Here is a 57,099-nt window from a genome sequence, read left to right as displayed (position 1 = left end):
GGCCGGCGTTTCCGTATCGAGGCTCAATACCCAGGCACCAGGCAGGGCGATGGCTGGGGCGTCGTGGGGCTTGAGAAATAGGTGTTCGGTGTAGCGGCGAGGTGTCTGCGCTGTAGCCGACTGCGGATGGAGCAGGGAAAACACGGGATCGAGGACTTCGGCATGCACCTTCCCCGAGGCGAGTGACCGCTCAGCGCTGGCTTCAATGTGAATCCGGTACAGCTCCAGCACCCGCTTGTAGCAAGTTACCGGCGAGCGGGGCGCTCGCTCTGTACGCCAGTAGCGCAGCCAGTGGTCATCCAGGCTTTGTTCCAGGTCCAGGCCCTTGAGCTCGTCGAGCAGCATCGCCGCGGTGTAGCGCGACAACGCGTGGGACTGCGGCAGGTTGAGCACACGTGCGTCCGGCACCTGCGCTGTATCAAGGGCCGGATGCTGTTGCATATAGAGGCAGGCATCTGTCAGGACAATGCGGCTGCGCCCACGTCGCTCGGTGGCGGGAAACTCCAGTGCCACGCGCTCGCCGTCCAATTGAAGCTGCGCTTGGAGCATCCGATTGATGGTGTCGCGCACCGTCGGGATACCCTCCATTAGCACGAGCAGCTCGGCGCGGCAGTTCTGCAAGCATTGCGTGGCATCGGCGAGCAGGTGTTCGTCGATGGCCGGTTGCATCAGTGGGTGTGTCGCAGGAGGTAGGGCAATGGAAGAAGGCATGGGGCGGATTCGCTCTATCTAAAAGGCCAAAGCCCTATTAGAGATCGACATGCCAAGTGGGCTGCGGCACATAGCTATCGACATGACCGCTGGGCACTCTTCATCAAACTGTCATCGAACTGTGGCAGCGCGCTTGAACAAACTTCATCAGACTCGCGCTCTACTGGGGTTCTGCGTTTTGGTGTTTTTCATGCGTGCGTTGTTTTTAGTGGCCGCTCTCCTGTTCGGCCTGCCGTCTTTTGCGGCTTCTCGGTGTGATGTCAATGTCCCGACCCAAACGGTCGACCTGGCTCAGGTGAGCATCGCCTATCAAAGTATCGGCCGTGCGTCCGACCCTGCGTTGCTGCTGGTGATGGGGCTGGGCGGGCAGTTGATTCACTGGCCGGATGAAGTGGTGGTGGCCCTGTGCGAACAAGGCTTTCGGGTGATTCGCTACGACAACCGCGACGTCGGCCTGTCCACCTGGCGGCAGGCGCCGGCGAGCGCCAACCTGACCTTCGAAGTGCTGCGCTACAAGCTCGGTTTGCCGGTGGCGGCACCCTATACGTTGACCGACATGGCCGACGACGCGCTGGGCTTGATGGATGCATTGCAGGTGCAGCAATTCCATGTCCTTGGCGCAAGCATGGGCGGCATGATCGCTCAACACCTGGCGGCCATGGCGCCACAGCGTGTGGAAAGCCTGACCCTGATCATGACCAGCTCCGGCGCCGAGGGCCTGCCCGCACCGAACGCAGCCCTGGTGCAATTGCTGTCGCGGCGCAGCGCGCCCAATCGTGAGGTGGCGCTGGAGCAACAGGCAGACTTGCTCGCGGCGTTGGGCAGCCCGGATATCAAGGACGATCGCCAGGCGTTGCTGCACCAGGCGGCGCTGTCCTATGACCGCGCCTTCAACCCCGAAGGCGTGAAGCGCCAGATCATGGCGATCCTGGCCGAGCCGAGCCGTGTGCCCTTGCTCAACCAGCTGCGGGTGCCGACCCTGGTCGTACACGGCACCGCCGACCCGTTGTTGCCGGTAATGCACGGCGTGCATCTGGCCGCGCATATCCAGGGCAGCCAGTTGAAATTGATTCCCGGCCTGGCCCACCGTTTTCAGGAAGCGTTCAAGGCGCCCTTGCTGGCGGCGGTGTTGCCCTACCTGCAAGCCCATCGCCAGGATGCCGCGCACTGGGCGCAGATCGATTTGAGCGAGCCTTCGAAGGTGCTGTGAAGGTGGTGTATCGTGCAACCTTTATGTATGCGCATGACTGCACGCGAGGTTGCCCACCATGAGTACTCCCCTGAAAATCGATTTCGTCAGCGACGTATCCTGCCCCTGGTGCATCATCGGCCTGCGCGGCCTGACCGCAGCCCTCGACCAGCTCGGCAGCGAAGTGCAGGCCGAGATTCATTTCCAGCCGTTCGAACTGAACCCGAACATGCCCGCCATCGGGCAGAACATCGTCGAGCACATCACCGAAAAGTACGGCTCCACGGCGCAAGAGTCCCAGGCTAATCGTGCGCGTATCCGCGACATGGGCGCCGCATTGGGCTTTGCGTTCCGCACCGACGGCCAGAGCCGTATCTACAACACCTTCGACGCGCACCGCCTGTTGCATTGGGCCGGGTTGGAAGGTTTGCAATACAACCTCAAGGAAGCGCTGTTCAAGGCGTATTTCAGCGACGGCCAGGACCCTTCCGACCACGCGACCCTGGCGATCATCGCGGAGAGCGTAGGGCTGGACATTGCGCGCGCCGCCGAGATTCTTGCCAGCGATGAATACGCCGCCGAAGTCCGCGAGCAGGAACAGCTGTGGGTTTCTCGTGGGGTGAGTTCGGTGCCGACCATTGTCTTCAATGACCAATATGCGGTGAGCGGTGGGCAACCGGCGGAAGCCTTCGTCGGCGCGATTCGCCAGATTATCAACGAATCGAAATCCTGAGGCCGAGCACGGAGCAAAATGTGGGAGCTGGCTTGCCTGCGATAGCGGACTGTCAGTTGCAAATGGGCTGGCTGACACACCGTTATCGCAGGCAAGCCAGCTCCCACACGTGATACTCATTGTTTGCAAACATGGCGCTCATCCAAGCGCTGGCCCATCCCTTGCATTACCCCCCTAAAGCCCAACCGGCCTGCGGTTGGGCGCTGCCATTAGGGGTGAAACTTACCTTGAACATTCTAGACCTTGACCACAGCCTCACCGGCCAGGCACCGATTGCCCGGCGGTTGGCCAGCGGTCGGGCCACGCGCCTGGACCTGCTGGACCTGGGCCCGAAATTGCGTTTGTGGTCCACCGAAAAAACCTGGAAGCGTTTCGTCGAGCGCCTGGCCCAACGGCCACGGCCCCGTGACGCGCGCCCGGAAATCCTGTTTGTCGGTTCCGGCGATTATCACCACCTTACGCCGGCGTTTTTGGCCGACCTCAAGGAACCTGTCAGCCTGATTCACTTTGACAACCACCCCGACTGGGTGCGCTTTGCGCCCAAGCGGCACTGCGGTTCGTGGGTCAACCGGGCGCTGAAGATGCCGGCGATCCAACGCATCGTCACCCTCGGCCCGTGCAGCGATGACCTGCATAACCCGCAACTGCGCGGCGGCAACCTTGGCGCCCTCAAGCGCGGGCGTTTGCAGTTGTTTCCCTGGCAGCATCCGCCGTCCAAGGTCTGGGGCCGGGTGGGGGACGGCGCCGGCCACCAGCAACAGGAAAACCACCTGCATTGGCGCAACCTGGCGGACCTGGATTGGGCAGCCTTCCTCGACCAGATGATTGCCAGCCTGCCCACCGAGGCGATCTGGATCACCATCGACAAAGATGTGCTGGCCAGTGAAGACGCCGCCACCAACTGGGATCAGGGCGGCATGCGCCTGACCCATTTGCTCCAGGCCCTGCGGGCGTTGGCGGCGGGTAAACGCATCATTGGCATCGACATCTGCGGTGAGTTCGCCACACCGGCGTTCAGCAACGCGTTCAAGCGCTGGGAAGCCAAGTCCGACCAGCCGCCACCGGAGCGCTGGAGCCCGCAAGACTTGCAGCGCAATGCTGCAACCAATGAAGCCTTGATCGACCTGTTTGAGGAGCTGTTCCCGTGACCCTGACCGTGGTGTTGTTACTGGCGTTTTCTATCGTCCTCGATGTGATTGGCCAGCTGTGTTTCAAATTGGGCGTGGACCGTTTGCCGCAACTCGATGGCGGTTTTCGCCTGCGTGCGTTCTGGGGCCAGGTGTTCAATGCGCCGCTGCTGTGGGCCGGCGTCGGCGCCTATGTGATTGAGTTTTTTGTGTGGCTCGAAGCGCTGTCCCGTGCGCCCTTGAGTCTGCTGTTTCCGCTGGCGGCGTTGGCCTATTGCCTGGTGGTGTTGGCGGGCAGGGTGGTGCTCAAGGAAACCGTCAGCGGACGTCGCTGGCTGGGCACATTGGTGATCACTTTGGGTGTGATGTTGGTAGCAATCGCGGGGAATCAGGCATGACAACGCAAACAATCAATACCGGCTGGCTGCATGGGCGGCTTGGCACCCTGGTGCTATGGGCACTGCTGATCGCCACCGAAAGCGCCGGGCAGTTGTTCACCAAGGTGGCCGGCGATCAGTTGGGGCCGATGGACTTCAGTTGGCAATGGCTGGCGGACGTAGCGCGCAACCCGGGGATTCTGGCGGCGATTGCCAGCTATCTGGGTGCGTTTTTTGTGTGGATGCTGATCCTGCGGCGTAGCAGTTTGTCCCTGGCGTTTCCGCTGAGTTCGCTGGTGTTTGTGGCCGTATTGCTGGGTTCTTGGCTGGGGCTGGGCGAGCACATCAGCGTGCTGCATTGGGTGGGCGTGGTGGTGATTATCGGTGGTATCGCGCTGTTGGCTGAAGGCGAAGAACACTGAAGTTAGTGTTATGAAACACAGGCTCAATGTGGGAGCGGGCTTGCTCGCGAATGCGGTGGGTCAGTTAAGTAGCGGGTGACGGACACACTGCTTTCGCGAGCAAGCCCGCTCCCACAATTTTGCTCCCGTGTAATTCAGTCGAAGGTGTAGCTGATCGCCGTTTGCACCTGGCCCTGATTCACATGGCCAGCCTCCTTGACGATGCTGCTCTTGGCCGCCGACCCCACCAGGTGTACCCAGCTGGCGCTGGTCAGCAGCGACCAATGGGGCGCCAGGGGGAAGGCGAAGCTTTGGCTCAGCGTCACATTCTGGAAGCCCCCGCTGGCGTTATAGGGCTGCAAGCCTGAAGCGACGGATTCGTTGTTGTCCACGCCGAAGAAGGTATTGGTCTGGCGCGCATCGGCAAAATGCGCAACCAGGCTATTGCTGCCGATAATCCCGCCACCCACGGGGTAACCCAGCTCGCCGCCGATTTTGCCCAGGGCGCCGCTCTGGGAATGCCCGCCGCCCACGGCCTGGCCCAATTGCGCATAGACCCGCCAGAAATTGGCCGGGGCGTATTGGACGAAGCCGCCCACCTCGGCCATGTCCGACACGTTGCGCAGGCCCTGCAATTCGCCGTTGGAAGTACGCCCCGGAAGGTAGTTGATATAGGGGCCAGCGGTCAGGCCGTGTGTATCCAGGGCGCTCCAGGTGAGGCCGTCATCGGTACTCAGGCTGACGTCGCCCCAATCCAGGTCCAGGTAAGGCACAGGCCGGGTTTCGTAGCGGCTGGCGCTGGGGTCGTGGGGCTGATAGCTGAGGCCCGCGCCCACGTCGCCCGTGATGCCTTCTGCCCACGCGGCACTGCAAAGGCCCCACCCTCCAAGTAAACCGGTGAATACAGCAGCAGCGAGCTTGGACATGGAGACGTTTCCTGAAGGTGGGCAGGCGCGCATGAACGCGCAAACCGACGCGCCTGCGCAAGCACTCATGTTGTTTGTAGCAAGCTACAAAAATTGTAGCTCCTGCGACATATATCGCTGCGCATTTCGCGCTCACCCCCAGCCCTGCGGGGTTTTGGCCAGTTGGCACAGTCCCTGCTCTATCCCTTGGCAAGCGCAGACAGCGCGCTCCTCCAAGGCCCTTTACCTAAAGGAAAGGCAGATGATCAACTGGCATATCGTGTGTGACTTCGACGGGACCATTACTCCCACGGATGTCATCGACAACGTCCTCCAACGCTTCGCCGGCCCCGAGTGGGAAACCATTGAGCAGGAATGGCTGGATGGGCATATCGGTTCACGCGAATGCCTGAGCCGCCAACTGGCGCTGATCAAGGCCACCCCGGCTGAACTGCTGGCGTACTTTGACAGCGTCGAGATCGACCCGGACTTCCCGGATTTTGTCGATCACGTCATGGGCCTGGGTGCTTCCATCGAAGTGGTCAGCGATGGCATCGAGCAGGGCATTGCCCGCATCCTTTCGCGCAACTACGTGACCTTGTTGCCGATCCTCGCCAACCGCCTGCGCCAGGTCGACCAGGACAGCTGGCGCATCGACTTCCCGTATGCCAGCGATGCCTGTCGCGCCGCTGCCGGCAACTGCAAGTGCAAATCCACGCCGCGCAACAAGCGCGTGCTGGTGATCGGCGACGGCAAGTCCGACATGTGCGTGGCCTCCACCGCCGACTTCGTGTTCGCCAAGGGCAGCCTCGCCGACTACTGCGTCGCCCACCAGATTCCTCATGCGCGCTTCGACAGCTTTGCGCAAGTGCCGGCGTTGCTGGCCAAGCTGCCACAAGGCCTCGCCGCCAACGCCACCACCTTCAACACCTCTTCTGACAATCAGGAACTCTTCCATCATGTCTGATATCCGTATCGCTACCGCTGAAGACCAGGTGCTTCTGGATAAAGAAGCCAAGTATTGCTCCTACGGCGACACCGTTCACTACATCGAGCCGCCGCGTATTTTCAGCCGCTGCGAAGGCTCCTATGTGTGGGACACCGAAGACCAGGCCTACCTCGACCTGCAGATGTGGTACTCGGCCGTCAACTTCGGCTATGCCAACCCGCGCCTGAACAACGCGCTGAAAAAGCAGATCGACACCCTGCCGCAAATCGCCAGCCAGTACCTGCACAAAGGCAAGATCGAGCTGTCGGAAATGATCGCGGTCGATGCCAAGAACAAGTTCGGCCTCGACGGCCGTGTGCACTTCAACGTCGGCGGTTCGCAGTCCATCGAAGATTCCCTGAAGGTGGTGCGCAACGCCAGCAACGGCAAAAGCTTGATGTTCGCCTTCGAAGGCGGCTACCACGGGCGCACCCTCGGCGCCTCGTCGATCACCTCTAGCTTCCGCTATCGTCGTCGCTACGGCCACTTTGGCGAACGCGCCAATTTCATCCCATTCCCTTACCACTTCCGTGGCCCGAAGGGCATGACCAAGGAAGAGTACGGCAGCCATTGCGTGCAGCAGTTCGCCCGCTTGTTCGAGACCGAATACAACGGCGTGTGGGACCCTAAGACCAACCAGTGCGAATACGCAGCTTTCTATGTCGAGCCGATCCAGGGCACCGGCGGCTACGTGATCCCGCCGATGAATTTCTACCGCGAGCTCAAGCACGTCCTGGACCAGCACGGCATCCTGATGGTGTCCGACGAAATCCAGATGGGCTTCTATCGCACCGGCAAACTCTGGTCGATCGAGCACTTCGATGTACAGCCGGACGTGATCGTGTTCGGCAAGGCGTTGACCAATGGTCTCAACCCATTGGGCGGTATCTGGGCCCGTGAAGAGTTGATCAACCCGAAGGTGTTCCCGCCAGGTTCGACTCACTCCACCTTCGCCTCCAACCCGTTGGGTACCGCGGTGGGCCTGGAAATGTTCAAGATGACCAGCGAAGTCGACTACGGCGCCATGGTCATGGCCAAGGGCAAATACTTCCTGGAAGGCCTGCAAGACTTGCAAAAACGCTTCCCCATCATCGGCGATGTGGACGGCCTGGGCCTGGCGCTGCGCTGCGAAATCTGCGGCCCGGATGGCTTCACCCCGGACAAGGCGACCCTGGACTACATGGTCGAAGAAGGCATGAAAGGCGACATGCTGGTAGACGGCCAGAAGCTCGGGTTGATCCTCGATGTGGGCGGTTACTACAAGAACGTGATCACCCTGGCGCCGTCCCTGGAAATCAGCTACCCGGAAATCGATCTGGGCCTGAAGTTGCTCGAGCAACTGCTGGTGCGAGCAACCACGCGGTGAATGCTCAAGGGATCGACCTCGGTGAAGGTACTGCCGGTTTCGTTCTCGGTGATGGTCCGGTCGGGATCCTGTTGATCCACGGCCTGACCGGCACACCGACCGAGTTGCGCCAGGTCGCCAAGGGCCTGGCCAAGGCGGGCAACTGCACGGTGTATGTGCCCACGCTGGCCGGGCACTGCGGCGACAACAGCGACTTGCAGGCCACCGGCTGGCAGGACTGGTACGAAGGCGTGCGCAAGACCTTCGTACAGGTCAAGCAACGCCACGGGCAGGTGTTTGTCGGTGGCTTGTCCATGGGCGCGGTGATGTCGATGTATGTGGCGTCCGAACACCCAGGGCAAGTCGCCGGGTTGCTGATGTATTCCACCACCTTGAAGTACGACGGCTGGAGCATCAACAAACTGGCGTTTCTCACGCCCTTGCTGATGAAGATTCCGTTCGGCGTGCACATTTGCAGCTTCGAAGAGAAGCCGCCCTATGGCATTAAGAACGAGCGCCTGCGGGCCATCGTCGAGCGGCAGATGAAGGAAGGCGAGAGCAGTGAGGCGGGGTTGCTGACCATGGAAGGCATCACCGTGCGCGAGCTGCACCGCATGAACGCGGTGGTCAAGAAACGCATGCCCCAGATCAAGGTGCCGGCGCTGGTGCTGCATTCCATCGAGGACGACATCACCAGCCGCTGGAACGCCGATTACGTGGAGCGCCACCTCGGCGGGCCGGTGACCAAGATCCTGCTGGACAACTGCTACCACATGATCACGGTCGATTTGCAGTACCGCCGGGTGATCGAGTTGAGTGCCAGGTTTGTCGAGCAGCACGCAGTCTTCAAGCCAACGCAGGCACCTGTGGGAGCTGGCTTGCCGGCGATGGCATCACTGCAATCTGCCTGATACACCGCGGCGCCTGCATCGCAGCGATGCGGCGACCCGACAAGCCAGCTCCCACATTGGATCGGCGTTCGCCATTGAAATAAGGGCAATCTGTGATAACCACCCAAGCCTTCCCGACCATCCGGGCTATCCAGCGCGATGCCTGGAACGACTGTTTTCCCGGTGCCCTGGAGGATTGGGACTATTACCTGGCCGTGGAAAACGCCGCAATCGATGACTTTCAGTGGCGTTACCTGGCGGTCTTCGAGGATCAAACGCTGGTGGCCGTGGCTGCCGCGTTCATCACCCATTATCGCCTCGACACTACGCTGTCGGGGGCCGGCAAACGCTTGACCGAGCGCCTGGAGCGGCTGTGGCCTGGTGTTTTGCAACTGGCGTTGTACGCCATCGGTTCGCCGGTGGCTGAGCGCTGTGATGCCGGTGTCGCCAGCCATGTGGCCGAATCCCGGCGCCCGTTGCTGTTGCAGCAGTTACTGGCGGCTGCGCGCAGCGATGCCAACGCGCTCGGTATCGGCTTGCTGGCGGTCAAGGATGCGCCCACCAACGACCCGCATTGGGCCCAGAGCTGCCTTGCCGCAGGCTTTCAAAGCATGCCCAGTTTGCCCACGGGGGTGTTGCCCCTGCCTTATGGCTCGGTGGATGCCTACCTGGGGTCGCTGGGCAAATCGACGCGCAAGGACCTGCGCCGCAAACTGCGCGCACCAGGGCCGCGGGTCGAGTGGCGGCGCAATATCGATGACGTGCTGCCCGAGGTCATGCGCCTGTACGAGGCCACGCTCGCGCGCGCAGACTTGCAGTTCGAGCGCCTGCCCGCTGGTTACTTCACGGGGGTGCTCGAACACCTGCACGAGCGGGCGGTCTGTGTTCTGTACTGGGTGGACGAGCGCCTGGTGGCGTTCAACCTGATCCTGCTGGATGAGCATCGGCTGGTGGACAAGTTCTTTGGCCATGACCTTGCGTTCAGCCGCGAGTACAACCTGTACTTCCGTAGCTGGTTGACCAATGTCGACTACTGTATTGAACACCGTATTGCGCTGTACGAGTGCGGCCAGGCCGGGTATGCCAGTAAACTGCGCCTGGGGTGCGAGTTCGAGGGCAACAGCCTGTTCTTCCGCCACCGTAACTGGCTGGTCAACGGCCTGCTCAAGCTTGTAAAACTGTTTATTCGACCGGATCGTTCCGACCCTGCCATGGCTGCTGCGATAAGCGAAACCTGATGATTACCAAGACCCGCCAGAAAGCCCGCCCCTTTGCCATTTCGCGTTGGAGCGTCCAGCGCAAGCTGGTGCTGGCGTTCTGGCTGGTCAGCGTGATTCCTACGATGATCGCGGCTGAGCTGGCTGCCACCACGCTGTCGCAGATTTTCGACAGCAACGTGCGTATCTGGCTGCAAGAGTCGACCAAGATCGTCAAGGACGAAATCGGCGACATCCTTCACGACAACGCGCGCATGGCCAAGCTGTTCCTGCGCTATACCAGCCCGCCGTCGTCCAAAAATGCCGAAAAGCATGACCGGCTCACCGCCGACATTGCCGATGCCACCGATATCGACGTGGTCGCACTGATTCGCACCAGCGACCGTAAAGTGATGTTCAGCACGGCCGCCGATGACATCGTCAGGCAGATCAACCTCACCAGCAACGCGGTGCTGCAAACCGTGCAAGTCGCCGGCGTGAGCACGGGCCTGGTGGTGTCGACCTTCGAAACCAGCCGTGACGGCGTTGATTACTTGTTGCTGGTCGCCACTTACCTGGACAGCAGTTTCCTCACCAGCGTGGCCGATGTGCATTCCCTCGACCTGCGTCTGTATTTGGCCAACCCTGCCGGTTTTTCCGAAATATTTTCCACCCAGCGCTTCGCCAATCATCCCTCGCGCATCCCCAAGAATGTCGAGGCCTACCTGCGCAGCACCAAGCAGCCCAGCGAGCAGTTCACTAACCAGTACAGCGGTTTGTATTGGCCGATTTTCAATGACGCCGGTGAGTTGCAAGGCGTGATCTTCAGCGGCCTGCTACGCCATACCAGCCTGGTGGGGTTGGTGAACCAGAGCAACCTGTTCGTGCTGATCTTCCTGGTCAGCTCGGCGCTGTCATTGGCGGCTGGGTTGTTGGTGTCGCGGCGCCTGACCAAGCCTCTGCGCGATTTGTCCCAGGGCGTGGATGCGGTGATCTCGGGCAGTTATGCACACCGTGTGGTGGTCAGTGGCGGTGACGAACTGGCGCAATTGAGCAGCACCTTCAACCACATGACCGAACGCCTGGGCGAGTTGCATCATCTGGAAGCCCAACTGCGCCGGCGTGACCGCTTGCATGCCCTGGGTGAAGTCGCCATGGGCCTGGCTCACGAAATTCGCAACCCACTGGGCATCATCAAGACCGCCACCCAACTGTTGCATCGGCGCGCTGACCTGGCGGAAACCGACAAGCGTCACCTGGAATATGTCATCAGCGAAGTCAGCCGCATCAACGAGCTGATTACCGAGTTCCTCGATTTCGCCAAGCCCAACCCGCCGATACGCGTGCAGCAACCGGCACGCGCGCTGGTGGAAGAAATCCTCGGTTTCTGCGGCCCGGAGCTGAGCAGCCATCGCATTGACGCGCAGATCGACGACCAGGCGCCTGGCGCGACGATCTACGCCGATGCCAAGCAGCTCAAGCAGGCCTGTCTCAACCTGATTCTCAACGCCATCGACGCGATGCCCGACGGCGGGCGCCTGACCCTGGGCATTCGCAGCGTGGGCGACAACACCGTGATCAGCATCGCCGATACCGGCGAGGGCATCCCTGCGGACATGGTGGAGCGTATCTTCACGCCATTCGTCACCACCAAGGCCTCGGGCACAGGCCTGGGCCTGGCCAAAGTCTATTCGATCATGGAAAGTCACGACGGCAGCATCGAATGCGCCAGTGAGAAAGATGCCGGCGCGACCTTCAGCCTGTACATTCCGGCTGACGGTGAAGACGACGGTGAAGATGAGGAAGGGCATGACGCATAACGTATTGGTGGTCGACGACGAGCCCAAGCTCTGTGATCTGCTGACCCAGGCCTTGAGCCAGAACGGCATCCAGGTGTTCAGCGCGGGCAATGGCCTGCATGCGCTCAAGGTGCTGGGGGAGGAGGACATCGACCTGGTCATCAGCGACTGGCGCATGCCGGGCATGGACGGGCCGGCGTTGCTGGCCGAAATCAAGGTGCGTTATCCGACCTTGCCGGTGATCGTGATGACGGCCTACAGCACGGTGAAAAACGCCGTGCAGTCGATGCGTAACGGTGCCTATGACTACATTGCCAAGCCGTTCGACATCGACGAGCTGGACATCACCGTGGCCAAGGCCCTGCAGTTTCGCGACATCATGCGCGACAACGCGCGCATGCGCGCCGAGCTGGACGAGCATGCGCAGTTCGACAGCCTGGTGGGCGATAGCCCGGCGTTTCGCCAAGTGCTCCAGGCGGTCGATTCGGTGCGCGACAGCAACGCTACTATCCTGCTGACCGGCGAAAGCGGCACTGGCAAGGAAATGGTCGCCCGCGCCATCCACAAGCATGGCAGCCGTGCCGACCAACCCTTCGTGGCGGTCAATTGCGCGGCCATCCCTGAAGGCTTGCTGGAAAGCGAGATGTTTGGCCATCGCAAAGGCGCGTTCACCGGCGCCGTGGCTGACCGGGTAGGGCGCTTCATGCAGGCCGACAAGGGCACGCTGTTTCTGGATGAGGTGGGTGATATGCCCTTGGCGTTGCAGGCCAAGATTCTGCGCGCCTTGCAGGAGCGGGTTATCGAACCGGTGGGCGACCCCCGCGAGCGCAAGGTGGATGTACGGGTAATTGCCGCCACCAACAAGAACCTGCTGGATGCGGTGGCAGCCAAGGAGTTTCGCGAAGACTTGTATTACCGCCTGAATGTCTTCCCGATTCCGTTGCCGTCGTTGCGCGAACGTGTGGAAGACATTGCGCCCCTGGCGCGCCACTTCGCCCACACCCTGAGCGCCACCACGGGCAAGCGCATCACCGGTTTCAGCCCCGAGGCCTTGCAGGCCATGGCGGCGTATCACTGGCCGGGCAACATCCGCGAGCTGCAAAACTGCGTGGAGCGCGCGACCATCGTGGCGGCTTCATCGGTGATCGAAGATATTGATTTGCCGGGGTATCTGTTTGCTTCCAAACCAAGCGAGGGCGATGTGACCGCGATCCTCAGCGACGGGCCGGGCGTGCCGCGGGATCTGGATGCGGCGCTGGCTGAGGTGGAGAAAGCCTACATTCTGGCGGCGTTGCAGGAGAGCAATGGGGTGCAGGCTGCGGCGGCGCAGCGGATCGGGATCTCCGAGAGGAGCTTCTGGTATCGCCTGAAGAAGCTGGGGATTCAGGTCGACAAAATAGTCCGCTGACACACTGTCATGATCGCTCCCACGCTCCGCGTGGGAGTGCCTCTGGTGACGCTCTGCGTCACGCACGTGGACGCCGTCGTTGGCTGCATTCCCACGCGGAACGATCTTCCGCGTTGTGTCAGGTGTGCAGGCGTACCCACACGCTGACCAACACCGTCGCGGCCATCAACCAGGCCACGGCGGCGACTGCCAGCGATGCCTCCAACCGCAGCCGATCGACCATCACATACAGCGTCGCCAAATACACAAAGTACGGAATGATCGACCACATCCCGAACAGGATCGTGGTCTTCAAGTCCGCAACCGTTCGGCCTTTGCCGACGATGTAATGGGCGATCAGCGCAAAAGTGGGAAACAGCGGCACCAAGCCTGCGATGTAATAGTTTCTGGTCTTGGCCAGCGCCGCCAGGATCAGCACCACTGCGGCGCCAAGTGCAGCCTTCAGGAACAGATCCATCAGTGACTCAACCCGTATTTCTTGACCTTGTCGAACAGGGTGGTCTTGGCCATCCCCAGTTCCTGGCTGGCCTGGGTCAGGTTCCCGCCGCTGCGTTGCAGGGCATCGTTGAGCAGGTTGCGCTCAAAGGCTTCCACCGCCTCGGTAAAGGCAACCCCTTGGTTGCCGCTGCCGGCGCCGCTTTTCTTGAAGGCGGGCAGGCCGAGGGCGAAACGTTCGGCGACGTTGCGCAGCTCACGCACGTTGCCTGGCCAGTCGTGGCTCATCAGGCTGGACAGGGTCTGGTTGTCCAGCTCCGGCACCGCCCGGTCGAAGCGTAGCGACGATTGCTGCAGGAAGTGTTCGAACAGTTGCAGGATGTCTTCGCGCCGCTCGCGCAAAGGCGGCAGCTCCAGGGTGACGACATTGAGGCGGTAGTACAGGTCGCTGCGGAACTGGCTGGCGCGGCTCAACTCGTCGAGGTCGGACTTGGTGGCAGCGATTACCCGACAATCCACCGCCACGCTCTGGTTCGAACCCAGGCGTTCCAACGTACGTTCTTGCAGCACCCGCAGCAATTTGATCTGCAGGTTGATTGGCATGCTCTCTACTTCATCGAGGAACAGCGTGCCTTGATGGGCATGCTCGATCTTGCCGATGCGACGTTTGCCGGCGCCGGTGAAGGCGTTGGCCTCGTGGCCGAAAATCTCGCTTTCGAACAGGTTCTCCGGCAGGCCACCGCAGTTGAGCGCGACGAACTGGTGGGTATGGCGTCGGCTGAAATCATGCAGGCAGCGCGCGACCAGTTCCTTGCCGGTGCCGGTTTCGCCTTCGATCAACACGTTGGCCGAGGTGTCGGCGACGTTGGCGATCAGTTCACGCAGGTTTTGCATCGCCGGCGAGCGGCCGATGATGCGGCCTTCCAGCGAGTCGCGCTCGGCCAGTTGCCGGCGTAACGACCAGACTTCCCGCGCCAGGCCGCGCTGTTCCAGGGCGCGGCGTGCCACGTCCACCAGGCGTTCGGGCGAGAAGGGTTTCTCCATGAAGTCGTAGGCGCCGTTACGCATGGCGCCCACCGCCATGGAGATATCGCCATGCCCAGTGATCAACACCACCGGCAGGCTTTTATCCATGGCCTTGAGGCGGGTCAGCAGTTCCAGGCCATCGATGCCCGGCAGGCGGATATCGCTGATGACGATGCCAGCGAAGTTCTCGCCGATGCGCTTGAGCGCTTCTTCGGCGCTGCCCACGCCGACGCTGGTGATGTCTTCGAGCGCCAGTGCTTGCTGGCAACCGAGCAGTACGTGGGGGTCGTCTTCGACGATCAGGACGGTAAGGTCTTGGGCTTGTGTATTCATGTCGACTCAGCTCGTTGAGCGCCCACCAATGGCAGGTTAAGGACAAAGGCGGTACCACCATTGGCCGGATGTTCCACGGCAAGGCTACCGCCGGTAGCGGCCGCGAGGCTTGCGGAAAGGGTCAGGCCCAGGCCCAGGCCTTGTTCGCCGGGCTTGGTGGTAAAAAAGGGTTCGAACAAATGCTTGCGCGCCTCGGGGTCGATGCCGTGGCCATTATCACGCACCAACAGGCGGTATTTGCCATCGCCGCTCTGGCCTTCCAGCCACAGTTGCGGCACCGCTTGGGCTTGCATGGCATCGAGCGCGTTACCGATCAGGTTGACCAGGATCTGCTCCAGGCGGGTCTGGTCGATCTGCAATTGGGCGTTGGCAAAGTCACGGTGCACGGTCAACGGCAGGCTGTCCAGGCGCGCGCCGAGCACCTGGAACGCGGCGTCCACGGCCTTGCCGAGGCTGGCTTCGCCCTGGTCGTCGCCGCGCCGAGCAAAGGAGCGCAGGCTGGCGGTGATGCGGCCCATGCGGTCGATCAGTTCGTTGATGGTCTTGAGGTTGGTGCTGGCGGTGTCCAGGGCGCCGCGCTCAAGGAAGCGTACGGTGTTGCCCGACAGCGTGCGCAAGGCCGCCAGCGGCTGGTTCAGTTCGTGGGCGATGCTGGTGGACATCTGGCCGATGGCCGCGAGTTTGCCGGCCTGTACCAGTTCGTCTTGGGCGCGGCGCAAGGTTTCTTCGGCCTGGCGTCGTTCGCGAATCTGGCCCTTGAGCCGTTCGTTGCTGGCGCGCAGGTCGGCGGTGCGTTCGGCAATCCGACGCTCAAGCTGGCTGTTGGCTTCCTGCAAGGCTTCCCGTGCGGCGAGGCGGGTGGCGATGACCTTGCGTCGCTCGTTCCAGGCAATCAGCAGGAAGGCGACCAGGCCGAAGGCGACGGCCACCAGGATGCCCTGGTTGATCGCGGCGCGGCGCAGGTCGTTGAGCGGGGTGAGCAGGGTGAAGTTCCACGGCGTGTCGTTCAGCGGGCGGGTCTGCGCCAGGTAGCTGACCGCGTGCTGGTCGTTGACCACTTCGGTGTTGGCCGGGAAGGTCAGTTTCTCGGTGCCTTCGTTCAGGCGCTCACGGGCCAGGGGTTGCAGTTCATTGAGCGTCGCCCAGTAATATTGCAGGCTGTGGGCCAGGCGGTCCTTGGTGTCATCGCTCAGCGGGCGTACGGCCTTGAGGCGACGCGCCGGGTCGCTGGAAAGAATAATGATGCCGTTCTCATCGCTCACGAAAGCTTCGAGGCGCGCACGTTGCCAGCGCTCTTCTAGCGCTTCGAGGCGTACCTTGACCACAGCGACGCCGATGATCTTGCCGTGTTCTTCCAGGCCATGGGCCAGGTAATAGCCGGGCTCGCCGTTGGTGCTGCCGATGCCGTAGAAACGGCCGGGCTGGCCGCGTACGGCATTCTGGAAATAGGCGCGAAAGGACAGGTCTTCACCTTGGTAACTGTCGGCATCGCGCCAGTTACTGGTGGCCAGTACGCGGCCGGTGGTGTCCATCACATAGATAGCGCGGCTGCGACTGCGGCGGTTCAGGCCTTCGAGGTAGTCGTTGACCGTCTTGCGGGTTTCCTGGTTCGGGTCGGCGAGCAGTTGGGAAACACTGGACTCCAGTTCCAGCAGGCTGGGCAGGTAGGTGTACTTGCTCAGTTCGCTTTCGACGGTGCGGGCGTGCAGCTCCAACTGGCGTTCGCCATTGTCGCTGAGGGTGCGGATGCCGTAGTAGTCACTGACCCAGAAGCCGATATAACCCAGGCCGACCATCAGGGCGATGATCAACGGCGGCAGGAACAGTTGGCGTATCAGACGAGGCTTCACGGCAAGTGATGGCGGCGCGGCGCGATATTGATTGGGGTCGCATTTCATCACAGATGCCTTGGGTCAACCAGAGCGTGCAACCTGCGCGGTTCAGTGTGGGAGCGGGCTTGCTCGCGAATGCAGTCTGCCAGTTGATGCATCAGTGACTGACATGCCGCATTCGCGAGCAAGCCCGCTCCCACATTGGTCCAGTTTTTACAGGGCAAGCTATGTGTTGCTTTTAGTGCTGCAGGATTTTCTCAAGGAAGTGCTGCGCACGTTCGGAGCGGGCGCTGATGTCGCCGAAGAACTCTTCTTTCGGGCAGTCTTCGATGATCTTGCCGGCGTCCATGAAGATCACGCGGTCGGCCACTTTGCGCGCAAAGCCCATCTCGTGGGTCACGCACATCATGGTCATGCCTTCGTGGGCCAGTTGCACCATCACGTCGAGCACTTCGTTGACCATTTCCGGGTCCAGCGCCGAGGTCGGTTCGTCGAACAGCATGACGATCGGGTCCATGGCCAGGGCGCGGGCAATCGCCACACGTTGTTGCTGGCCGCCGGAGAGTTGGCCAGGATGCTTGTGGGCGTGAGCCGACAAGCCCACGCGGTCGAGCAGTTGCAGGCCCTTCTTGGTGGCTTCTTCCTTGCTGCGGCCCAATACCTTGATCTGCGCGATGGTCAGGTTTTCGGTGATGGTCAGGTGCGGGAACAGCTCGAAGTGCTGAAACACCATGCCCACGCGCGAACGCAGTTTTGGCAGGTTGGTCTTCGGGTCGGCGATGGAGGTGCCGTCGACGACAATGTCGCCTTTCTGGAACGGTTCCAGCGCGTTCACGCATTTGATCAGGGTGGATTTGCCCGAGCCGGACGGCCCGCACACCACGATCACTTCGCCTTTTTTAACCTCAGTGCTGCAATCGGTCAGCACCTGGAAGTCGCCATACCACTTGTTGATGTTCTTGATAGAGATCATACGGCAAACCTTTTTTGCAGACGCTTGACCAGCAGCGAGGCGGAAAAGCTGATGATGAAGTAGACGACACCGGCAAAGATCAGGAACTCGTTGGAGCGGCCGATGATGTCGCCGTTGGAGCGGGCGGAGTTGAGGAAGTCCACCAGGCCCACGGTGTAGACCAGGGAGGTGTCCTGGAACAGGATGATCGACTGTTGCAGCAGCAACGGCGTCATCTTGCGGAACGCCTGGGGCAGGATGATCAGGCGCATGGTCTGGCCGTAGGTCATGCCCATGGCTTGTGCCGCCGCCATCTGGCCCTTGGGAATCGACTGCACGCCGGCTCGTACGATTTCGCAGAAGTACGCAGCCTCGAACATCATGAACGCCACGACGCAGGAGGTGAACGCGCCGATCGGGGTGTCTTCGCCGGTGATCCAGCGCAGCACGAACGGCACCGCCAGGTAGAACCAGGTGATCACCAGCAGCAGCGGGATCGAGCGGAAGTAGTTCACATAGGCGCCGGCCACGCGGGACAGCAGTTTATTGGACGACAAGCGCATCAGGGCCAGAATGGTCCCGATGATGATGCCGCCGACCACACCCATGACCATCAGCTTCAAGGTCATGACCATGCCGTTCCACAGGCCCGGGATGGCGGGGATGATGCCGCTGAAATCGAAGTCCATTATTTGCCCCCCACGGAGATCAGGCCGGGCACTGCGACTTTCTTCTCGACCACGCGCATCAGCAGCATCAGGCTCATGTTCAGGGTGAAGTAGATCAGCGTGGCCAGGGTGAAGGCTTCAAACAGGTTGGCCGAGAACTCGGCGGTCTGTTTGGTTTGCGCCAGCAGTTCCATCAAGCCGATCAAGGACGCCACGGAGGAGTTCTTGAACACGTTGAGGAATTCCGAGGTAAGCGGCGGAATGATGATGCGGTAAGCCTGGGGCAGCAGCACGTTCCAGTAGATCTGCGGCAGCTTGAAGCCCATGGCGCGCGCCGCGGATTCCTGGCCCCGTGGCAGCGCCTGGATACCGGTACGCACTTGCTCGCACACACGGGCGGCAGTGAACAGGCCCAGGCACACTACGACACTCAGGTAGGCCGAAGTGGTCGGGTTCAGGTCTTGTTTGTACCAGTCCTGCAGGTTCTGCGGCAGCATGTCCGGTACCAGGAAGTACCAGATGAACAGCTGAACCAGCAGCGGCACGTTACGAAACAGTTCCACGTAGCAGGTCGCGATGCCCGATACGAGGCGGTTTGGCACCGTGCGCATGACCCCCAGAATGGAGCCCAGCAGCAAGGCGATAATCCATGCCACGACAGCAATGGCGATGGTCCAGCCCAGCCCGGAGAGGTACCAGTCGAGATAAGTCTCGCTGCCCACGCCGGTGGACTTGAAGAACACGCCCCAGTCCCAGTTGTAATTCATTAGGGTCTCCCCTCGAGATCGATCGATGTACAAGCACCCGCTTGGGGAAGATCCGTTCCCGCCTGACGTTGAACGCCAGGCACACACGATCGGCTCGAAAACCGCCAGGTCGAGTGTTCCAAGTTAAAACCAGCAGGTAATTACAGACGCCTGAGGGAGGGTTGGCTCCCTCAGGACATAAGCTTAGTCAGGTATCAGATTTTTACTTCTGGCGCTGGTTTGTCGCTAGGGTTAGCGATCAGCTCCTTGACCTTGTCGCTCATCGGGAAGTTCAGGTTCAGGCCTTTCGGTGGGATCGGGCTTTCGAACCATTTGGCGTAGATCTTGTTGATCTCGCCGGACTTGTACAGGGCGACAATGGCGTCATCCACGGCTTTCTTGAAGTCCGGGTCGCCTTTGCGAACCATGCATGCATAGGCTTCGAATGACTGCGGAGTGCCGGTGATAACCCAGTCATCGGGCTTCTTGGCCTTGGCTTCTTCACCGGCCAGCAGGGCGTCGTCCATCATGAATGCAACGGCACGGCCGCTTTCGAGCATCTGGAAGGATTCGCCGTGGTCTTTGGCGGAGATAACGTTCATGCCCATCTGCTTGTCGGCGTTCATCGCCTTGATGATGCGCTCGGACGTGGTGCCGGCGGTGGTCACGACGTTTTTGCCTTTCAGGTCGGCAAAGTCAGCGTAGGACGGCTTGCCTTCCTTGTCTTTCTTGACCAGCAGGCGGGTGCCGATTTCGAAGATGTTGACGGTGAAGTCAACTTGCTGGGCGCGTTCGGCGTTATTGGTGGTGGAGCCGCACTCCAGATCCGCGGTGCCGTTCTGGATCAACGGGATACGGGTTTGCGAGGTCACCAGGTTGTACTTGGCTTTGAGGTCGGGTTTGTTCAGGTCTTTTTTCAGTTGCTCGACAACGGCCAACTGGATGTCGTGGGAGTAGCCCACGGGTTTGCCCGAACCATCCGCGATGTAGGAAAACGGAATGGAGCTGTCGCGGTGAGCGAGAGTGATGGTGCCGGAGTCGTTGATTTTCTTCAGTGTGCCGGTGAGTTCGGCGGCAAAAACTGGAGTGCTGATCAGAGCAGCAGCGATAGCTGCGCCCAGGATATGGGGAACGATGCGCATCAATACTTCCTCGACATTTGTTTTTTTTATGAAGCCAGCTGAACGGCTCTCTTGTACAGCAACTGCCCGTGACGGCTCCTAAGGCGCCTCAGGCAATCGTTGAAGAGTGTAGAGCATGAGTCGTGCCATACCGAAAATAAAAGGATAACTGCATGATTTATATGGAAATTAACTTTTTGTTTCGGTGATATTTTCGGTCTTTGATCCGGCAAACCGAATAGAGTTGAGGGGCACGTTCGGAAAACCGAATAGTCTGTAGGAGCGAGCTTGCTCGCGAAAAACGCAAAAACGCCGCGTTTATGCTGAATAAACGCGGCGCTCTCTAGTTTTTCGCGAGCAAGCTCGCTCCTACAGTCAGGCGGTCAGGCCGCTTCGATCTTGCTGCGGTTCTGCTCGACCTTGGACAAATAGCGTTGCAGGTTTTCCTGCTCCTGCTCGGTGGTGAACAGGCCAAGCTTGGTACGGCGCCACAGCACGTCCTGCGGTTGCGTCACCCACTCTTCGGCGCACAGATAGTCGACTTCGCGGCTATACAGGCCGCCACCCAGGTGGTCACCCAGATCGGCGAGCGTTTGCACGCCCTCCAGCAAGCGCCAGGTGCGGCTGCCGTAAGTGGTGGACCAGCGGCGGGCGATCTCGCTCGGTACCCAGTCGAACTTGGCGCGGATGGCGTCAGCCAGGGCTTCAGGGGTGGTCATGTCTTCACCGCCGGGCAGGCTGGCCGTGGCGGTCCAGCTAGGGCGCATCTGGGTGAAGTACGGCGCCAGTTGGGCCATGGCCGACTCGGCCAGTTTGCGATAGGTGGTCAGCTTGCCGCCGAATACCGACAGGATCGGCGCTTCGCCGGTGCCGCCGGACAAGGCCAGGGTGTAATCGCGCGTGATGGCCGATGGGTTGTCGGACTCGTCGTTGCACAGCGGGCGCACGCCGGAGTAAGTGTGGACGATATCGTCACGGCTCAGTTGTTTCTTGAAGTGCGCGTTGACCACCTTGAGCATGTAGTCGGTTTCACCTTCGGTGATCGCCACTGCAGCCGGGTCGCCGGTGTATTCGCGGTCGGTGGTGCCGATGATAGTCAAGTGGTTCAGGTACGGAATGGTGAAGACGATGCGCTGGTCTTCGTTCTGCAGGATATGCGCGTGGGCGCCTTTGTACAGGCGCGGCACGATCAGATGGCTGCCTTGAATCAGGCGGATGCCGTAGGGCGAATCCAGCTTCAGGTCGTCCTTGATGAATTTGGCTACCCAAGGGCCGGCAGCATTCACCAGGGCGCGGGCGCGGATCGAGAACAGGCTGCCGTCGGCACGCTCCATGTTCATTTCCCACAGGCCGTTACTGCGATGGGCGCTGACGCAACGGGTCTGCGTGTGGATGTGCGCGCCTTTCTCGCGGGCCGCCATGGCGTTGAGCACGACCAGGCGAGCATCATCGACCCAGCAGTCGGAGTATTCGAAACCTTGGGTGATTTCGCTTTTCAACGGGCTGTCAGCACCGAACTTGAGGCTTTTGGAGCCTGCCAGTTTCTCGCGCTTGCCCAAGTGGTCATACAGGAACAAGCCGGCGCGAATCATCCACGCCGGGCGCAGGTGCGGGCGATGCGGCAGTACGAAGCGCATTTGCTTGACGATATGCGGCGCTTTGCCCAGCAGCACTTCCCGTTCTGCCAGGGCTTCACGCACCAGGCGGAATTCGTAGTGTTCCAGGTAACGCAGGCCACCATGGATCAGCTTGCTGCTAGCTGAAGAGGTGTGGCTGGCCAAGTCATCCTTTTCGCAAAGGAATACCGACAAACCGCGACCGGCTGCGTCTGCCGCAATCCCGACGCCATTGATCCCGCCACCAATTACGGCAACGTCATAGACTTCGGCAAGCGGTGGAGCAGGCAAGGTGGAAGGGTTCATCGGCTGGCCTCGCGATCTTTTCGTCTTGGAATTCGAACATTAATGTTCATTTGCGAAAATGGTAGCTGATAATTGCGGGCACAGCCACCCGACTTCGATTGAAAAAACTCATCGAAGGGCGGAGAAAGGAAAATTTATGAACATTAGCCTGGGGCAGGCTTGAGGTAGGGGCTACCAGATAGATCGCCTTCGCGAGCAAGCCCGCTCCCACATTTGATCGAGTTCCAACATAGGAATGCGGTCAAATGTGGGAGCGGGCTTGCTCGCGAAGGCGGCGGTACAGGCGCTACACGACTTCCAGCCGCACCTTGTGCTCATTCAGCACTTGCACCAAGGCCGGCACCGGCTGCTGGTCAGTCACCAGGCAGTCCACCAGGCTGATCGGCCCCAGGCGAATCATGGCATTGCGCCCGAATTTGCTGGAGTCTGCCGCCAGAATCACTTGCCGCGCATTGGCGATGATGGCCTGGGAAACCCGCACTTCTTGGTAATCGAAGTCCAGCAGGCTGCCGTCCTCGTCGATCCCGCTGATGCCCACCAGGGCAAAGTCGACCTTGAACTGGTTGATGAAGTCGACACTGGCTTGGCCCACCACGCCACCGTCACGGCGCACATTGCCGCCGGTGAGCAACACATCGAAGTCGTCCTTGGCGCTGAGCATGGTGGCAACGTTGAGGTTGTTGGTGATGATTTTCAGGTGGTTGTGATTGAGCAGCGCCCGGGCGATGGATTCGGTGGTGGTGCCAATGTTGATGAACAGCGAGGCATGATCGGGAATCTGCGCGGCGATGGCTTCACCGATGCGTTGCTTCTCGTCGCGCATCTGGTCGGCACGCATGGCGTACGCGGTATTCTCGACACTGGAGTCATAGGCTGCGCCGCCGTGGTAGCGGCGCAACAGGTTGGCGTCCGCCAGCTGGTTGATATCGCGGCGGATGGTTTGCGGGGTGACAACGAATAGCTGCGCCATTTCCTCGATACTGACGTAGCCGCGTTCGCGGACCAGTTCGAGGATTTGTTGTTGGCGGGGAGGCAGATTCATGGGGCGTCCTTTGGGCTGCCATACAAAAGTGGCCCATGATGACGCAGGAATCCGCTCCCTGCCAGTTACAACCTACCGTAAGCCAGCGCTTGGCTTATTCGGCGCCTTCGTGCGGTTCCCAGTCACGGGTGCGGCTCACGGCTTTTTGCCAGCCGGCATAGAGCTTTTCTTTGGCCGCTTCATCCAGCTGTGGTTCGAACTCGCGCTCGATCACTGCTTTGCCGCGCAACTCGTCCAGGCTGCCCCAGAAGCCACACGCCAGGCCGGCCAGGTAGGCTGCGCCCAAGGCAGTGGTCTCACGCATTTGCGGGCGTTCTACCTGGGTGCCGAGGATGTCGGCCTGGAATTGCATCAGGAAATTGTTGGCAACCGCGCCGCCGTCCACGCGCAGGGCCTTGAGGCGTTCGCCCGAGTCCTGTTGCATGGCGTCGAGGACGTCGCGGGTCTGATAGGCAATCGACTCCAGGGCTGCGCGAATAATGTGGTCTACGCGTACGCCACGGGTCAGGCCGAACAGTGCGCCACGGGCATACGGGTCCCAGTAGGGCGCGCCGAGGCCAGTGAAGGCGGGTACCAGGTACACGCCGTTGCTGTCTTTGACCTTGCCGGCAAAGTATTCGGTGTCGTGGGCATCGTTGATGATCTTCAGTTCGTCACGCAGCCATTGCACGGTGGAGCCGCCGTTGAAGACCGCGCCTTCCAGGGCATAGGCCACCTCACCGCGCGGGCCGCAGGCAATGGTGGTGAGCATGCCGTGTTTGGATTTCACCGCCTTGTCGCCGGTGTTCATCAGCAGGAAGCAGCCGGTGCCGTAGGTGTTCTTGGCCTGGCCCGCTTCCACGCACATCTGGCCAAACAGGGCCGCTTGCTGGTCGCCGGCAATGCCACCGATAGCGATGCCGCTCTTGGTACGGCCATAGATTTGCGACGATGACTTCACTTCAGGGAGCATTTCCCGTGGGATGTCGAGAATCTCCAGCATCTTCGCATCCCACTCCAGGGTGTGGATGTTGAAGAGCATGGTGCGCGACGCGTTGGTGTAGTCGGTGACGTGGGTCTTGCCGCCGGTGAATTTCCAGATCAGCCAGCTGTCGACGGTGCCGAACAGCAGTTCGCCATTGCGCGCACGTTCGCGACTGCCTTCGACGTTGTCGAGGATCCACTTGAGCTTGGTGCCGGAGAAGTACGGGTCGGTCACAAGGCCCGTGGTGTCGCTGATGTATTGCTCATGGCCGTCGCGCTTGAGCTGCTGGCAGATCTCGGTACTGCGACGGCACTGCCAGACGATGGCGTTGTAGATCGGGCGGCCGGTGATTTTGTCCCAGACCACCGTGGTTTCACGCTGGTTGGTGATACCGATGGCGGCCACCTGGTCATGGTGCAGGCCGGCCTGGGCCAGCGCCTCAACCATCACCGCGCTCTGGGTGGCGAAGATTTCCATCGGGTCATGTTCAACCCAGCCCGCCTGCGGGTAGTGCTGGACGAATTCACGCTGGGCGGTACACACCACGTTGGCGTCACGATCGAAGATGATCGCCCGGGAACTGGTGGTGCCCTGATCAAGGGCAATGATGTAGTTCTTATTCTGAAGGTCGGTCATGTCAATTGCCTTGGACGAAATAAGGAAGTCAGAAATCAGCCTGGGCCGCGAAGGGCAGGGGACCAGGCTGGCGCTTTCAGGAAATACGAGTCTTGCCGTTGACAGCCGTGTCAGGTGTTTCTTCAGCGATAGCCGGTGCTGCGCTCGGCAGATGGCGGGCAATCAGCCCGCGATAGGCCGCAGCACCCAGGCATGCGCCGACAATCGGGGCGAAAATCGGCACCAGGAAGTAAGGAATATCTCGACCGCCAGTAAAGGCCATTTCACCCCAACCGGCGAAAAAGGTCATCAGCTTGGGGCCGAAATCCCGTGCCGGGTTCATCGCAAAGCCGGTCAGGGGGCCCATGGCGCTACCAATCACCGCGATCAGCAAACCGATCAGCAGGGGCGCCAGGGGGCCGCGTGGCAGGCCGTTGTTATCGTCGGTGAGGGCCATGATCACGCCCATCAGGATGGCGGTGATGACCATTTCCACCAGGAATGCCTGGGCCGTGCTCAGCAGCGCATGAGGATAGGTGGAGAACACCGAGGCCAATTCCAGGCTGGCTTGGGAGCCGCGGACCATGTGGTGGGTTTGTTCGTAATCGAAAAACAGATTGCTGTAGAGCGTGTACACCAGGGCGGCGGAGCAAAAGGCGCCGGCGACCTGGGCAAGAATATAGAAGGGCAGTTTGCGCTTTTCAAAATCGGCAAAGATGCACAGGGCGATACTGACCGCCGGGTTGAGGTGAGCCCCGGAAATACCGGCACTCAGGTAGATCGCCATGCTCACGCCGACCCCCCAGATGATACTGATTTCCCACAAGCCAAAGCTCGCACCCGCGACCTTGAGCGCGGCGACGCATCCTGTGCCGAAGAAGATCAGCAGCGCGGTGCCCAGGAATTCGGCCATGCATTGGCTCGAAAGTGAAGGCTGTTGAAGAGCAGTTGTCATGGAAAACCTCAATTGTTGTTCTTGTCTTGCGCACGGCCTCAACGGGCAGTTGCGCGATATTCACCACGAGAAGGATCCCCATCCTGGATCGCGGCTTACTGCGGAGTACCGCAGGATTATTCCTACGGTATTCGGAAACGAAAAAATATAGACAAGAATGACCGCTGTCAAAGGTCGAAAGTGAACCATTGGTCATTTCCGAACTATTGGTGTGATGAATGATCATGGCCAAGGCACGTTGCTTAAGCGGTAATAGGTCTGTGCTAGAGCGTTTTAGATAGGCTTGGCCTAGAATTGGCCATCAGTTTGCCCGCCCGGAGCCGCTATGACCCCTGCATTGGACCTGTTGAAAAAAGTTCGCGCCGAACATCGTGTGCATAGTTATGAACATGATCCCAAGGCAGCCTCGTATGGGCTGGAGGCCGCGGAGAAATTGAGCCTGGACCCGGCCCAGGTGTTCAAGACGCTGCTGGCGAGCAGTGAGAAGGGTGAATTGTTGGTGGCGGTGGTGCCGGTCGTCGGAAGTCTGGACTTGAAAGCCCTGGCTCACGCTGCGGGTGTGAAGAAAGTCGAAATGGCTGACCCGGCAGCGGCGCAGCGCTCCACGGGTTATCTGTTGGGCGGCATCAGTCCGTTGGGGCAGAAAAAGCGCCTGCGCACGTTTATCGATGAAACGGCGCAACCCTTTGCAACGATTTTTGTCAGCGCGGGCAGAAGAGGCCTGGAAGTTGAATTGCCAGCGGCGGTGCTGGCAGAACACACCCAGGCCAAATTCGCACCGATCGGGCGGGCCTGATAATCATCTTTGAAGTCTATGAGGATCAAATGTGGAAGCTGGCTTGCCTGCGATAGCATCAACGCGGTGTAACAGATAACCCGAGTTGTCTGTATCGCAGGCAAGCCAGCTCCCACAGTTTGATCCGGTTTCGTCAGTGAGCGACGCTGTGGCGGCGCACGCCTGACTCAACGGCAGGAATCTGCGCCGCTGTGCTGCCGGATGCCTGGAACACCACCAAATGTTCAGCCGCCACACGGATCCCCACCTCTGCGCCCACTTGGTGATCGGCATGGCTGGGGAAAATCGACTCTAATTGCGCGCCGGTCGGCAGCTGTAACCGGTACAGCGTTGAGGCGCCGAGGAAGGTCTTGCCGACGATCCGGGCTTTCAACGCGCTGTCCGGCGCATACACGATGTCGTCCGGGCGCAGCAGCACATCCACCGCAGCGCCGGTCGGCAAAGTGTAGGCACGGTTGCCGCGCAGGTCGCCCAGTTCAGTGCTGACCGATTCGGGCGAGTTCAGCCGACCACGGATGAAATACCCCTGGCCGATGAAACTGGCGACGTAAGGCGTCTGCGGTTCGTGATAGAGGTTGTAGGGCGTGTCCCACTGCTCTAGGCGGCCTTCCTTGAAGACCCCGACGTGGTCGCTGACGGCGAAGGCCTCTTCCTGATCATGGGTTACCAGGATCGCGCTGGTGCCGCGAGCCTTGAGGATGTCGCGCACTTCATGGCTGAGCTTGCGGCGCAGTTCCCCATCGAGGTTGGAAAAGGGTTCATCCAGCAACAGCAGCTGCGGCTCCGGCGCCAGGGCGCGGGCGAGGGCGACGCGTTGTTGCTGGCCACCGGAAAGCTCATGGGGGAAGCGCTTGCCCAGGTTCTTCAAGTTGACCAGTTCCAGCAACTCGGCGACCACGCGCTCTTTTTGCGGGTGTTTGCGAATGCCAAAGGCGATGTTGTCAGCCACGCTCAGGTGCGGGAACAATGCGTAGTCCTGGAACACCATGCCGATGCGACGCTTCTCCGGCGCGAGGGTGAAACCGGCGCGGGAGATGACTTCGCCCGCCAGGCTGATTTCGCCTTCATGCACCGGCTCAAAGCCTGCGATCGCGCGCAGGGTAGTGGTCTTGCCGCAGCCCGAAGAGCCGAGCAGGCAACCGATATCACCGGCGTTGAGGTGCAGGTTGAGGTTCTGCACCACCCGCTGGTCTTGATAGCCGCATGCCAGATTGCGCAGGTTCAGCAGTAATGGCTGGCTCATGCGTGGTGGTACGACGGCGGGACGAGGAATTCGAGCAAGGCTTTTTGCGCATGCAGGCGGTTCTCGGCCTGGTCCCACGCGACTGAGCGCGGATCGTCGAGCAGGTCCTGGCTGATTTCTTCGCCCCGGTGGGCGGGCAGGCAGTGCATGAACAGCACGTCTGGCGCGGCCAGGTCGAGCAATGCGCGAGTCACCTGGAACGGTGCGAATTGGGCCAGACGCTTGGCGGTTTCGTCTTCCTGGCCCATGGAGGTCCAGACGTCGGTGCTCACCAGGTGCGCGCCGACCACTGCGTCTTTTGGATCGCGCAGCAGTTGCACACGGCCATCGGCCTTGGCCATGAACTCGGCGCTGGGCTCGTAGCCTTCAGGGCAGGCGATACGCAGGTGGAAGTCGAACTGGATCGCCGCTTCTATATAGCTGTTGCACATATTGTTGCCGTCGCCGATCCAGGCCACGGTCTTGCCTTGGATCGAGCCACGGTGTTCGAGGAAGGTTTGCATGTCGGCCAGCAACTGGCAGGGATGCAGGTCATCGGACAGGCCGTTGATCACGGGCACACGGGAGTTGGCGGCAAATTCGGTCAAGGTGCTGTGGGCGAAGGTACGGATCATCACGGCATCGAGCATGCGCGACATCACGATGGCGCAATCGCTGATCGGCTCACCACGGCCCAACTGGGTGTCGCGCGGTGACAGGAAGATGGCCTGGCCACCCAGCTGGATCATGCCGGCTTCGAACGACAGGCGTGTGCGCGTCGAGGACTTTTCGAAAATCATCCCGAGCACCCGGTTTTTCAACGGCTCAAACAGTACACCGCGGTTACGCAGGTCTTTAAGCTCAATGCCGCGACGGATCACGCTGACCAGCTCTTCGGGCGTGCAATCCATCAGGGAGAGAAAGTGCCTTGCGCTCATCATTAACTACCTTTTGCAACAGACCGCAGATACTCAAAGCCTTGTTTATTGCGACAACGGGCGAGACCTGCGGCGAAAGCCGCACGGGGCGACGAAATAGGGGAAGACGCGATATTGACATTAAATGTCGCGTTTTACCAATAGGGCTACGGCTTTAGGGATGTTCAAGCAGGGCGCTGGCGCGCGTTTGAAGACGATTTCCTGACAGCAGCGAGCCATTTGTACACTGGCGTCCAGGCCTTTTGCAATGCGCGGGGGCGGGCTTGGGCCAGGCCGCGTCGGTTTCAGCGCCTGCTGGCAAGGTTTCTGAAACATTTGCTCATGCTTAGCCATGCCCTGGCCTATGCCTGTCGATTCACAACGCGAAGGTTGCTGGCGCCCCAAGTGGTCGCGGCCCATAGTTGAGCCAAAGCCCCTATAAAAGAGACTGGCCATGACCAAGACTCTCCACCACCGTGCCTGCCACCTGTGCGAAGCCATCTGCGGCCTCACCCTGGAAACCACCCAAGGCGAAGACGGTCGCCTGGCGATCACCTCGATCAAGGGCGACCCTCTGGACAGTTTCAGTCGCGGCCACATCTGCCCCAAAGCCGTGGCCCTGCAGGACATCCAGAATGACCCGGACCGCCTGCACCAACCCATGCGGCGGGTGGGCAGCGAATGGCAGCCGATTGGCTGGGATGAAGCCTTTGCCCTAGTGGCCGAGCGGCTTGCGGGTATCCAGACGCGGCATGGGCAGAACGCGGTGGCGGTGTATCAGGGCAACCCAAGCGTGCATAACTATGGGTTGATGACCCACAGCAACTACTTTCTAGGGCTGTTGAAGACGCGCAATCGTTTTTCCGCGACCTCGGTAGACCAACTGCCTCATCACCTCACCAGTCACCTGATGTACGGCCACGGCCTGTTGTTGCCCATACCCGATATCGACCAGACCGACTTCATGTTGATTCTCGGCGGCAACCCGCTGGCTTCCAATGGCAGCATCATGACCGTGCCCGATGTGGAGAAACGCCTCAAGGCCATCCAGGCGCGGGGCGGAAAAGTGGTGGTGGTCGACCCTCGGCGCAGCGAGACGGCAGCCATCGCGGACCAGCACGTGTTCGTACGCCCCGGCGGCGATGCGGCATTGTTGTTTGGGGTGCTCAACACTTTGTTCTCCGAAGGGCTGACACGCGACAGCCATTTGCCGGTGCAAGGCCTGGATGATGTACGCAAGGCGATTGCCGGCTTCGATGCCGAGGCCATGAGCCGCCAGTGTGCGGTGCCTGCCGAGCAGATTCGCCAGTTGGCCAGGGACTTCGCCGGCGCTGACAAGGCCGTTTGTTATGGCCGCATGGGGGTCTCGACCCAAGCGTTTGGCACGCTGTGCCATTGGCTGGTGCAACTGATCAACCTGGTGACCGGCAACCTGGACCGTGTCGGCGGCGCGCTCTGCACCAGCCCCGCGGTGGACCTGGTGGCCTCCACCAGCGGCGGCCATTTCAACCGCTGGCAGAGCCGCGTGTCCGGGCGGCCGGAGTACGGCGGAGAACTGCCGGTGTCGGCGCTGGCCGAAGAAATGCTGACCGAGGGTGATGGGCAGATCCGCGCCCTGGTGACGGTGGCCGGCAACCCGGTACTGTCCACGCCTAATGGCCGCCAATTGGAACAAGCCCTGGACGGGTTGGAGTTCATGGTCAGCATCGACCTGTATATCAACGAGACCACGCGTTATGCCGACCTGATCTTGCCCTCCACCTCGGCGCTGGAAAACGATCACTACGACACGACCTTCAATTTGTTCGCGGTACGCAATGTTACACGCTTCAATCGCGCCATCCTGCCCAAGCCTGAGGGTGCATTGCATGACTGGGAGATCTTTGTCGGCTTGGCCAAGGCGTTTGCGGCGCACACTGGCGCGGTGCTCAAGCCCACCCTGCCACCGGCACAGATGATCGACTTTGGCCTGCGTGCGGGTGCCTATGGTGACGCATCCAGTCATAAACTGTCGGTGGCCATGCTGGCGGATCATCCCCATGGCGTCGACCTGGGGCCGCTCAAGCCCAACCTCGCGGCACGTTTGAAAACCGCGGATGGCAAGGTGCAAGCGGCACCGGCCGTGATCCTGGCAGACCTGGCGCGTTTCGCCGCGCAGCCGGTGCCGGTGGCCGACGAACTGCTATTGATTGGCAGGCGGCATGTGCGCAGCAATAATTCCTGGATGCATAACTATCACCGGCTGGTGAAGGGTAAGCCACGCCATCAACTGCTGATGCACCCCGATGATCTGGCTAGCCGTCAGTTGAGCGATGGCCAGCGGGTGCGGGTGAGTTCGCGTATCGGTATGGTCGAAGTGGAAGTAGCGGCCAGCACGGACATGATGCCGGGTGTGGTCAGCTTGCCTCACGGCTGGGGCCACGGTCGCCCGGGCGTGCAGATGAGCATCGCGAGCAACCAGCCGGGGGCGAGTGCGAATGACTTGACCGACGAGCGGCAATTGGATGAGTTGTCGGGTAATGCGGCGCTCAATGGCGTACCGGTGAAGGTGGCGGCGGCCTGAGCATCCTGCTGGATTTTTGCGTTACAATGCGCCACCGTGCCGACCCGTGAGTCGCAAAGTTCCTGCAGAGGTGTTCCATGGATATCATCGAAACGATCAAAGAGCAGATTGCCAACAACACCATTCTGCTTTACATGAAAGGCGCTCCAAACGCGCCTCAGTGCGGTTTCTCCGCGAAAGCGTCCCAGGCAGTCATGGCATGTGGCGAGAAGTTCGCTTACGTGGATATCCTGCAAAACCCTGAAATCCGTGCCAACCTGCCAAAGTACGCCAACTGGCCGACTTTCCCGCAGTTGTGGGTAGCCGGTGAGCTGGTTGGCGGTAGCGACATCATCACTGAAATGGCAGCTGATGGTTCGCTGCAAGCGCTGATCAAAGACGCAGCGCAAAAAGCAGCAGTCAAGACTGACGCCTAATTGGCGAGCAATAAAAAGCCCCGCTTCTCACAAGAGAGCGGGGCTTTTTTTGAGCTTTTCTTTAGGAGCGAGCGCAGTTATTCGCCCATCTGCGATTGCAGGTAATTCTCCAGGCTGACCTTGTCGATCAGGCCCAACTGGGTTTCAAGCCAGTCGATATGCTCTTCCTGATCTTCCAGGATATCTTCCAGCAGTTCACGGCTGCCGAAATCGCCCTTGGTTTCGCAGTGAGCGATAGCGGCTTTCAGATCGCTGTGGCTCTTGCGCTCAAAGCCCAGGTCGCTGCTGATCATTTCCTGGGTGTGCTCGCCGATGTTCAGCTTGCCCAAGTCCTGTACGTTCGGCAGGCCTTCCAGGAACAGGATGCGCTTGATCAGCGCGTCGGCGTCCTTCATGGCCTTGATCGACTCTTTGTATTCACGCTTGCCGAGCTTTTCCAGGCCCCAATCGTCGTACATGCGCGCATGCAGAAAGTACTGATTGATCGCGACCAGTTCATTGGCAAGGATTTTGTTGAGTTGCTGGATGACTGAGATGTCGCCTTTCATGACTGGGGTCCTGCCCTGTAATAGCTGTGTATAGGGCGGAGTCTGAGCGGTGAAAATCCTAGTGTCAAACCTAAGTTATTGAATAATAAATGAAAATTAATCGGAATAAGAATGTTTGTGTTCCGCGTCTTGGCGCTAACTATTTGAATTGATGGCATAAAAAAACCGGACACTAGGTCCGGTTCTTCAAAACATGCCTATTCAGGCGTGTTTAAATTCTGCTGGGTAGGGGAGCGCGGCCTGGGCTGTTTGCAGCTGCGTCAGGGTTTCCCGTACCACTTGCTTGGCCAGGCAAGCACATTTGCCACACTGGCTGGCAACGCCGGTGGTTTCACGTACTTCCTTATAGCTGCAGCAACCTTCGTAGATTGCTTCGCGGATTTGTCCGTCGGTGACGCCAGTGCAGAGGCAGACATACATAAGTGAGAACCGTCGCGGGTTTATGGCTTAAGTGCGATGGATCTTAATGTTAACGAGAATGATTGTCAAAATAGTTTCAGCAGCAATCCGGGGGGAATTGCCCGTGCGCTGACGAACGGTTTTTTCGGTGTATGATGGTCGGTCTTCACGAAGCGTGATTGCGTCATATTTTTGTCTGTTTCCACAGGCAGATTCGACCGGTCCTTTTACTTCAATCGTCACCCCTATATCAGGAGATATCCAATGAGCGTACTCGTCGGTAAACAAGCCCCGGATTTCGACGTACCAGCCGTCCTCGGCAATGGCGAAATCGTAGACAGCTTCAAGCTGTCTGAAGCCATCAAAGGCAAATACGGCCTGGTGTTCTTCTACCCGCTGGACTTCACCTTCGTCTGCCCTTCGGAGCTGATCGCCCTGGACCACCGCATGGACGATTTCAAGGCGCGCAACGTTGAAGTGGTCGCGGTTTCCATCGACTCCCATTTCACCCACAACGCCTGGCGCAACACCGCCATCAACGACGGCGGCATTGGCAAAGTCAAATACACCATGGCTGCCGACATGAAGCACGACATCGCCAAGGCCTACGACGTTGAGTCCGAAGGCGGCGTGGCGTTCCGTGGCGCGTTCCTCATCGATGACAAGGGCGTTGTGCGCTCGCAGATCATCAACGACCTGCCGCTGGGCCGTAACATGGAAGAGCTGATCCGCCTGGTCGACGCGCTGCAATTCCACGAAGAGCACGGCGAAGTCTGCCCTGCCAACTGGAAAAAAGGCGACAAAGGCATGAACGCTTCGCCAGAAGGCGTTGCGGCTTACCTGACCGAGAACGCTGGCAAGCTGTAAGCCAACGTCACGGTAAAAAAAACCGGCCTGAAAAGGCCGGTTTTTTTATGCGCGGGATTTGACTTCAGTCGTTGAAGTCTTCCCAGCCGCCCATCTGCTTCCAGCGGTTGACGATGCCGCAGAACAGCTCGGCGGTCTTCTCGGTGTCGTAGCGGGCCGAGTGGGCTTCACGCCCGTCAAAGTCGATACCGGCCGCCTGGCAGGCTTTGGCCAGAACGGTCTGACCGTAGGCCAGGCCTGCAAGCGTTGCGGTGTCGAAACTGGAGAACGGATGAAACGGGTTGCGCTTCATGTCCAACCGCGCCACGGCGGCGTTCAGGAAGCCCAGGTCGAAACTGCTGTTGTGACCGACCAGGATCGCACGTTTGCAGCCATTGGCCTTCAATGCCTTGCGCACGCCACGGAAGATGTCGGTCAGCGCCGCTTCTTCACTTACCGCCATGCGCAGTGGGTGGTCGAGCTTGATCCCGGTGAATTCCAGGGCAGCGGCTTCGATATTGGCGCCTTCAAACGGCTCGACGCGAAAGAAATGGGTGTGCTCCGGGTACACAAAGCCCTGTTCGTCCATGCCGATGGTGGTTGCGGCAATTTCCAGCAAGGCATCGGTGGCGCAGTTGAAACCACCGGTTTCTACGTCGATGACGACCGGCAGATAGCCGCGAAAACGCTCGGCCATCGGATGGCGCGAGCCACCACCGCCGTGCTCTTGTTCGTCGTCGTAATGGTCTTCACTCACTTGCTTTCCTCCAGCAGGCGCCAGCGCAGTGTTTCACCGGCGCGCAGCGGGATAACGGTCAGCTCGCCAAACGGCAGGCTGGCAGGGGCGGTCCAGTCTTCACGAACCAGGGTAATGCGGTCGGTATTCGCCGGCAGGCCGTAGAAACGCGGGCCGTTGAGGCTGGCGAAACCTTCGAGCTTGTCCAGAGCATTACGTTGTTCAAACGCTTCGGCGTACAACTCGATGGCGGCAAACGCGGTGTAGCAGCCGGCGCAGCCGCATGCGGCTTCCTTGGCGTGCTGGGCGTGGGGCGCCGAGTCGGTGCCGAGGAAGAACTTCGGGTTGCCGCTGGTGGCGGCATCCAGCAGGGCTACCTGATGGGTGTTGCGTTTGAGGATCGGCAGGCAGTAGAAGTGCGGCCGAATCCCGCCCACCAGCATGTGGTTGCGGTTGTAGAGCAGGTGATGGGCCGTGATGGTCGCGCCAACGTTGGCCGACGCCTCGCTGACGAACTGCACCGCATCGGCGGTGGTGATGTGTTCAAACACCACCTTGAGCGTGGGGAACAGCTCGACCACACGACGCATGTGTTCATCGATGAAGATTTTTTCGCGATCGAACACGTCCACATCGCCACGGGTGACTTCCCCGTGGATCAGCAATGGCATGCCGACCTCCGCCATGGCTTCGATTGCCGGCAGGATCTTATCGATGCTGGTCACGCCGGAATCGGAGTTGGTGGTCGCGCCTGCCGGGTACAGCTTGGCGGCGTGCACGTAACCGCTGGCCTTGGCTTCACGGATTTCTTCAGGCTGGGTGCGGTCGGTGAGGTAGAGCACCATCAACGGTTCGAAGCGGCTGCCGGCCGGTCGCGCAGCGAGGATGCGCTGGCGATAGGCGTCGGCTTCTGCGGCATTGCGCACCGGAGGTACGAGGTTAGGCATGATGATGGCGCGGCCAAACGTGCGCGCGACATCGGCCACGGTTTGAGGTAACGCAGCACCATCGCGAAGATGAATATGCCAGTCGTCGGGACGCAGCAGGGTCAGGCGGTCGGACATTGGGGATTCCAGGCGGGTCAATCTGGTGGGAATGCTACCGGAAAAGACTCTTGCAGGCACTCGCTATCAAGTTTTGCCGGATGCTACCGATATCTCCGGGTATGCCTTAACGATGTATGACGCTTTGAAGTGTTGTAGAAACCAGTGGAGCCTCCCGTGCGCCAGTATTATCTAGCCCTGCTCAGTGTGTTCGCCAGCCTGCCTGCGGCGGCCCTCACGTTCCAGACACGTCTGGAGAATATTGAGTGGAAGGTAGAGGGCGATCAGTTCGAGTGCCGCCTGACCCAGCCGATCAGCGATTTCGGTTCCGGTGAATTCGTACGCCGGGCCGGCGAACAGGCGACGTTTCGTCTGAAAACCTATGGCAGCAGCCTCGGCGCCGGCTCCGCAACCCTGTTGGCCGCTGCCGCGCCTTGGCAGCCGGGCCGAGGTGATATCAACCTGGGGGCCGTGCGTGTCGGCAGCGGCGACGTCCTGTTCAATAGCTCCCAGGCCCAGGCCGGTCGCCTGTTCACGGGATTGCTCGAAGGGCGCAGTCCCACCGTGCGGCATTACGGGCGTGAAGGCGGTTACTCGGAAATTCGCCTGCTGCCGGTCAAGTTCAACAAGGCTTACAGCGATTATCAGCTGTGCACCACCAAGCTGCTGCCCATGAATTACGACCAGGTCAGACAGACCGAAGTGGGCTTTCCCGGCGGCGGCATTGAGCTGGACGCGGCGGCCAAGAAGAAGTTGTCCGTGATCCTTGCCTTCATGAAGGCCGATCCTACGGTCAACCATGTCGAGTTGAACGGCCATTCGGACAACAGTGGCAACCGCCTGACCAACCGTGACGTTTCACGTCGCCGCGCCCTGGCGGTGATGGACTACTTCAAGGCCAACGGCATCCAGGAATCGCAGATCACGATGCGCTTTCATGGCGAAAGCTACCCCTTGGCGCCCAACACCAATGCCGCCAACCGCGCGCGTAACCGCCGTGTGAATATTCAGCTGGAGCGCGTGGCTGCCCCCGAGAAACCGGCGCCCCAGACCATTGCGCCAAGCAACCCGGCGGCTACCTCATAAGGGCGACCATCGGTCGCCCACTCGACATAATCTGTCGCTTTATCTTCATTTGCTGTCGCGCCCCTGTAATTTCACGGTTTTGATCGGTAGAATCGTCGCCTTTCCGTACAACCCCGTGGAGTGATGGCATGGCCGACGTAAACAAGGTCGTTCTCGCGTATTCCGGCGGCCTGGACACTTCGGTGATCCTCAAGTGGCTGCAGGATACTTATAACTGTGAAGTGGTGACCTTCACCGCTGACCTGGGTCAGGGTGAAGAGGTCGAGCCTGCACGTGCCAAGGCGCAAGCCATGGGCGTGAAAGAGATCTACATTGACGACCTGCGCGAAGAGTTCGTCCGCGATTTCGTTTTCCCGATGTTTCGCGCCAACACTGTCTACGAAGGTGAGTACCTGCTGGGTACCTCCATCGCACGTCCGCTGATCGCCAAGCGCCTGATCGAGATCGCCAACGAAACGGGCGCCGACGCCATTTCTCACGGCGCCACCGGCAAGGGCAACGACCAGGTCCGTTTCGAACTGGGTGCCTACGCACTCAAGCCAGGCGTTAAAGTCATTGCGCCGTGGCGGGAATGGGACCTGCTGTCCCGTGAAAAGCTGATGGATTACGCTGAAAAGCACGCCATCCCGATCGAGCGCCACGGCAAGAAGAAGTCGCCGTACTCAATGGACGCCAACCTGTTGCACATCTCCTATGAAGGCGGCGTGCTGGAAGACACCTGGACCGAGCACGAAGAAGACATGTGGAAATGGACCGTCTCCCCGGAGAACGCTCCAGACAAGGCGCAGTACCTGGAACTGACTTACCGCAACGGCGACATCGTTGCGCTGGACGGCGTTGAAATGACCCCGGCCACCGTACTGGCGACCCTGAACCGGATCGGTGGCCAGCATGGTATCGGCCGTCTCGACATCGTCGAGAACCGTTACGTGGGCATGAAGTCCCGTGGCTGCTACGAAACCCCAGGTGGCACCATCATGCTGCGCGCCCACCGCGCCATCGAATCCATCACCCTGGACCGCGAAGTCGCTCACCTCAAAGACGAGCTGATGCCCAAGTACGCCAGCCTGATCTATACCGGTTACTGGTGGAGCCCTGAGCGTCTGATGCTGCAACAGATGATCGACGCCTCCCAGGCTCATGTGAACGGTGTTGTGCGCCTGAAGCTGTACAAGGGCAACGTGATCGTCACCGGCCGCAAGTCCGATGAGTCGCTGTTCGACTCCAACATCGCCACCTTCGAAGAAGACGGCGGGGCCTACAATCAGGCGGACGCGGCAGGCTTCATCAAGTTGAACGCACTGCGCATGCGCATTGCTGCCAACAAGGGCCGCTCGTTGTTCTGAACCGTGCGCCTGTCGTGAAAAATGGCCCCTTATGCAAGGGGCCATTTTTTTTGCCTGGATTTTAGATGTCGCACTGTTTATTAGCGTTTAGCGTGTGTTTAAGGTTTTTTCGTAACTTGCGCAATTATTTACCGGTTTATCTTTTTTTAAGGCTGAATCATTTTTTACATCTGGGGAGGAACTATGTCTGACAGAAAATTCACTCATGTAGTTGCAATGGAGATGTGAGTTGTTGAATTTTCTGTAGGAATTGCGGAAGTGTTGAAATATGTTAAATGGAACTAATGCGGACGGTTTTTCCGGGTCGGTTTGCGGGCGTCATTGCGACAAGCAAGGGGCATTTCCTGAAAGTCTTGTGCGGCACGTTTACCTTCAGGGGCTCATGCCCCAGACATTTCACTCAAAATATGTGCGCGCCGGGAAAGGTCTGAAAGCAACCATAAAGCTACATGCATCTAAGTTGGCGAATTTTTGTAGGTTAATTCCTATCTTCTTGTGGGTTGGGTCTCTGCCTGCTCTTGCTCGGGGTGGAATGCTATGCCAACTAGTAATCGACTAGGCTATTGTGTTTGCTCTAAATAATTCGAACAGCGAAATTGGACTTTCTCATGAATAAAGTGCTGATCGTGGATGATCATCCCGTCATTCGTCTTGCTGTGCGCATGCTAATGGAGCGTCATGGTTATGAGGTCGTTGCCGAGACCGATAACGGTGTCGATGCGTTGCAACTTGCACGGGAACATATGCCGGATATTGTGATACTGGATATCGGAATCCCCAAGCTCGACGGCTTGGAAGTTATTTGTCGGCTGGCTTCGACCAAGCAAGCCGTCTCGTTCAAGGTGCTGGTGCTGACGTCCCAGGCTCCCGGCCATTTTTCCATGCGCTGCATGCAGGCGGGTGCCGCCGGCTATGTGTGCAAGCAGCAGGATCTGACAGAGTTGCTCAGTGCCATCAAGGCGGTGCTTTCCGGCTATAGCTATTTCCCGAACCAGGCGCTCAACTCAGTGCGGTCAACGATGGGCAATGCCAGTGAAGCCGACATGGTCGAACGCTTATCGGGGCGGGAGATGATGGTGCTGCAGCAACTGGCCCGTGGCAAAACCAACAAGGAGATTGCCGATGGCATGTTCCTCAGCAACAAAACCGTCAGTACCTACAAGACGCGCTTGCTGCTCAAGCTCAATGCCAGGTCCCTCGTGGACTTGATCGAACTGGCCCAGCGCAACGGCCTGGTCTAGGAGGATATTGCATCTCTTGAATACCCGTGTAACCGGCAGAAAAAAGCCTCCGTCAGGGAGGCTTCCGGCCGCCAACGGCTCGATCAGAGATCGAAGTCGTAATCGGCCAGCTGTTTTTGCAAGCGTCGCTCTTCCAGAAGATTGTCGATAGTGCGGCGTTTGCTTAAATTGGTCTTGGCCACCTCTGCCACAGGTGCCTCTACCACATCGTCATCCGACTCAACGAGGTCGTCTTCCACTTCCAGTTGTTCGTTGCCAGCGCTCATAAGGTCAACTCCAGGCTAAGACTGCCGTTGGGGCTCCTTATAGCGATAATCCGCGAACGGGTAAAAAAGATTTTTTCAATCGCCTGATCACAAAAAGCAATGATCGCTCAATCGTCGGAGGTCTTGTCCTTGTATTCGCACAAGTCTTCGATACGGCAGCTGCCGCAGCGCGGCTTGCGGGCCTGGCAAACGTAGCGTCCGTGCAGGATCAGCCAATGGTGGGAGTCGAGCAAATAGGGCTTGGGCACGAACTTCATCAATTGCTTTTCCACCTCAACCACATTCTTGCCCCGTGCAATGCCGGTTCGGTTGCTGACGCGGAAAATGTGCGTGTCCACCGCCATGGTCAACTGCCGAAACGCCGTATTGAGCACCACGTTCGCCGTTTTGCGGCCCACGCCTGGCAAGGCTTCGAGGGCTTCGCGGGTTTGTGGCACCTCACCCCCATGCAGCTCCAACAACAGGCGGCACGTTTCGATCACATTCTTGGCCTTGCTGTTATACAGGCCGATGGTTTTGATGTATTCGGACAAGCCTTCCACACCCAGGGCGTAAATCGCGGCGGGTGTATTGGCCACGGGGTACAACTTCGCCGTGGCCTTGTTAACGCCTACGTCTGTGGATTGAGCCGATAGGATCACCGCAATCAGTAATTCGAACGGTGAGGAGTAGGCCAGTTCGGTTTTCGGTTCCGGATTGTCTTCGTGAAACCTGCGGAAGATTTCCAGGCGTTTTGCGGCATTCATAGGGACAGGCGTTTCCTTGCAGGCGGTCGGCGTGATGTTAGCAATACACAGCGCACTGGGTCAGCCGTTGGCCTCGGCATCTTGCAGCGTTTGCTCGGCGGCATTCAATGCGGCTTTCAAGGTTGCCAATTGATGCTCGTCGGCATGGTGATCCTGAGCCTTTTTCAACGCTGCACGGCGCATGGCCAGCTGGATTTTTGCGCGCTTGAACTCGGCGCTTTTAGTGGTCGTCTTTGGTGGCTGCGGTGAGCTGTTGGCCTCCAGTGCGGCAAGCGCCTGCTCGGATGCCTCGAACTGCCGCTGCAGCATAATCAATTGCGACTGTTGCTCAAAGGTCGGCGGATGCCCAAACGCTTTCAAGGATTTGTGCAACTGAGCGCGACTCATGGCGACGCTGCTTTTGGCCTGCTTGATCGCAGCGTCCTGAGCGGCCTGAGTGTTATCAACCGGTGCCACCTCCATCGGCGCTGTGCGCTTGGCTCGTGCCAGGCGTTCGGCGAGCTTGTAGGCTTCTTCACGTTGCAGGCGGGCGTTACGTTGCTCGAAGCGCCGCCGCGCCCGGTTGCGTTTGAGGTCGCGTACACGCCGTTCATCATCGTTGCTGGCCAAGTCACCGACGATAGGCAGAACGTCAGCAAGTGGGCGCATCTCGATACAGTCGACAGGGCAAGGCGCAACGCACAGGTCGCAACCGGTGCACTCGTCGACAATCACGGTGTGCATCAACTTGGCGGCACCCACAATGGCGTCCACCGGGCAGGCCTGGATGCATTTGGTACAGCCGATGCATTCGGCCTCGCGGATATAGGCGACTTGCGCAGGCGCATCTCCACGGCTGGTGTCCAGCTCCAGTACCGGCAGGCGCAGCAGTTGCGCGAGCCCGGCAATGGTTTCCAGCCCACCGGGCGGGCACTTGTTGATGGCTTCGCCTTTAGCGATGCCTTCTGCGTAGGGCTTGCAGCCCGGGTGCCCGCACTTGCCGCATTGAGTCTGCGGCAGCAGCGCGTCGATACGTTGAATGAGGTTCATGCTGTGATCATAGCGTTGATGCCCGGTCCAGGGAGGAGGGCAAGCTGAGAAGCCCCGCTGTAGCAACAGCGGGGCATTTTGCAGAGGTTACTTGATGCGTTGACCCGGCTTGGCACCGCTGTCCGGGCTCAGCAGGTAGATTTCTTCGCCGCCAGGGCCCGCAGCCATCACCATGCCTTCGGAAATGCCAAACTTCATTTTTCGTGGCTTGAGGTTGGCGATCATCATGGTCAGGCGACCATCGAGCTTGGACGGGTCCGGGTAAGCGCTCTTGATGCCGGAGAACACGTTGCGCTGTTCGTCACCGATATCCAGCGTCAGGCGCAGCAGCTTGTCGGCGCCTTCCACGGCCTCGGCCTTGATGATCAGCGCCACGCGCAGGTCCACGGCGGCAAAGGCGTCGAAATCGATTTCCGGGGAAATCGGGTCCTTGACCAGCTCGCCATTGCCCGCCGGCGCGGATTGGCCGGTATCGGTCTGGCTGGCCACCAGGTCTTCTTTCGAAGCATCGGTCATGGCCTGGACTTTCACCGGGTCAATCCGGGTCATCAAGGGCTTGAACGCGTTCAACTGATGATTACCGAGCAAGGTGGTGTGATCGTTCCAGCTCAACGGCGCCACGTTGAGGAACGCCTCGGCATCGGCGGCCAGCAATGGCAGCACCGGCTTGAGGAAGATCACCAACTGACGGAACAGGTTGACCCCGGTGGCGCAGATCGCCTGAACCTCCGCTTCCTTGCCTTCCTGCTTGTTCAGCGACCATGGCGCCTTGTCGGCGATCCAGGCGTTGGCGCGGTCGGCCAGGCCCATGATCTCGCGCATGGCGCGGGCAAAGTCGCGGGCTTCATAAGCGTCGGCGATGCTCGGCGCGGCGGCCAGGAACGCGTCGGTCAGTTCCGGTGCGGCGTTCTCGGCTACCAGTACACCGGCGTTGCCCTTGTGGATGAACCCGGCGCAACGGCTGGCGATGTTGACGACTTTACCTACAAGGTCCGAGTTGACCTTCTGTACGAAGTCTTCCAGGTTCAGGTCCAGGTCGTCCACTCCACGGCCCAGCTTGGATGCGTAGTAATAGCGCAGGTATTCCGGCGACAGATGGTCCAGGTAGGTGCGCGCCTTGATAAAGGTGCCACGGGACTTGGACATTTTCTGGCCGTTGACCGTCAGGTAGCCGTGCACGGCGATGCCGGTCGGCTTGCGGTAGCCCGAGCCTTCAAGCATTGCCGGCCAGAACAGCGCGTGGAAGTTGACGATGTCCTTGCCGATGAAGTGGTACAGCTCGGCGGTGGAGTCCTTGCCCCAGAATGCGTCGAAGTCCAACTGCGGGGTGCGGTCGCACAGATTCTTGAAGCTGGCCATGTAGCCGATCGGCGCGTCCAGCCATACATAGAAATACTTGCCTGGCTCGCCCGGAATCTCGAAGCCGAAGTACGGCGCGTCGCGGGAGATATCCCACTGCTGCAGGCCACTGTCGAGCCATTCGGAGAGTTTGTTGGCCACGGCGTCCTGCAAGGTGCCGCTGCGCGTCCAGGTTTGCAGCATTTGCTGGAAATCCGGGAGCTTGAAGAAGAAGTGCTGCGAGTCCTTGAGCACCGGCGTGGCGCCGGAGATCGCTGACTTGGGATCCTTCAAGTCGGTCGGTGCGTAGGTCGCACCACATTTTTCGCAGTTGTCGCCGTACTGGTCTTCGGTGCCGCATTTCGGGCAGGTGCCCTTGATGAAACGGTCGGCCAGGAACATTTTCTTTTCCGGGTCGAAATACTGGGTCACCGAACGTTGGTCGATGTGCCCGGCTTCCTTCAACCGCAGGTAGATCTGGCTCGACAGCTCGCGGTTTTCGTCGGAGTGGGTCGAGTGGAAATTGTCGAAGTCCACCAGGAACTCGGCAAAGTCGGCGCTGTGTTCAGCCTGCACATTGGCGATCAGCTGTTCCGGGGTGATGCCTTCCTTTTCGGCGCGCAACATGATGGCCGAACCGTGGGCGTCGTCCGCGCAGACATAAATGCATTGATTGCCGCGATGCTTCTGGAAGCGCACCCACATATCGGTCTGGATGTACTCAAGCATATGGCCAAGATGGATCGAACCATTGGCATAGGGCAGGGCGCTGGTGACGAGGATCTTGCGTGGCTCGGACATGGGGCTCGGCTACTTGATGAAACGGAGGTCGGCCACTATAAAGCGCCGGGAAATTTATTTCACCCCGTGACGCTGTTTCAGAATCTTCCGTACTTTCGAAAGCATGCCGTTCGGCGGCTGGAACGGTTAGGATAGCCGCCTGTTTCAGTCAGTCTTTTTTTCGGGAGTAGCCCATGAGCGCCGTCAATCGCGCAGCGGTGGAAGCCGTTCTTCGCCAGTACACCGACCCCTATTTGAACCAGGACCCGGTCAGTGCCGGCTGTGTACGTGCCATCGAGGTCCAGGGCGACCAGGTGTCGGTGCAGTTGCAACTGGGTTATGCCGCGGGATTGTTCAAAAGCGGTTGGGCGCAGATGCTGCAAATGGCTATCGAGGGCCTCGACGGTGTGGGTTCGGCCAAGGTCGACATCCAATGCGTGATCACGCCGCACAAGGCCCAGGCGCAGATCCCTGGCCTGGCCAACGTCAAGAACGTGGTGGCGGTGGCGTCCGGCAAGGGCGGCGTGGGTAAATCGACCACGGCGGCCAACCTGGCCTTGGCCCTGGCCCGGGAAGGTGCGCGCGTGGGCATTCTGGATGCCGACATCTATGGGCCGAGCCAGGGCGTGATGTTCGGCATCGCCGAAGGCACACGGCCGAAGGTCAAGGATCAGAAATGGTTTGTACCGATCGAGTCGCTGGGTGTGGAAGTGATGTCCATGGCGTTTCTCACCGACGACAACACGCCGATGGTCTGGCGCGGGCCAATGGTCTCCGGTGCGTTGCTGCAACTGGTCACACAAACAGCTTGGGGCGACCTCGACTACCTGGTGATCGACATGCCGCCAGGCACCGGCGACATCCAGTTGACCCTTGCGCAGAAAGTCCCGGTGGCCGGTGCAGTGATTGTCACCACGCCTCAGGACCTGGCGCTGCTGGACGCCAGGAAAGGTGTGGAGATGTTCCGCAAGGTCAACATCCCGGTGCTGGGCGTTGTGGAAAACATGGCGGTGCACATCTGTTCCAACTGCGGGCATGCCGAGCATCTGTTCGGTGAGGGCGGGGGGGCGAAGCTCGCTACGCAGTATGGCGTTGAACTGCTGGCATCGCTGCCATTGGCGATGGAGATTCGCGAGCAGGCCGATGGTGGCAAACCTACCGTCGCGGCAGAGGCCGATGGGCAGATCGCGATGATCTATCAGGAATTGGCCCGTCACGTCGGTGCGCGGATTGTTTTGCAGGAAGCGACGGCGCCGGCAATGCCGACCATTACCGTGAGCGACGATTGATTAGGCTTTAACGGTTACGCGAAAAGCCTGACGATCCGTGGTGCTCTCAGGTTTTTCGCGAGCGAGCTCGCTCCTACAGGTGGGGCGCCAATAGGGCTTGTTGCTACTTTGCGCAATGCACGTGTAAGCATTCGCTTACTTTTTCGTAAGTGTTTGGTTTTTTTAGCGGTTGCGTACGTCTTGAATCGACGAAGCTATTATCTATCTTTTTGAAAAATAACGATTATTTTCATGCTGGCGAGCGGCAAAGTTTGTCAGCCCGCCGTGGGGATCGCGTTGAACTTCCCTTGGAACGCTCTAACATCAGCCCTGTGTCCACGGATTGGCACAGCCATCAAGGAACGATGGTTTGAAGGAACGTCGCAGGATGCGATTCATCAGGATGATGAAAAGGAATACAGGGACTAGGGAAAAAATGTGGGCGGGTCATACCGCCCCTTTTTTTGCCTGTAGAAAAGTGAACCCAGGCACCCGAACGCAAAAAAGGCCCTCAAGGGCCTTTTTTGTTGGGCAGTGGCGCTTTAGCGCTCTAGTTGCTCAATCTTGTTGGGCTTGCCATCCCATTCGGCGGCGTCCGGCATCGGATCTTTGCGCTCAGTGATGTTTGGCCAGATGTCTGCCAACTCGACGTTCAACTGAATGAATTGCTCCATGCCCGCAGGCACTTCGTCCTCGGAGAAAATCGCGACGGCCGGGCATTCTGGTTCACACAGGGCGCAGTCGATGCACTCATCCGGGTGGATAACCAGGAAATTCGGGCCTTCGTAGAAGCAGTCCACCGGACAGACTTCTACGCAGTCGGTGTACTTGCACTTGATGCAGTTGTCGGTGACGACGAAGGTCATTTCTAATTTTCTCCTCAGGCGGCGGCAGCGAAACCCCTTGTGGCGGGGTTCGCGAGGTTTGAGAGCGATAGTCTGCGGACCAGGCTAAAAGCCCGCAGCATCCCAAACCGCGCGAGATTCTATCAGCTTGCAAGCGTCTGCGTTATATCCGAGTCTTCAGTGCATATAACATTTCGAGCGCTTTACGCGGCGTCAAGTCATCCAAGTCAAGCTTTGCCAACTCATCCAGCACCGGATGGGGCAGGCTGGCGAACATATCGCTCTGATGCGGCGCGGCAGGTTTCTTGCTGGCCTTGGCCGGGCTGGCGACCACCGTTTCATGGGGCAGGGCCGTGGTTTCCAGGCGGCTGAGGTGTTCACGGGCGCGAGTAATCACCTCGCACGGCACACCGGCCAACTGCGCCACGGCCAGGCCGTAGCTCTGGCTCGCCGGCCCTGGCAGCACATGGTGCAGGAACACGATGCGCTCGTTGTGCTCGGTGGCATTGAGATGCACGTTGGCCACCAGCGGCTCGCTTTCCGGCAACACCGTCAGCTCGAAGTAGTGCGTGGCGAACAGCGTGTACGCACGCAAATGCGCCAAGCGTTCGGCCGCGGCCCAAGCCAGGGACAGGCCGTCGAAGGTGCTGGTACCGCGACCTACTTCGTCCATCAGCACTAGGCTGCGTTCGGTGGCGTTGTGCAGAATGTTGGCGGTTTCGCTCATTTCCACCATAAAGGTCGAACGGCCACCGGCCAGGTCATCGCTGGAGCCGATCCGCGTGAAAATGCGGTCCACCAGCGACAATTCGCAACTGGCTGCGGGTACGAAGCTGCCGATATGCGCCAACAGCACGATCAACGCGGTCTGGCGCATGTAGGTGGATTTACCACCCATGTTCGGACCGGTGATTACCAACATGCGGGTATCGTCGTCCAGCGACAGGTCATTGGCAACGAACGGCGTGGTCAGCACCTGCTCTACCACCGGGTGACGGCCTTGCACGATGCGCATGCACGGTTCGCTGACAAACCGTGGGCAGTTGAGGTCCAGGTTCAGCGCCCGTTCGGCGAGGTTGCTCAACACATCCAGCTCCGCCAGGGCGGCGGCGGTGTCTTGCAACGGCGCCAGGCGGCTGATCAGGTCCTCGAGCAAGGCTTCGTACAGCATCTTTTCCCGCGCCAGGGCGCGGCTTTTGGCCGACAGCGCCTTGTCTTCGAACTCTTTGAGCTCTGGGGTGATAAAACGCTCGGCGCCTTTGAGGGTCTGGCGACGTTGATAGTCGATAGGCGCCGACTCCGCCTGCTTGCTCGGCAACTCGATAAAGTAGCCATGCACGCGGTTGTAGCCGACTTTCAGGTTAGCCAGGCCGGTACGGGCTTTTTCGCGGGCTTCCAGGTCGATCAGGAACTGCCCGGCGTTTTCGCTCAGGGATTGCAGCTCATCCAGCTCACTGTCGTAGCCGGTTTTCAACACACCGCCGTCACGAATGATTGCCGGCGGGTTGTCGATGATGGCCTTTTCCAGCAGTGCCGCGAGGTCCGGGTACGTGCCGGCAGTCACTGCCAGCTGTTGCAGGTGCGGCGTGTCCAGCTCGGTCATCGCCACTTGCAACTGCGGCAGGGCGCTCAAGGCATCACGCAGGCGCGCCAGGTCACGGGGCCGTGCATTGCGCAAACCGATCCGTGCCAGGATACGTTCGATATCGCCGATTTCTTTCAGTTGCGGCTGCAATTTTTCAAAGCGGTAGCCGTCCAGCAGGCAGGTAATAGACGTCTGACGCGCTTGCAGCACGGTCAAGTCCCGCAGCGGACGGTTCAGCCAACGGGTCAGCAAACGGCTGCCCATGGCGGTCTGGCAACGGTCTACCACCGATTGCAGGGTGTTATCGCGGCCACCGGCCAGGTTGGTGTCCAGTTCCAGGTTGCGACGGCTGGCGCCATCAAGCACCACGGTATCGTCCAGACGCTCATGGCGCAGGCTGCGCAAGTGCGGCAGGGCGGTACGCTGGGTTTCCTTGGCGTAGCTGAGCAGGCAGCCGGCAGCGCCGATAGCCAGGGTCAGGGTTTCGCAACCAAAGCCTTTAAGGTCCTGCACCGAGAACTGCTGGCACAGACTTTTCAGTGCCGAATCACGTTCAAAATCCCACGGTGCACGACGTTTGGTTCCCCGACGCTTCTCGGCGGGCAAGTCCTTGGGCCAATCATCCGGGATCAACAACTCCACCGGATTGATACGCTCCAGCTCCGCCAGCAGGTTTTCCCAACCCTTGATCTCCAGCACGCTGAAGTTGCCACTGGTGATATCCAGCACCGACAGGCCGAACAGACGCTCATCGCCCAATACCGCAGCGATCAGGTTGTCGCGACGCTCATCCAGCAACGCCTCATCACTCACCGTGCCTGGGGTGATGATGCGCACCACCTGGCGTTCCACCGGCCCTTTGCTGGTGGCCGGGTCACCGATCTGCTCACAGATCACCACCGACTCGCCCAGCTTGACCAGCTTGACCAAGTAGCCTTCCAACGAGTGATAAGGAATCCCACACATCGGAATCGACTGCCCCGCCGACTGCCCGCGCGCGGTCAGGGTAATGTCCAGCAGCTTGGCGGCCTTCTTCGCGTCTTCGTAGAAGATCTCGTAGAAGTCGCCCATGCGATAGAACATCAACTGATCAGGGTGCTGGTTTTTCAGGCGCCAGTACTGCTGCATCATCGGGGTGTGGGAGGACAGGTCTGAAGTGTTTTTACTCATTGGGTAGTAGGCAAATTCGTTGAAAGTGATGGGGCAAAGGGGGCGCTTGGCCCAGCATTTTTTGCGATGGCGGCAAGGTTAACACGCGAGGTCGGGGGTTCGCAGGTCGCAAACGGATAGGTAAAAAGCAAAAGCGGTGCCGCCCCGATATCCACCACTAAAGGAGCGGCGCCGCCACAGGTTAGCGGTTGCCCGCCTTTTCTATTTTCGCGGCTTACTGGGTATTAACCGGCGAATCCAACACCTTCACCCCATCATCAACCACCGCCTTGACCATTTCCTGCAAGTCATGCGAAGCCCAGGCGTAACGGTCCGTCTCCTTGGTCATCGCCGCATCTTCTACGAGCAGCTTGGCGACGTGGAGAAGATTGGAGGTGGGGTGCAAGGCGTTTTGCAAGGAGACACCGCTGTTAATGCGTGAACCTGCTCTGGTTTTTCATAAAGCCGTGTTTATGAAGAATTGTTTAAGTTGCGCTCGCAGGTCGTGCCTTCGCGAGATCCTTCCTGGGGCGAGCGTTTTTGAGCGGGTGAATATAATTTCGAATAATCAGGGTTTTAGAAAAAACATCCGCACTAAAAAGAATCGTTGATGTGATTTTTATTAGCTTCCTATCATTTTTTTCTGGCTCTCTATTCCAAAAAGGTCTTTTGTCGAAAAATTCGGAGCATGTTTTATTGCTCACAGATGTAACAAATTGTTTCATTTTTTTTGCCGTTTTTCGGTATCGACAAGGGGGCTTTCTGTCGGCGAACAGGTGAGTTCCGTTCGTTGCGACGCAGTGGGTTAAGCCTGGGACATTGATGATTTTGCGTGTGTCTGTTCGGCGCACTGCAAACAAGGGATTTGACAATTATCGAGGCTTGAACCCATGAATCATGTGATCAACTCCATACTGGAAAATGCATCAACTCGCCCCTCAATCGGCCATACCAACCCCGCGCTACTGCATGACGTCCTATGGCGAGCCCTGGAGCACGCACTCAAGGCCAACACGGATGATGCTTCCCACACCCCGCATGCCCGTGCCTGTCTCAGGATCTATGCTGAAATCGATACGCTGTCGTATCTGGACAAGGGTGATTCGAAATTGGCCGCAGCTCTGGGCAAGGCGTTCTTCGAATCGCGCTCCAGCAAAGACGTCGAGGCATTCTGGAAGTTGTTACTGATCAAGCAACTGCTGTTCGAATTGTCGGTCAGGGGTGTGGCGACCCAGATTGCTTCGCAAGCCAGTCTGCCTCGTCAGTTGCTCACGCTCGATCCGCAGTTGATTGCAGCGCCTGCGGGCGTGAATATCAGCCTGGGAGTGCTGTGCAAAGAAACCGATCAGCTCAAGCATTCCGTTGTGCTGGTCTTGCAGAAACTGGCACAGCACGTCGAGGATCGTGGCCTGAAAAAGCCTCAAGTCACTGCGCAGCTTCTGCTGGAGTTGTACAACGCCGTGTGGTCGGGCAGTAATGGCACCGATATCGAGTCACAGATTTTTTACGCCGACAGTGTGTATGACGCGTTGCCCGACGTGCATCACGCCCTGGGCCTGGCGCCGCAGGAAAAATGGCTGACTTTGTTCACCTGGTTATACGGCGACAAGGATGGCCGCCCCTATGACACCAACCAGCACACCGAAACCCTGGTGGTGGCGCTGGAAACGGCGCTGCGCAATCGCTACATCGCTGATATCGACAGTCTGATCAAGGACGGCGGCGCACGGCATCGCCTTGAAGAGATTCGTGCTCGCGTGGGCAAGGATCATCCCGAGCATTTCAAGCGTCCCGCCGAACTGATCGACGCACTGAGCAGCATCCGTTTTACCCAGCCCGCCGCCATCGACCGTCTGCTGCTGCGGGTGCATGCGTTTGGCTTTCACTATCTGGATATCGAGTTTCGTGAAAACGCCGAGATGTTCAGCTGCGTGGTCAATGAGATCCTTTCCAGCCAGTGGCTGGAAACCATCGGCCTGGGCCAGGGCCGGCACTATCACGAGCTGGATGAGCGTGCGCGTCAGGCCGCCCTTGAGGTCGCGCTGGAGGGCGGGGCGGCCCGGACGCCCGCTGCCCTGTGGCAGGAGTATTTGCAACGCACCACGCCGATTTACACCCGGAAAGTCGAGCAATATGCCGGCCAGGATTACATTGCGCTGATGGAGCAGGATGCGAGCTATATCCGCATGCACGATGCGCGCAACGCGGTGGAACGGTTTGAAATGATTGACCGTTATCGCGACCGGATGAAAATCCACGGGATCGCCGAGTACACCTCGGCCCTCAGCGCGCTGGAGGTGCTGTTCCTGATGAAAGCGGCCCAGGTACGGGACGGGATTGACATCGCTCTGCAACCTGAAGACCTGGCAGGTGCCGAGCGCACGGTGGCCACGGTGCATGAGGTGTACGAAAACCCGGTGTACCGCCAGCACCTGGCAACGCGCGGCAACCGCCAATACATCACGTTTGGCCCCAGCGACACGGGCAAGCAAGGTGGCAAGGCCATGCACAAGCTGAACATGGCGATTGCCAACCAGCACAAGTTGATCGCGGCCCGTTATGGCATCGAGGTGGTCGTCCACGTCATCATGGGCGGGGAACACGCACGGTGTAATGGGGTGATCGCCGAGACCTTGCAGGAGTTCGACGCGCTGGAGGGCCCGGAAACCCGCTTCATGCTGGCCGGCTGCGCGGAGATGCGCGCTCATCTGCTGACCCGCAACCAGTCCGTCAACTTTCTCAGCCAGTTGTACCGTATGCACGCCGAGCCCAAGCCGCAGCCGTCCGAGGAGGTCATTGCCGGCAGGGTTCAACGTTGGGGGGGCGTGGTGCGCCGCTACCAGGCGACGTTCTTCGAGCATCCGGCGCTGCCTTCCCTGCTGCGGGACCTGGCGCGATTCGATGTGGTCAGGGCCACCGCCAAAGGCACCCGGCCGCCTTCTCGTATCTTCAACATCAAGGTGTTCGAGTCGCGTCCCGATGCCATTCGTGCGATTCCCTGGACCCGCGCCTTGCTGGCCGGTGGATTGCACAGCGAACTGATCGGCGTCGGGCAGTTTGCGCAAGAGCCGGCAACTTGCTTGTCCAAGGCCTTCAACGAGGATGAGAGCTTTCACACCTACGTCAAAGGCATGGCCTACGCCATTGCGCGAACCGACCTCAAATGCGCCTGGCTGACCCTGACCGGCAGCATCCCGGAAAAGGCCCACATCCAGAGGCTGGCGCAAGCCTTGAAGGCCGAAGCCGTCGGTACCGCCGAACAGCTGCTGGCCAGCCTGCACCTGGAAGTGATTGAAGGTAAGCGCTTCGTGTACAAAGCCACCAACGGCACCGAGCCGGCGGATCCATGGAAAATCAAGGAAGGCAGCTTGCTCAACCTCTGGCCCAGCCTCAGGGCCGAGGTCTATCTCAAGGAAAAGAACTTGCGAATCTATCGCTTGTTTCTGCTCTACGCCAAAAGCAATCCCGCGTTCATCCAGTCGTCATCGCTGAATGATTTCTACAGCGGGTTCCTCGCGGCCGTGAGTACCGATGCAGGTTTGGTCGATCCCGCAAGCGCCCACCATTTCACCTGGTGATTAACCCCGATGCCCAGGGCAACCTGGGTATCGGCAGGCGCTACCCTCCAAGAGGATCAACTGTATGGCATTTACCACCTTGATACTGGATGCCCCCGGGCCGCCGTTACTGTTTGAGGAAGTCGATCGCTTTCTTGAACTGGGCCTGGGCGTCACCCTCAACCTGCATTATTTCGCGGACAAAGAGTGCATCCGGCAGCACTACGGCACGCGCATTCACTATGCCGAGATCAACTGCCATGACGAGCCTGGCTTTATTGCCGCCGTGAGTCAGGCCGGGGGTTACAGCGTGTTCAAGACGCGCCTGAACATCCCGTTGGGCGCTGGCCTGATCCGCGCTGCCACCTCGCCGGCGTTGGCCACGCCACTGCGCGCCATTGCCCAGGCTGGCACAGGGATCAATCATATTGATCGGCTGGCGTGCGAGCAGTGTGGCGTGGCGATCCTCAACACTCCGGGCTCCAACGCGACCGCTGTTGCCGAATACGTCGTGGCCCAGGCGCTGTTTCTGTCGCGCGACCTGGATGACTACAACGCTGAAACGCACAACGGCCATTGGGCAAAAGGCTCCTTGGCACCTGCCTGCGAATACGCCGAACTGACGCTTGGGCTGGTGGGCACCGGCAGCATTGCCCGGCAGGTGGCGCGCAAGGCTGCGGCGCTGGGCATCAAGGTGATCGCCACCGGATCCGAACGTTTTACCGAACCGGTGGCGCACAGCCTTGGGCTTGAACGGCGGGCAGGTCTTGAACAGTTACTGGCCGAGGCGAACATCGTCTCGATCCACGTACCGCTCACCCCGCAGACCCGAGGCTTGTTCGGCACCGCTGAGTTCCAGCAGATGCGCCAGGGATCAATCCTCATCAATACCGCGCGCGGCGGGATCGTCGACGAACACCGGTTGGCCGCTTTCATGCGCCAGTTTCCCAGGCATATCAAAGCCGTCGCCATCGATACCTTTGCCCTTGAAAAAGACCGCTTCGACTCGCCATTGACCGCTATTGCCAATGCGCAATTGACGCCGCACATCGCTGGCAATACCACCACGGCAATCCGGACGGCGTCACGCCAGATCGTCGACAAGATCCACGCATTCAGTGCCGACGCCACCGCGCGTTAACCCACAGGACACAAGGAAGGCCACATCATGCAAACCTCTATTGTTACCCGCCTCGACGCCCTGAGTTGTACCGACCTCAGCGATGCGATGGACCGCCTGAAAATCGTTTGCCAGTGCACCGACATCATGCCTCTGGACCGGTCGTTCAACCTCACAGGCAAAGCCTGGACCCTGCGCTACGGCCCTATTGGCCTGGACGGCGGCTCGGTGGGTGACTACATCGACGACCTTGAGGCTGGCCAGGTGGTAGTGATCGACAACCAGGCGCGGCTCGACACCACCGTGTGGGGCGATTTACTGACCTCTACCGCCGCCCGTAAGCAGTTGGCCGGGACGGTGATTGACGGTATCTGCCGCGATGTCGACCGTGCGTTGGAGCTTAACTACCCGATCTTTTCCCGGGGGAACTGGATGCGCACTGGCAAGGATCGCGTGCGTGTCGAAGCGATCCAGGCGCCCGTTACGCTGGGTGGCGTGCGGGTACAACCCGATGATTGGTTGCGCGGCGACGCTGACGGCCTGGTGGTGATTCCGGCCGGCTCACTGAGCGAAGTGCTGGAGGTGGCCGAAGAAATCCACCAGGCCGAAGAACATATTCGTGCGGCTATCGAGGCGGGCGTTCCTTTACACAAAGCTCGCGCCGATTACGGCTACCACGCCTTGCAGACTCCGCGCCGCTGACTGGCCGACGACAGAAGCCGCCGCGGGTGCGGCTTCAGTTGATGCTGGTCGGGGTGGTCAATAGCACCGACCCGGTTAAGCGGGACCGGGTCTTGCGCAATACAGACGTGACGGAAATCCGAGGTGTTGGCCGCAAGATGAAACTCCACCTCGGTGCGATTTTTGCAGCCGGTCGCTGCTGGATAGCTCGGCAAAAACTAAAAAAACCGATCAGTGCCTTGAAGATGATTAACTGACTTTTGCGTGCTCACACCTCAATGCCGGATAGAGAGAAGTCAGGGTATGAGTACGACCAGACTATTTGGATTTACGCCCACTAGCCGGAAACAACCCTCTGATCACCCCAAGAAACGCCGCAAACAAGTTGATTGAAGTCGCCGTAGTGATGGCTATCAACACATTGTCCGAGAACGGCGCGTTACCCGAGTAATACGTCGACCAGCCATTCCACACCAGCAGGACCCCCCAGAAGATCACCCCGCACGCAGCGAACCAAAACGCACGCCCCGCATATTTCTTGCGCAGTTGCCTTTCAGCCTTCTGGTCTTTGAGGTTCTGGCTTCTTTCATCGTCGGTGCCTATGGCTTGCTCGCCACCGGCTTGGGTGTCCTGGTCAGGCCCTGCCACGGGGGGCAAGGTGAGTTCCAGGTTGTCGAGTTCTTCACTCACGGATGCGGCTCTTTGGGTGAATGAGTGTGGCCATGTCTTCCCAGTCGATGGCCGAACCGTCGGCGCCCTTGAGGGCCCAGGCTGTGCCGTCCTCGTGGGAGAGGTTGGACAGTTGGGTGCCAGACCACTTGCCGTATTTGTTGATGATCCGGTCAATCAAACGATGGGTGTAGGTATCGCTCTCAGGCACTCTCGGTGTCACGAAGACAATGTCTTCAGCGTCGGGCTTCAGGTTGCTGAGCAACGCGGTCACCGGGCGATTACCGTAGGATTTCAACTCATGGTAAAGCGACGGAATGACCGGGCCATATTGCCAGCGGGCGAAGTGATCATCCATGAGGGGCTGATCCCGTTCGCGCAAATGCCAGGACTGCGTATAAAACAGCAGTTTTTGCAGCTTCATGGGCGTCAGGCCCGAAAGCTTGCCTTCCTTCGCACGTTCAATGAAGGCGTTAGCGACAGCTAGCGCTGAATAAGCCATGAGCACCTCCGTCGTTGCTGGCTACGTTGTCAAAGAGTTTTATACATAGGCCTTGAGTTGTCGACATGCAAGGTGTTGATCGGCAGCAATACCAAGCTGTCGAAATAATAGAGTGTCGATAACTGGTTGTATATACAGTATTCTGATTCGAATTAAGTGAGGTCCGGATGTTTAATGCATAAATATGCAAATTAGCATTTGCCAACCCCCCAAACTCCCGTCACTATCCGCGCTATGCAAAAACGCAACGTTTCTATCGTCTTAAGAGAGCTGCTGGACCGCGACCGGATCTCCCCCACGGAGCTTCACCGACGCACTGGCGTGCCTCAATCCACACTGTCCCGGATCCTCAGCGGCAAGATCGTTGATCCGTCGGATAAACACATCTCCCGTATCGCCGAGTATTTTCGCGTGAGCACTGATTACCTGCGCGGGCGCGCAGCAGTGGGCGCTTTGCGCGATGACGGGCGCGACCCGATGCATTCGGAACTCAAGGACATAAGCCTGTGGGACGACGACACCCCCGTCAATGATGACGAGGTGTCGATCCCCTTTCTGCGCGAGGTTGAATTGGCTGCTGGATCAGGAAGATTCGTCATCGAGGAAAGCGAAAAGGCCAGCCTGCGGTTCGGCAAGCGCAGCTTGCGGCATAACGGTGTGCAGTTCGACCAGGCCAAGTGCGTGACGGTGCGCGGCAACAGCATGTTGCCGGTGTTACGAGACGGCGCCACGGTGGGGGTCAATGCCGGCAAGAGCGGCATTGGCGATATCGTCGATGGTGACCTGTATGCCATCAATCACAACGGCCAGTTGCGGGTTAAACAGCTCTACCGCCTGCCGTCCGGTATCCGCCTGCGCAGCTTCAATCGTGATGAACACCCCGATGAGGACTACAGCTTCCAGGATATCCAGGACGAGCAGATCAGCATCCTCGGTCATGTTTTCTGGTGGGGTATGTACGCCCGCTAACTCCCACTCGTAAGAAGAAACCCGCCCATGTGCGGGTTTTTTTTCGCCCGCAGAAAACCGGCAAACCCCAAGCCAGTAGGCCTTCTAATGCATATGCGCATTTCCGCAGCAAAAATAAATGCATTTGTGCATTGACTGTATATGCATACATGCATATTCTTCATCTCAAGCCAGCCAACAAGGCCTGGTGGAGGCGGCAAGGATGCTGCCAAGGAAGACAAGGAAGACAAGGAAGGCACGCAACATCGGCAAGGACGCCATCGAAGCGATGGCAGGGATGCCAGGCAACACCGGCAAGGATGCCGACGCTCTTTAGTTTCAACGCTTCAACAACAGGCAGCGATGAACCGGCCTTAACGGTTCAGAGGGTTGGCAACTGACCCGGGTGTGCAGCGTAAAGCACCAAAAGCAGTTATCCGGCAGACAGGGATCGTGGTCGGAAAAACATCGAGGAAAGGACCGTACCGCGCCAGTAGCGCCGAAAGTCCGAGGACATCATTACTGAAAAGCCCGGGCGACCGGGCTTTTTGGAATGCCTACCTACTCAAGCATTTGTAAATGAAATACGGACTATCTATTGCTCAGCCAGGAGGCGTGACATGACAAATGAACAGCAAGCGTTAGCGGAAATGCCTATCTGGCTGGTGATCGTATTGGCAGTGATCGGCGGCGTATCCGGCGAGATGTGGCGGGCCGACAAGGAGGGCGCCCGCGGTTGGTCACTGATCCGCCGTCTGGCCCTGCGTTCCGGGGCGTGCATGGTTTGCGGGGTTTCCGCCCTGATGCTGTGCTACGCCGCCGGAATGTCGATCTGGACCGCCGGCGCCATTGGTTGCCTGACCGCCATGGCCGGTGCCGACGTGGCCATCGGTCTTTATGAACGGTGGGCAGCCAAGCGCATCGGGATCAACCAAGGCTCCCGCCAGGACCCGCAGTAATTGTTGCAAGGACGCTACTTAAAATGACGCTTATCGAAAAGCCATCCCAACTGCCCCAGGCCATCGGCGCGGTGCTGCACGCGGCCTTCCCCGACATCAAGGTCGGTAGCCACCAGGACTTTAAGGGCGACGCCGAAAAAACCGGTGTGCAGGTCACGGTCGAAGGCAATGGCCCGGGCATTCGCTCTCGCGAAGGGCGCAAGGCTCACGTGCTGAGCATTTCACTGAGGGCCATGGTCGCCCCCGGTGCATTGCCGTTCGATGCCTGCGACCTGGCCAGCCAACTCATGGACCTGGTGTTGGATAACCGTTGGAACCTGCCCCAGACACAGTGCGATTTGCCGGCGAATATCGTCGCCGCTCCCGCTGCGCGCACTTCCGTGGAAACGGACTACGACACCTGGACGGTTTCCTTCACGCAAACCCTTTATCTGGGGCCGGTGTTACTCGACGATCCCACAGGCCAACCGCTATTTGCCTGCACTTGGGACGTCTCCAACATCGACGACCCAACCCAATACCAGCCACTGGCGGAGTAGCCCATGTTCGACGCGCTGTTACGCATGCAATTGGGACCGATCGTCGAACGCCTGGCTGAGATGGAGTGCCAGCTCGAGGACCTCTACCGCCGCGCCGAGAGCTTCTGCCGGATCGGCATCTGCCAGCACGTCGATGCGGCCAGCAACACCTGCAAGGTCAGCCACGGTGACCTGCTCACCCCGGCGATCCGCTTTTTCAACCCCAGCGCCGGCGCGCAAACCGAAACCCGTATCCCCACGGTGGGTGAACAATGCCTGCTGCTCAACTACGGCGGGGGG

The 57,099-nt window shown here is 59.5% G+C and carries 53 protein-coding genes and 1 pseudogene (1 of these 54 only partly in view); 26 read left to right on the top strand and 28 right to left on the bottom strand.

Translation table 11 applies throughout. The annotated features are described in order from the left end of the window. Positions 1–711: the 5' end (the start) of a dermonecrotic toxin domain-containing protein gene (locus BMH52_RS22390; RefSeq protein WP_256575816.1), read on the bottom strand. The gene continues 4,860 nt to the left of window position 1, outside the view; 711 of the gene's 5,571 nt are visible here — the first part of the coding sequence; the start codon lies at positions 709–711; the stop codon falls past the left edge of the window. Positions 712–901: 190 nt separating this feature from the next. Between BMH52_RS22390 and BMH52_RS22385 the strand changes: the two genes are divergently transcribed. From BMH52_RS22385 to BMH52_RS22365, 5 genes are all read left to right on the top strand, one after another. After that, positions 902–1,921, top strand: a complete 1,020-nt coding sequence (locus BMH52_RS22385; protein ID WP_019817689.1) for an alpha/beta fold hydrolase — start codon at positions 902–904, stop codon at positions 1,919–1,921. 58 nt (positions 1,922–1,979) lie between these two features. Further along, positions 1,980–2,633, top strand: a complete 654-nt coding sequence (locus BMH52_RS22380; RefSeq protein ID WP_058410460.1) for a DsbA family oxidoreductase — start codon at positions 1,980–1,982, stop codon at positions 2,631–2,633. A gap of 227 nt (positions 2,634–2,860) precedes the next feature. Further along, positions 2,861–3,781 carry an arginase gene (locus BMH52_RS22375; protein WP_032872911.1) on the top strand — a complete coding sequence of 307 codons (921 nt, stop codon included), beginning with the start codon at positions 2,861–2,863 and terminating at the stop codon, positions 3,779–3,781. Then, positions 3,778–4,158 (top strand): EamA family transporter, encoded by a 381-nt coding sequence (locus tag BMH52_RS22370; RefSeq protein WP_014717121.1) that lies wholly within the window; start codon positions 3,778–3,780, stop codon positions 4,156–4,158. The genes BMH52_RS22375 and BMH52_RS22370 overlap by 4 nt, the downstream gene beginning before the upstream one ends. Beyond that, the gene (locus BMH52_RS22365) at positions 4,155–4,559 is read left to right on the top strand and encodes an EamA family transporter (protein WP_014717122.1); all 405 of its coding nucleotides are present in this window, start codon (positions 4,155–4,157) and stop codon (positions 4,557–4,559) included. The genes BMH52_RS22370 and BMH52_RS22365 overlap by 4 nt, the downstream gene beginning before the upstream one ends. Positions 4,560–4,693: 134 nt before the next feature. Here BMH52_RS22365 and BMH52_RS22360 read toward each other — a convergent pair whose 3' ends face one another. After that, positions 4,694–5,464 (bottom strand): MipA/OmpV family protein, encoded by a 771-nt coding sequence (locus tag BMH52_RS22360; RefSeq protein WP_073845067.1) that lies wholly within the window; start codon positions 5,462–5,464, stop codon positions 4,694–4,696. Positions 5,465–5,705: 241 nt separating this feature from the next. Here BMH52_RS22360 and BMH52_RS22355 point away from each other — a divergent pair, with 241 nt between their 5' ends. From BMH52_RS22355 to BMH52_RS22330, 6 genes are all read left to right on the top strand, one after another. After that, positions 5,706–6,410, top strand: a complete 705-nt coding sequence (locus tag BMH52_RS22355; protein ID WP_020301178.1) for an MtnX-like HAD-IB family phosphatase — start codon at positions 5,706–5,708, stop codon at positions 6,408–6,410. Continuing rightward, positions 6,403–7,797, top strand: a complete 1,395-nt coding sequence (locus BMH52_RS22350) for an aspartate aminotransferase family protein (protein ID WP_003188936.1) — start codon at positions 6,403–6,405, stop codon at positions 7,795–7,797. The genes BMH52_RS22355 and BMH52_RS22350 overlap by 8 nt, the downstream gene beginning before the upstream one ends. After that, positions 7,794–8,687: a carboxylesterase gene (locus BMH52_RS22345; protein WP_058410457.1), complete on the top strand. Its 894-nt coding sequence runs from the start codon at positions 7,794–7,796 to the stop codon at positions 8,685–8,687. The genes BMH52_RS22350 and BMH52_RS22345 overlap by 4 nt, the downstream gene beginning before the upstream one ends. 92 nt (positions 8,688–8,779) lie before the next feature. After that, positions 8,780–9,904, top strand: a complete 1,125-nt coding sequence (locus BMH52_RS22340; protein WP_020301176.1) for a GNAT family N-acetyltransferase — start codon at positions 8,780–8,782, stop codon at positions 9,902–9,904. Beyond that, entirely contained in the window at positions 9,904–11,682 is a 1,779-nt protein-coding gene (locus BMH52_RS22335) for a HAMP domain-containing sensor histidine kinase (RefSeq protein WP_032903293.1), read from the top strand. Before BMH52_RS22340 ends, BMH52_RS22335 begins: the two co-directional genes overlap by 1 nt. Then, positions 11,672–13,069 carry a sigma-54 dependent transcriptional regulator gene (locus BMH52_RS22330; protein ID WP_014717128.1) on the top strand — a complete coding sequence of 466 codons (1,398 nt, stop codon included), beginning with the start codon at positions 11,672–11,674 and terminating at the stop codon, positions 13,067–13,069. The genes BMH52_RS22335 and BMH52_RS22330 overlap by 11 nt, the downstream gene beginning before the upstream one ends. Positions 13,070–13,187: 118 nt before the next feature. On the opposite strand, the gene BMH52_RS22325 is transcribed toward BMH52_RS22330, so the two are convergent. The 11 genes from BMH52_RS22325 to BMH52_RS22275 all read right to left on the bottom strand — a co-directional run bounded on the left by BMH52_RS22325 (position 13,188) and on the right by BMH52_RS22275 (position 25,680). Next, the gene (locus tag BMH52_RS22325) at positions 13,188–13,526 is read right to left on the bottom strand and encodes a GlpM family protein (protein WP_014717129.1); all 339 of its coding nucleotides are present in this window, start codon (positions 13,524–13,526) and stop codon (positions 13,188–13,190) included. Next, a complete protein-coding gene (locus BMH52_RS22320) occupies positions 13,526–14,863 on the bottom strand; it encodes a sigma-54 dependent transcriptional regulator (RefSeq protein ID WP_014717130.1) in 1,338 nt (445 codons plus the stop codon). The genes BMH52_RS22325 and BMH52_RS22320 overlap by 1 nt, the downstream gene beginning before the upstream one ends. After that, a complete protein-coding gene (locus tag BMH52_RS22315) occupies positions 14,860–16,761 on the bottom strand; it encodes a sensor histidine kinase (RefSeq protein WP_014717131.1) in 1,902 nt (633 codons plus the stop codon). The genes BMH52_RS22320 and BMH52_RS22315 overlap by 4 nt, the downstream gene beginning before the upstream one ends. A 172-nt stretch (positions 16,762–16,933) precedes the next feature. Further along, on the bottom strand, positions 16,934–17,668 hold the full coding sequence (locus BMH52_RS22310; protein ID WP_003188952.1) for an amino acid ABC transporter ATP-binding protein: 735 nt from the start codon (positions 17,666–17,668) through the stop codon (positions 16,934–16,936). Next, on the bottom strand, positions 17,665–18,336 hold the full coding sequence (locus BMH52_RS22305) for an amino acid ABC transporter permease (protein WP_003188954.1): 672 nt from the start codon (positions 18,334–18,336) through the stop codon (positions 17,665–17,667). Before BMH52_RS22305 ends, BMH52_RS22310 begins: the two co-directional genes overlap by 4 nt. Further along, entirely contained in the window at positions 18,336–19,082 is a 747-nt protein-coding gene (locus BMH52_RS22300) for an amino acid ABC transporter permease (RefSeq protein ID WP_014717132.1), read from the bottom strand. Before BMH52_RS22300 ends, BMH52_RS22305 begins: the two co-directional genes overlap by 1 nt. Positions 19,083–19,276: 194 nt before the next feature. Continuing rightward, positions 19,277–20,203 carry a glutamate/aspartate ABC transporter substrate-binding protein gene (locus BMH52_RS22295; protein WP_005785249.1) on the bottom strand — a complete coding sequence of 309 codons (927 nt, stop codon included), beginning with the start codon at positions 20,201–20,203 and terminating at the stop codon, positions 19,277–19,279. 362 nt (positions 20,204–20,565) lie between these two features. Further along, positions 20,566–22,104 carry a glycerol-3-phosphate dehydrogenase gene (gene glpD / locus BMH52_RS22290; RefSeq protein WP_073845065.1) on the bottom strand — a complete coding sequence of 513 codons (1,539 nt, stop codon included), beginning with the start codon at positions 22,102–22,104 and terminating at the stop codon, positions 20,566–20,568. 286 nt (positions 22,105–22,390) lie between these two features. Next, a complete protein-coding gene (locus BMH52_RS22285; protein WP_014717134.1) occupies positions 22,391–23,146 on the bottom strand; it encodes a DeoR/GlpR family transcriptional regulator in 756 nt (251 codons plus the stop codon). A 94-nt stretch (positions 23,147–23,240) separates the two neighbouring features. Next, the gene (glpK, locus tag BMH52_RS22280; protein WP_014717135.1) at positions 23,241–24,746 is read right to left on the bottom strand and encodes a glycerol kinase GlpK; all 1,506 of its coding nucleotides are present in this window, start codon (positions 24,744–24,746) and stop codon (positions 23,241–23,243) included. 76 nt (positions 24,747–24,822) lie between these two features. Next, positions 24,823–25,680 carry an MIP/aquaporin family protein gene (locus BMH52_RS22275; RefSeq protein WP_014717136.1) on the bottom strand — a complete coding sequence of 286 codons (858 nt, stop codon included), beginning with the start codon at positions 25,678–25,680 and terminating at the stop codon, positions 24,823–24,825. A gap of 325 nt (positions 25,681–26,005) precedes the next feature. Here BMH52_RS22275 and ybaK point away from each other — a divergent pair, with 325 nt between their 5' ends. Then, entirely contained in the window at positions 26,006–26,476 is a 471-nt protein-coding gene (ybaK, locus tag BMH52_RS22270) for a Cys-tRNA(Pro) deacylase (protein ID WP_014717137.1), read from the top strand. A gap of 133 nt (positions 26,477–26,609) precedes the next feature. Here ybaK and BMH52_RS22265 read toward each other — a convergent pair whose 3' ends face one another. Both BMH52_RS22265 and argF read right to left on the bottom strand, forming a co-directional pair. Further along, entirely contained in the window at positions 26,610–27,719 is a 1,110-nt protein-coding gene (locus tag BMH52_RS22265) for an ABC transporter ATP-binding protein (RefSeq protein ID WP_073845063.1), read from the bottom strand. Next, a complete protein-coding gene (gene argF / locus BMH52_RS22260) occupies positions 27,716–28,636 on the bottom strand; it encodes an ornithine carbamoyltransferase (RefSeq protein ID WP_003188973.1) in 921 nt (306 codons plus the stop codon). Before argF ends, BMH52_RS22265 begins: the two co-directional genes overlap by 4 nt. A gap of 433 nt (positions 28,637–29,069) precedes the next feature. On the opposite strand from argF, the gene BMH52_RS22250 reads away from it, so the two are divergent. Both BMH52_RS22250 and grxD read left to right on the top strand, forming a co-directional pair. Then, a complete protein-coding gene (locus BMH52_RS22250; protein WP_073845060.1) occupies positions 29,070–31,178 on the top strand; it encodes a molybdopterin oxidoreductase family protein in 2,109 nt (702 codons plus the stop codon). Positions 31,179–31,255: 77 nt separating this feature from the next. After that, complete coding sequence (gene grxD / locus BMH52_RS22245) at positions 31,256–31,594, top strand: Grx4 family monothiol glutaredoxin (protein WP_054898038.1); 339 nt, start codon at positions 31,256–31,258, stop codon at positions 31,592–31,594. Between the two features lie 77 nt (positions 31,595–31,671). Here the strand turns inward: grxD and bfr are convergent, their stop codons facing one another. Beyond that, positions 31,672–32,142 (bottom strand): bacterioferritin, encoded by a 471-nt coding sequence (gene bfr, locus BMH52_RS22240; RefSeq protein WP_012722487.1) that lies wholly within the window; start codon positions 32,140–32,142, stop codon positions 31,672–31,674. 201 nt (positions 32,143–32,343) lie between these two features. Further along, the gene (locus tag BMH52_RS22235; RefSeq protein ID WP_003188977.1) at positions 32,344–32,562 is read right to left on the bottom strand and encodes a bacterioferritin-associated ferredoxin; all 219 of its coding nucleotides are present in this window, start codon (positions 32,560–32,562) and stop codon (positions 32,344–32,346) included. A gap of 243 nt (positions 32,563–32,805) precedes the next feature. Here BMH52_RS22235 and BMH52_RS22230 point away from each other — a divergent pair, with 243 nt between their 5' ends. Continuing rightward, entirely contained in the window at positions 32,806–33,408 is a 603-nt protein-coding gene (locus BMH52_RS22230) for a peroxiredoxin (RefSeq protein ID WP_003172097.1), read from the top strand. Positions 33,409–33,472: 64 nt separating this feature from the next. Here BMH52_RS22230 and rnt read toward each other — a convergent pair whose 3' ends face one another. Both rnt and pyrC read right to left on the bottom strand, forming a co-directional pair. Next, complete coding sequence (gene rnt / locus BMH52_RS22225; protein WP_003188980.1) at positions 33,473–34,144, bottom strand: ribonuclease T; 672 nt, start codon at positions 34,142–34,144, stop codon at positions 33,473–33,475. Beyond that, entirely contained in the window at positions 34,141–35,187 is a 1,047-nt protein-coding gene (gene pyrC / locus BMH52_RS22220; protein WP_014717142.1) for a dihydroorotase, read from the bottom strand. The genes rnt and pyrC overlap by 4 nt, the downstream gene beginning before the upstream one ends. A gap of 156 nt (positions 35,188–35,343) precedes the next feature. Here pyrC and BMH52_RS22215 point away from each other — a divergent pair, with 156 nt between their 5' ends. From BMH52_RS22215 to BMH52_RS22205, 3 genes are all read left to right on the top strand, one after another. After that, positions 35,344–36,252 carry an OmpA family protein gene (locus BMH52_RS22215; protein ID WP_020301171.1) on the top strand — a complete coding sequence of 303 codons (909 nt, stop codon included), beginning with the start codon at positions 35,344–35,346 and terminating at the stop codon, positions 36,250–36,252. 128 nt (positions 36,253–36,380) lie between these two features. Continuing rightward, the gene (locus BMH52_RS22210) at positions 36,381–37,598 is read left to right on the top strand and encodes an argininosuccinate synthase (protein WP_003188984.1); all 1,218 of its coding nucleotides are present in this window, start codon (positions 36,381–36,383) and stop codon (positions 37,596–37,598) included. A gap of 608 nt (positions 37,599–38,206) precedes the next feature. Beyond that, on the top strand, positions 38,207–38,839 hold the full coding sequence (locus BMH52_RS22205; RefSeq protein WP_003188986.1) for a response regulator transcription factor: 633 nt from the start codon (positions 38,207–38,209) through the stop codon (positions 38,837–38,839). Between the two features lie 83 nt (positions 38,840–38,922). Here the strand turns inward: BMH52_RS22205 and BMH52_RS22200 are convergent, their stop codons facing one another. The 4 genes from BMH52_RS22200 to metG all read right to left on the bottom strand — a co-directional run bounded on the left by BMH52_RS22200 (position 38,923) and on the right by metG (position 43,019). Beyond that, positions 38,923–39,105 (bottom strand): PA3496 family putative envelope integrity protein, encoded by a 183-nt coding sequence (locus BMH52_RS22200; protein ID WP_014717144.1) that lies wholly within the window; start codon positions 39,103–39,105, stop codon positions 38,923–38,925. Positions 39,106–39,212: 107 nt separating this feature from the next. Beyond that, on the bottom strand, positions 39,213–39,851 hold the full coding sequence (gene nth, locus BMH52_RS22195) for an endonuclease III (protein ID WP_003188989.1): 639 nt from the start codon (positions 39,849–39,851) through the stop codon (positions 39,213–39,215). Positions 39,852–39,911: 60 nt separating this feature from the next. Continuing rightward, complete coding sequence (rsxB, locus tag BMH52_RS22190) at positions 39,912–40,880, bottom strand: electron transport complex subunit RsxB (protein ID WP_073845058.1); 969 nt, start codon at positions 40,878–40,880, stop codon at positions 39,912–39,914. Positions 40,881–40,967: 87 nt separating this feature from the next. Continuing rightward, on the bottom strand, positions 40,968–43,019 hold the full coding sequence (metG, locus tag BMH52_RS22185) for a methionine--tRNA ligase (protein ID WP_060767092.1): 2,052 nt from the start codon (positions 43,017–43,019) through the stop codon (positions 40,968–40,970). A gap of 173 nt (positions 43,020–43,192) precedes the next feature. Here metG and apbC point away from each other — a divergent pair, with 173 nt between their 5' ends. Then, a complete protein-coding gene (apbC, locus tag BMH52_RS22180) occupies positions 43,193–44,287 on the top strand; it encodes an iron-sulfur cluster carrier protein ApbC (protein ID WP_020301170.1) in 1,095 nt (364 codons plus the stop codon). 521 nt (positions 44,288–44,808) lie between these two features. On the opposite strand, the gene fdxA is transcribed toward apbC, so the two are convergent. The 3 genes and pseudogenes from fdxA to BMH52_RS22160 form a co-directional block, all read right to left on the bottom strand. Next, entirely contained in the window at positions 44,809–45,132 is a 324-nt protein-coding gene (gene fdxA, locus BMH52_RS22170) for a ferredoxin FdxA (RefSeq protein WP_014717148.1), read from the bottom strand. 142 nt (positions 45,133–45,274) lie between these two features. After that, a complete protein-coding gene (gene mutS / locus BMH52_RS22165; protein ID WP_073845054.1) occupies positions 45,275–47,866 on the bottom strand; it encodes a DNA mismatch repair protein MutS in 2,592 nt (863 codons plus the stop codon). A 214-nt stretch (positions 47,867–48,080) separates the two neighbouring features. After that, positions 48,081–48,284, bottom strand: a pseudogene (locus tag BMH52_RS22160) (DUF3077 domain-containing protein); the annotation flags it as partial. Positions 48,285–48,735: 451 nt separating this feature from the next. On the opposite strand from BMH52_RS22160, the gene BMH52_RS22155 reads away from it, so the two are divergent. From BMH52_RS22155 to BMH52_RS22145, 3 genes are all read left to right on the top strand, one after another. Beyond that, entirely contained in the window at positions 48,736–51,423 is a 2,688-nt protein-coding gene (locus BMH52_RS22155) for a phosphoenolpyruvate carboxylase (RefSeq protein ID WP_073845052.1), read from the top strand. A gap of 64 nt (positions 51,424–51,487) precedes the next feature. Next, positions 51,488–52,543: a D-isomer specific 2-hydroxyacid dehydrogenase family protein gene (locus BMH52_RS22150; protein ID WP_072434265.1), complete on the top strand. Its 1,056-nt coding sequence runs from the start codon at positions 51,488–51,490 to the stop codon at positions 52,541–52,543. A gap of 27 nt (positions 52,544–52,570) precedes the next feature. Then, positions 52,571–53,224, top strand: a complete 654-nt coding sequence (locus tag BMH52_RS22145) for an RraA family protein (protein ID WP_073845049.1) — start codon at positions 52,571–52,573, stop codon at positions 53,222–53,224. A 297-nt stretch (positions 53,225–53,521) separates the two neighbouring features. On the opposite strand, the gene BMH52_RS22135 is transcribed toward BMH52_RS22145, so the two are convergent. Continuing rightward, positions 53,522–53,893: a hypothetical protein gene (locus tag BMH52_RS22135; RefSeq protein ID WP_072434268.1), complete on the bottom strand. Its 372-nt coding sequence runs from the start codon at positions 53,891–53,893 to the stop codon at positions 53,522–53,524. Further along, on the bottom strand, positions 53,886–54,374 hold the full coding sequence (locus BMH52_RS22130) for a Panacea domain-containing protein (RefSeq protein WP_014717156.1): 489 nt from the start codon (positions 54,372–54,374) through the stop codon (positions 53,886–53,888). Before BMH52_RS22130 ends, BMH52_RS22135 begins: the two co-directional genes overlap by 8 nt. A 225-nt stretch (positions 54,375–54,599) precedes the next feature. Between BMH52_RS22130 and BMH52_RS22125 the strand changes: the two genes are divergently transcribed. From BMH52_RS22125 to BMH52_RS22110, 4 genes are all read left to right on the top strand, one after another. Continuing rightward, on the top strand, positions 54,600–55,343 hold the full coding sequence (locus tag BMH52_RS22125; RefSeq protein WP_172832690.1) for an XRE family transcriptional regulator: 744 nt from the start codon (positions 54,600–54,602) through the stop codon (positions 55,341–55,343). 599 nt (positions 55,344–55,942) lie between these two features. Continuing rightward, positions 55,943–56,281, top strand: a complete 339-nt coding sequence (locus BMH52_RS22120; protein WP_005785384.1) for a phage holin family protein — start codon at positions 55,943–55,945, stop codon at positions 56,279–56,281. A 23-nt stretch (positions 56,282–56,304) separates the two neighbouring features. Beyond that, on the top strand, positions 56,305–56,820 hold the full coding sequence (locus BMH52_RS22115; protein WP_014717158.1) for a hypothetical protein: 516 nt from the start codon (positions 56,305–56,307) through the stop codon (positions 56,818–56,820). Between the two features lie 3 nt (positions 56,821–56,823). Beyond that, the coding region (locus tag BMH52_RS22110; RefSeq protein WP_177345102.1) for a phage baseplate assembly protein V at positions 56,824–57,099 on the top strand (276 nt) is incomplete at its 3' end.

The sequence above is a fragment of the Pseudomonas sp. BTN1 genome, assembly GCF_001907715.1.
Classification (GTDB): Bacteria; Pseudomonadota; Gammaproteobacteria; order Pseudomonadales; family Pseudomonadaceae; genus Aquipseudomonas; species Aquipseudomonas paracarnis.
The sequence above is the reverse complement of the archived record's forward strand: the minus strand, read 5'-3'. Positions and strand labels throughout refer to the sequence as shown.

What these genes read in the sequence shown, in the direction of transcription:
- apbC (WP_020301170.1), top strand. Translation starts at nt 43,193, where the DNA reads ATGAGCGCCGTCAATCGCGCAGCGGTGGAAGCCGTTCTTCGCCAGTAC.
- BMH52_RS22230 (WP_003172097.1), top strand. Translation starts at nt 32,806, where the DNA reads ATGAGCGTACTCGTCGGTAAACAAGCCCCGGATTTCGACGTACCAGCC.
- BMH52_RS22250 (WP_073845060.1), top strand. Translation starts at nt 29,070, where the DNA reads ATGACCAAGACTCTCCACCACCGTGCCTGCCACCTGTGCGAAGCCATC.
- BMH52_RS22265 (WP_073845063.1), bottom strand. Translation starts at nt 27,719, where the DNA reads ATGAGCCAGCCATTACTGCTGAACCTGCGCAATCTGGCATGCGGCTAT.
- BMH52_RS22385 (WP_019817689.1), top strand. Translation starts at nt 902, where the DNA reads ATGCGTGCGTTGTTTTTAGTGGCCGCTCTCCTGTTCGGCCTGCCGTCT.
- BMH52_RS22315 (WP_014717131.1), bottom strand. Translation starts at nt 16,761, where the DNA reads ATGAAATGCGACCCCAATCAATATCGCGCCGCGCCGCCATCACTTGCC.
- BMH52_RS22380 (WP_058410460.1), top strand. Translation starts at nt 1,980, where the DNA reads ATGAGTACTCCCCTGAAAATCGATTTCGTCAGCGACGTATCCTGCCCC.
- BMH52_RS22130 (WP_014717156.1), bottom strand. Translation starts at nt 54,374, where the DNA reads ATGGCTTATTCAGCGCTAGCTGTCGCTAACGCCTTCATTGAACGTGCG.
- BMH52_RS22275 (WP_014717136.1), bottom strand. Translation starts at nt 25,680, where the DNA reads ATGACAACTGCTCTTCAACAGCCTTCACTTTCGAGCCAATGCATGGCC.
- BMH52_RS22355 (WP_020301178.1), top strand. Translation starts at nt 5,706, where the DNA reads ATGATCAACTGGCATATCGTGTGTGACTTCGACGGGACCATTACTCCC.
- nth (WP_003188989.1), bottom strand. Translation starts at nt 39,851, where the DNA reads ATGAATGCCGCAAAACGCCTGGAAATCTTCCGCAGGTTTCACGAAGAC.
- BMH52_RS22205 (WP_003188986.1), top strand. Translation starts at nt 38,207, where the DNA reads ATGAATAAAGTGCTGATCGTGGATGATCATCCCGTCATTCGTCTTGCT.
- BMH52_RS22330 (WP_014717128.1), top strand. Translation starts at nt 11,672, where the DNA reads ATGACGCATAACGTATTGGTGGTCGACGACGAGCCCAAGCTCTGTGAT.
- fdxA (WP_014717148.1), bottom strand. Translation starts at nt 45,132, where the DNA reads ATGACCTTCGTCGTCACCGACAACTGCATCAAGTGCAAGTACACCGAC.
- BMH52_RS22325 (WP_014717129.1), bottom strand. Translation starts at nt 13,526, where the DNA reads ATGGATCTGTTCCTGAAGGCTGCACTTGGCGCCGCAGTGGTGCTGATC.
- glpK (WP_014717135.1), bottom strand. Translation starts at nt 24,746, where the DNA reads ATGACCGACCTTCAGAATAAGAACTACATCATTGCCCTTGATCAGGGC.
- BMH52_RS22145 (WP_073845049.1), top strand. Translation starts at nt 52,571, where the DNA reads ATGCAAACCTCTATTGTTACCCGCCTCGACGCCCTGAGTTGTACCGAC.
- mutS (WP_073845054.1), bottom strand. Translation starts at nt 47,866, where the DNA reads ATGAGTAAAAACACTTCAGACCTGTCCTCCCACACCCCGATGATGCAG.
- BMH52_RS22285 (WP_014717134.1), bottom strand. Translation starts at nt 23,146, where the DNA reads ATGAATCTGCCTCCCCGCCAACAACAAATCCTCGAACTGGTCCGCGAA.
- BMH52_RS22350 (WP_003188936.1), top strand. Translation starts at nt 6,403, where the DNA reads ATGTCTGATATCCGTATCGCTACCGCTGAAGACCAGGTGCTTCTGGAT.
- BMH52_RS22115 (WP_014717158.1), top strand. Translation starts at nt 56,305, where the DNA reads ATGACGCTTATCGAAAAGCCATCCCAACTGCCCCAGGCCATCGGCGCG.
- BMH52_RS22305 (WP_003188954.1), bottom strand. Translation starts at nt 18,336, where the DNA reads ATGGACTTCGATTTCAGCGGCATCATCCCCGCCATCCCGGGCCTGTGG.
- glpD (WP_073845065.1), bottom strand. Translation starts at nt 22,104, where the DNA reads ATGAACCCTTCCACCTTGCCTGCTCCACCGCTTGCCGAAGTCTATGAC.
- ybaK (WP_014717137.1), top strand. Translation starts at nt 26,006, where the DNA reads ATGACCCCTGCATTGGACCTGTTGAAAAAAGTTCGCGCCGAACATCGT.
- BMH52_RS22360 (WP_073845067.1), bottom strand. Translation starts at nt 5,464, where the DNA reads ATGTCCAAGCTCGCTGCTGCTGTATTCACCGGTTTACTTGGAGGGTGG.
- BMH52_RS22310 (WP_003188952.1), bottom strand. Translation starts at nt 17,668, where the DNA reads ATGATCTCTATCAAGAACATCAACAAGTGGTATGGCGACTTCCAGGTG.
- BMH52_RS22320 (WP_014717130.1), bottom strand. Translation starts at nt 14,863, where the DNA reads ATGAATACACAAGCCCAAGACCTTACCGTCCTGATCGTCGAAGACGAC.
- argF (WP_003188973.1), bottom strand. Translation starts at nt 28,636, where the DNA reads ATGAGCGCAAGGCACTTTCTCTCCCTGATGGATTGCACGCCCGAAGAG.
- BMH52_RS22120 (WP_005785384.1), top strand. Translation starts at nt 55,943, where the DNA reads ATGACAAATGAACAGCAAGCGTTAGCGGAAATGCCTATCTGGCTGGTG.
- BMH52_RS22210 (WP_003188984.1), top strand. Translation starts at nt 36,381, where the DNA reads ATGGCCGACGTAAACAAGGTCGTTCTCGCGTATTCCGGCGGCCTGGAC.
- BMH52_RS22235 (WP_003188977.1), bottom strand. Translation starts at nt 32,562, where the DNA reads ATGTATGTCTGCCTCTGCACTGGCGTCACCGACGGACAAATCCGCGAA.
- BMH52_RS22200 (WP_014717144.1), bottom strand. Translation starts at nt 39,105, where the DNA reads ATGAGCGCTGGCAACGAACAACTGGAAGTGGAAGACGACCTCGTTGAG.
- BMH52_RS22300 (WP_014717132.1), bottom strand. Translation starts at nt 19,082, where the DNA reads ATGAATTACAACTGGGACTGGGGCGTGTTCTTCAAGTCCACCGGCGTG.
- BMH52_RS22335 (WP_032903293.1), top strand. Translation starts at nt 9,904, where the DNA reads ATGATTACCAAGACCCGCCAGAAAGCCCGCCCCTTTGCCATTTCGCGT.
- grxD (WP_054898038.1), top strand. Translation starts at nt 31,256, where the DNA reads ATGGATATCATCGAAACGATCAAAGAGCAGATTGCCAACAACACCATT.
- metG (WP_060767092.1), bottom strand. Translation starts at nt 43,019, where the DNA reads ATGTCCGAGCCACGCAAGATCCTCGTCACCAGCGCCCTGCCCTATGCC.
- bfr (WP_012722487.1), bottom strand. Translation starts at nt 32,142, where the DNA reads ATGAAAGGCGACATCTCAGTCATCCAGCAACTCAACAAAATCCTTGCC.
- BMH52_RS22295 (WP_005785249.1), bottom strand. Translation starts at nt 20,203, where the DNA reads ATGCGCATCGTTCCCCATATCCTGGGCGCAGCTATCGCTGCTGCTCTG.
- BMH52_RS22365 (WP_014717122.1), top strand. Translation starts at nt 4,155, where the DNA reads ATGACAACGCAAACAATCAATACCGGCTGGCTGCATGGGCGGCTTGGC.
- BMH52_RS22155 (WP_073845052.1), top strand. Translation starts at nt 48,736, where the DNA reads ATGAATCATGTGATCAACTCCATACTGGAAAATGCATCAACTCGCCCC.
- BMH52_RS22150 (WP_072434265.1), top strand. Translation starts at nt 51,488, where the DNA reads ATGGCATTTACCACCTTGATACTGGATGCCCCCGGGCCGCCGTTACTG.
- pyrC (WP_014717142.1), bottom strand. Translation starts at nt 35,187, where the DNA reads ATGTCCGACCGCCTGACCCTGCTGCGTCCCGACGACTGGCATATTCAT.
- rsxB (WP_073845058.1), bottom strand. Translation starts at nt 40,880, where the DNA reads ATGAACCTCATTCAACGTATCGACGCGCTGCTGCCGCAGACTCAATGC.